The 48,235-nt window shown below is 47.6% G+C and carries 30 protein-coding genes; 16 read left to right on the top strand and 14 right to left on the bottom strand.

Annotated elements, in window-relative coordinates:
* Positions 1–372: 372 nt before the first annotated feature.
* The 5 genes from ACJAYR_RS12890 to ACJAYR_RS12870 all read right to left on the bottom strand — a co-directional run bounded on the left by ACJAYR_RS12890 (position 373) and on the right by ACJAYR_RS12870 (position 12,643).
* Positions 373–1,089: a hypothetical protein gene (locus ACJAYR_RS12890; protein ID WP_415236978.1), complete on the bottom strand. Its 717-nt coding sequence runs from the start codon at positions 1,087–1,089 to the stop codon at positions 373–375.
* 19 nt (positions 1,090–1,108) lie between these two features.
* Complete coding sequence (locus tag ACJAYR_RS12885) at positions 1,109–3,310, bottom strand: ATP-binding protein (protein WP_415236977.1); 2,202 nt, start codon at positions 3,308–3,310, stop codon at positions 1,109–1,111.
* Positions 3,311–3,547: 237 nt separating this feature from the next.
* A complete protein-coding gene (locus tag ACJAYR_RS12880; RefSeq protein ID WP_415236976.1) occupies positions 3,548–7,894 on the bottom strand; it encodes a translocation/assembly module TamB domain-containing protein in 4,347 nt (1,448 codons plus the stop codon).
* 32 nt (positions 7,895–7,926) lie between these two features.
* A complete protein-coding gene (locus tag ACJAYR_RS12875; RefSeq protein ID WP_415236975.1) occupies positions 7,927–9,759 on the bottom strand; it encodes an autotransporter assembly complex protein TamA in 1,833 nt (610 codons plus the stop codon).
* A gap of 349 nt (positions 9,760–10,108) precedes the next feature.
* Entirely contained in the window at positions 10,109–12,643 is a 2,535-nt protein-coding gene (locus ACJAYR_RS12870) for a methyl-accepting chemotaxis protein (RefSeq protein ID WP_415236974.1), read from the bottom strand.
* Between the two features lie 487 nt (positions 12,644–13,130).
* Between ACJAYR_RS12870 and ACJAYR_RS12865 the strand changes: the two genes are divergently transcribed.
* The 14 genes from ACJAYR_RS12865 to ACJAYR_RS12800 all read left to right on the top strand — a co-directional run bounded on the left by ACJAYR_RS12865 (position 13,131) and on the right by ACJAYR_RS12800 (position 35,257).
* Positions 13,131–13,649: an invasion associated locus B family protein gene (locus tag ACJAYR_RS12865; protein WP_415236973.1), complete on the top strand. Its 519-nt coding sequence runs from the start codon at positions 13,131–13,133 to the stop codon at positions 13,647–13,649.
* Between the two features lie 148 nt (positions 13,650–13,797).
* Complete coding sequence (locus ACJAYR_RS12860; protein WP_415236972.1) at positions 13,798–16,908, top strand: autotransporter domain-containing protein; 3,111 nt, start codon at positions 13,798–13,800, stop codon at positions 16,906–16,908.
* A gap of 188 nt (positions 16,909–17,096) precedes the next feature.
* Positions 17,097–17,963, top strand: coding sequence for an alpha/beta fold hydrolase (locus ACJAYR_RS12855; protein ID WP_415236971.1), 867 nt, complete (start codon positions 17,097–17,099; stop codon positions 17,961–17,963).
* 343 nt (positions 17,964–18,306) lie between these two features.
* A complete protein-coding gene (locus tag ACJAYR_RS12850) occupies positions 18,307–19,533 on the top strand; it encodes an APC family permease (RefSeq protein WP_415236970.1) in 1,227 nt (408 codons plus the stop codon).
* A 293-nt stretch (positions 19,534–19,826) separates the two neighbouring features.
* Complete coding sequence (locus tag ACJAYR_RS12845; RefSeq protein WP_415236969.1) at positions 19,827–20,888, top strand: hypothetical protein; 1,062 nt, start codon at positions 19,827–19,829, stop codon at positions 20,886–20,888.
* A 36-nt stretch (positions 20,889–20,924) separates the two neighbouring features.
* A complete protein-coding gene (locus tag ACJAYR_RS12840; RefSeq protein ID WP_415236968.1) occupies positions 20,925–23,129 on the top strand; it encodes an ATP-binding protein in 2,205 nt (734 codons plus the stop codon).
* A 223-nt stretch (positions 23,130–23,352) separates the two neighbouring features.
* Complete coding sequence (locus tag ACJAYR_RS12835; protein WP_415236979.1) at positions 23,353–23,943, top strand: ANTAR domain-containing response regulator; 591 nt, start codon at positions 23,353–23,355, stop codon at positions 23,941–23,943.
* A 12-nt stretch (positions 23,944–23,955) separates the two neighbouring features.
* Positions 23,956–25,194: a CmpA/NrtA family ABC transporter substrate-binding protein gene (locus ACJAYR_RS12830; protein ID WP_415236967.1), complete on the top strand. Its 1,239-nt coding sequence runs from the start codon at positions 23,956–23,958 to the stop codon at positions 25,192–25,194.
* 300 nt (positions 25,195–25,494) lie between these two features.
* Positions 25,495–26,895: a CmpA/NrtA family ABC transporter substrate-binding protein gene (locus ACJAYR_RS12825; RefSeq protein WP_415236966.1), complete on the top strand. Its 1,401-nt coding sequence runs from the start codon at positions 25,495–25,497 to the stop codon at positions 26,893–26,895.
* A gap of 61 nt (positions 26,896–26,956) precedes the next feature.
* A complete protein-coding gene (locus ACJAYR_RS12820; RefSeq protein WP_415236965.1) occupies positions 26,957–28,036 on the top strand; it encodes an ABC transporter permease in 1,080 nt (359 codons plus the stop codon).
* 9 nt (positions 28,037–28,045) lie between these two features.
* A complete protein-coding gene (locus ACJAYR_RS12815; RefSeq protein WP_415236964.1) occupies positions 28,046–29,809 on the top strand; it encodes an ABC transporter ATP-binding protein in 1,764 nt (587 codons plus the stop codon).
* 5 nt (positions 29,810–29,814) lie between these two features.
* Positions 29,815–32,262: a nitrite reductase large subunit NirB gene (gene nirB / locus ACJAYR_RS12810; RefSeq protein ID WP_415236963.1), complete on the top strand. Its 2,448-nt coding sequence runs from the start codon at positions 29,815–29,817 to the stop codon at positions 32,260–32,262.
* Positions 32,259–32,603, top strand: coding sequence for a nitrite reductase small subunit NirD (gene nirD, locus ACJAYR_RS12805; protein WP_415236962.1), 345 nt, complete (start codon positions 32,259–32,261; stop codon positions 32,601–32,603). The genes nirB and nirD overlap by 4 nt, the downstream gene beginning before the upstream one ends.
* The gene (locus tag ACJAYR_RS12800) at positions 32,600–35,257 is read left to right on the top strand and encodes a molybdopterin-dependent oxidoreductase (RefSeq protein WP_415236961.1); all 2,658 of its coding nucleotides are present in this window, start codon (positions 32,600–32,602) and stop codon (positions 35,255–35,257) included. Before nirD ends, ACJAYR_RS12800 begins: the two co-directional genes overlap by 4 nt.
* Positions 35,258–35,343: 86 nt before the next feature.
* On the opposite strand, the gene ACJAYR_RS12795 is transcribed toward ACJAYR_RS12800, so the two are convergent.
* A complete protein-coding gene (locus ACJAYR_RS12795) occupies positions 35,344–36,543 on the bottom strand; it encodes a cupin domain-containing protein (protein WP_415236960.1) in 1,200 nt (399 codons plus the stop codon).
* A 320-nt stretch (positions 36,544–36,863) separates the two neighbouring features.
* Here ACJAYR_RS12795 and ACJAYR_RS12790 point away from each other — a divergent pair, with 320 nt between their 5' ends.
* Complete coding sequence (locus ACJAYR_RS12790; RefSeq protein WP_415236959.1) at positions 36,864–39,035, top strand: OsmC domain/YcaO domain-containing protein; 2,172 nt, start codon at positions 36,864–36,866, stop codon at positions 39,033–39,035.
* Positions 39,036–39,290: 255 nt separating this feature from the next.
* Here ACJAYR_RS12790 and ACJAYR_RS12785 read toward each other — a convergent pair whose 3' ends face one another.
* The 8 genes from ACJAYR_RS12785 to ACJAYR_RS12750 form a co-directional block, all read right to left on the bottom strand.
* Positions 39,291–40,067 (bottom strand): LamB/YcsF family protein, encoded by a 777-nt coding sequence (locus ACJAYR_RS12785; RefSeq protein WP_415236958.1) that lies wholly within the window; start codon positions 40,065–40,067, stop codon positions 39,291–39,293.
* Entirely contained in the window at positions 40,064–41,131 is a 1,068-nt protein-coding gene (locus ACJAYR_RS12780) for a biotin-dependent carboxyltransferase family protein (protein ID WP_415236957.1), read from the bottom strand. The genes ACJAYR_RS12785 and ACJAYR_RS12780 overlap by 4 nt, the downstream gene beginning before the upstream one ends.
* 1 nt (position 41,132) lies before the next feature.
* On the bottom strand, positions 41,133–41,873 hold the full coding sequence (gene pxpB, locus ACJAYR_RS12775) for a 5-oxoprolinase subunit PxpB (RefSeq protein ID WP_415236956.1): 741 nt from the start codon (positions 41,871–41,873) through the stop codon (positions 41,133–41,135).
* Positions 41,874–41,937: 64 nt separating this feature from the next.
* Positions 41,938–43,221: a TRAP transporter large permease gene (locus ACJAYR_RS12770; RefSeq protein WP_169545785.1), complete on the bottom strand. Its 1,284-nt coding sequence runs from the start codon at positions 43,219–43,221 to the stop codon at positions 41,938–41,940.
* A gap of 4 nt (positions 43,222–43,225) precedes the next feature.
* A complete protein-coding gene (locus ACJAYR_RS12765; RefSeq protein WP_415236955.1) occupies positions 43,226–43,888 on the bottom strand; it encodes a TRAP transporter small permease subunit in 663 nt (220 codons plus the stop codon).
* A 29-nt stretch (positions 43,889–43,917) separates the two neighbouring features.
* Positions 43,918–44,982, bottom strand: coding sequence for a TRAP transporter substrate-binding protein (locus ACJAYR_RS12760; RefSeq protein ID WP_415236954.1), 1,065 nt, complete (start codon positions 44,980–44,982; stop codon positions 43,918–43,920).
* Between the two features lie 36 nt (positions 44,983–45,018).
* Positions 45,019–45,840, bottom strand: a complete 822-nt coding sequence (locus ACJAYR_RS12755; protein WP_415236953.1) for a putative hydro-lyase — start codon at positions 45,838–45,840, stop codon at positions 45,019–45,021.
* 124 nt (positions 45,841–45,964) lie between these two features.
* Positions 45,965–46,852, bottom strand: coding sequence for a LysR family transcriptional regulator (locus tag ACJAYR_RS12750; protein ID WP_415236952.1), 888 nt, complete (start codon positions 46,850–46,852; stop codon positions 45,965–45,967).
* Between the two features lie 370 nt (positions 46,853–47,222).
* On the opposite strand from ACJAYR_RS12750, the gene ACJAYR_RS12745 reads away from it, so the two are divergent.
* Positions 47,223–48,235: cyclic nucleotide-binding domain-containing protein (locus ACJAYR_RS12745; RefSeq protein WP_415236951.1), on the top strand; the 1,013-nt coding region annotated here is incomplete at its 3' end.

The following is a 48,235-nucleotide window of genomic DNA, read 5'->3' as shown; positions in this document are numbered from 1 at the left end:
AGGTATCTACTCCTATGATAAACATCCGAATATTCAATCCCTTTCCGCCTGAAGTTGCCCCGTGTACCTAAATATTCGTTTTACGGCGGTTATTTAGGTCGCACCGGCGGCGCAATCCATGTAAGTCACCGGGGCAGCAGTTAAGCCAATTCTAAAACTGCCCCCTTGAACCGGAAAAAAAACCGCTAAAACCAGACTTATTTATTCTCTGTCGCCAAAACAGCCATCGGAAGGGAACCCGGCACAGAACGAATTAGCATGTGGTTCGTCAGTTGGCGTCAAAAAACGGCTTCTCTAAAAACCCGGATTTAGAATTAGGATTAGTCGGGGACAGATGTTGGTCAGGCCTCCCCTTTGGTTTCCGTGGGGTCATCAGGTTTTTTGAAAGATTACCACCTCAGCGTCAGAGGCCCCCGGAAACAGCTTATGACGGGCGATCTCAACTCGGCGCCCCTCTCCCGGATTAGCCAGATGACCCGTTGCGAAATAACTGAGCAAAGTGCCACTTGCATCCTGTATCTCTACAATCAAGGTCTCATCAAACTTATTATTTTCAGCCAAAATGGCCTCAAGCCACTTGGTTTTCAAACCAGCGACAAGGATGTATTTAAGCGCTCCGTCCTCTTCGAAAAAGGGTTGCGCCACAGCAAGGACAGGTAGGCCCGACACCTTTCCAACCAGAAACTCACCAATAACGAAGTCTTTCTGCTCGATCACTTTTTTGTAATAAATTCGCTCAGAAAAACTGACGCCGCTGACCGCGGACTTAGGTGTGCAATCCAATTCACCGTTTGGCTTCACTCTCAAAAAGACGTCAAAAACTTCCTTTTTTTCATTTAGGTAAGCGGCAAGCGGGATTGCGCAGTCATCATTTTTTGCACTCAACGTATGTTCTTCATCACCCAGCTGCTTCAGAGTATCCTTCGCCTGTTCCGCAACGGTTGCAACCCTGTCCCGAATAAGAGCATAGATTTGCGAAGCATCTTTCTGCGCTGTCGATGTTTTTACCTTCAGCCCATAGGCGAATGCTACAAATGCTGCAACGGCAACCAAGACTGCAACGAGAGAATAGATTTCCTTTTTCTTCAAAATACGCTTCCTTCACGGATTATGGCTGGGAAAACTGAAAAACTGAAACATCGGTCTCATATTGACTGATAATATTACTGGCCTCTTTGAAATCAGAGGCAAGCCAGATTTCCAGCTCATGATACAGCCGGGCAACATCTTCAGAATTGGCGGTATTAAACTGCATCTCTTTTGATATTTCAGCCGATTTTACAAATCCAAAATTGGAAACCATTCCTCTTAGTTCATGAGAATACACTTCCACATCACGCGCCTCATCGAAACACTCCTTAAGCCCCATCATAATTGTATCCGCTCGTTCCTGTGATTGCCTTAACAAGTCCCGTACGACATCAACACCGAGCATTTGACACATTTCTTCCAATTTCTGTTTTTCAAATATGTAAGTTGTACCCTGTTTTCCCTGTGTCGAAACAGGTTCTTTGTTTTTCAGTAACTTGGTTAATAGGTTTATGAGGACTTCTTCATTAATCGGCTTGGTCATCACATCCGTCATGCCAGCTTCCAAATAACTTGCTTTTTGCTCAATAAAGGCATTCGCCGTAAGTGCGACAATCGGTAGGTCATTCCGAATTTGAGACATTTCTCTAATTTTTTTAGTGGCCTCAGTTCCGTTTAACACGGGCATTTGTATATCCATTAAGACCAGATCAAAGGAATTTGGCTTGGCCGCCAACATTTCGACAGCTTCGCGCCCTGTTGAAACAATGCTGATATTGTGGCCCTGTTTCTCCAGCATACCGCGAACCACCAACTGGTTGACGGTATTATCCTCAGCAACCAGGATAGAATACGCATTCGTTAAGTGCTCTACCGATTGAGCCGACGGTTCAAGGGTGTCCGGCGCGGCAACGATGCTCACAGGAATTCGCACAGAAATCTCTGTCCCTTCTCCGACCCGGCTTTTTATGGATATATTTCCGCCCATATCGTGTACGAGGCCGTCTACAATAGAAAGCCCCAATCCACTTCCTGATCGGCTCTCCCCATCGATCGTACTTTGCTGAAACTCTTCAAATACTTTACCAATATCTTTTTCCGGTATTCCCGGGCCCGTATCGATGACACGAAAGACCAGCCATGTCTGTTCCTCAATTTTTTCTTCTTCAACAAGAAGCTTCACATAGCCTTTTTCAGTGAACTTGGCTGAATTACCCAGCAAATTAAATAACACTTGTCTGATATGCTCAAAGTCTCCCCGATAACAGCGGGATTTGTTCGAATATATTTCAGTCAGGAATTTCAGATTTTTTGTAGACATCTGGAAGGCAAATATCGAAGACAGTCCATCAACCAAGACTTCAATATAAAAATCTTCCTCAATAATCTCTGTTTTACCGGATTCAATCTTGGCAAAATCAAGAATTTGATTGAGGAGACTTAATAGAAAGAAACCAGACTCCCGTGCCAGCTTCAAATCCTCTTCGATTTTTTGAGGCAACTGTTCCTTTAGTGTTAATTGTATAATCCCCAATATGCCATTTAATGGAGTCCTGATTTCATGGCTCATCGCTGCCAAAAACTTAGCCTTTGCAAGTGAGGCCTGGTCTGCGCGGCGACGCTCCCGGACCAGACGCGCTTCAGCAACACGTCGGTCACGCTCTTTGCCCATTAATGTCGCCAATATCCATACACCAATAAGATTGGCAATCCATAATTGTGGCCATACGCCAACCAGAACCGGGTACTGAATATGGGCGGGGAATGTAAAAATCAGAGGAACTGTGATTAAAGTTGAAACAGTTGTAAGCGCAACGATATGCATAAACTCAAACGGGTTGTGCTTGTTTTTTCTGCAAAACCATCCCCAGAAAACACTGATAACACCAAAAATGATAATATAGGATACACCGGACGGTGCGCCAATACCGCCAACCATCCAACGGGTAAAGGCTGCTATGACAACCGTAACAGATGCCGCAATAGGCCCGCCGACGATCCCCGATATTAAAATGGGTGCCCCGCGAGCATCCCCTATAATGCCTGGTTGAAATTCAATGGGAAGATTAATCAGCAAAGCTGCAGCAAAACCAAAGACGAGCCCCAACCGGAAAGAAAGCCACCCGCTCAAACGACGTTTATCCGAAAACAGGGCGGCACCAAATAACGACACGCACCAGGCCAGCATTGCCAGCAAGCCTAGATTTGCGATCAGTCCGACATACCCTCTAGCCAGGGCTTCCAGAAAAGCATCCAAAACAGCGCCCTTTGGGTTTCTCAACAATACAATTGGTTTCTTAATAACACTAGAAATGCTAATTAGTCTGGGCAAAAACTGTCAAATTTACCTAAAATAATCTCATTCTGTCTTATTCGTATCCCACATGAATTACTAATCTATTAATAAAGGCAAAATGCAAATGAATTTCTGTGAAGCATTTGACTTTTAATTTTAGCAGAAATGACGGATAAAATTACAAAGGCCGAGAAGAAAAACATTGATTCATTATTTTACCCGCTAATAATCCCAGTTCCAGAATACACCGATACTGCTGTTACTACTCTGGTCGGTTTTACTTTCCACTTTTACATTAGGCGTAACTTCGATTTCGACTTTCGCCGAGGTACTGCCGGCGGTGGCCCCCTGTGAAACGCCCACATAGATCTGATCCGTTATATATTTTCCGGCCGACACCTCTGCACTGCCCGTATCTTCGTTAATGCCAGCAGACAGAACATCAACACCAAGCGCCTGACGGGCAAAATCCGTGATACCGCCAAACCCAGCCCCCCCAGAAACACTGGAAATCGCCTGCGCAAGTTGAACGGCCTCTAACGCAGACAGTTTAGCGGCAGATTTTCCGAATAAGACGCGCGCCAGCACTTCGTCCTCAGGCAGGTTATCGGGTGACGAAAACCGAATGATCGGACTGTTGGCCGTCCCTTCAATGTGAACCACCGCGGTCACATTCTTTCCTTCATATTTGGCGGATAGAGACAGTTCCGGGTTTATGTCTTTATTGCCGAGCAAGCGGATTGATCCTTGTTGCAGTTTGAAATCTTTACCGGAAAAACTGAACTGACCGCGAACCGGACTAAGGTAGCCTTCAATAATCGGAGCATCAGAGGTACCTTTTACCGCAAATTTCCCCGCCCATTCTGAATCAAGGCCCCGCCCTCTGATAAAAAGTCGCTGGGGTATATCAACAGCAATCCCCAAACGGACAACAGCGCCGGCAGGTGGCTCATCCTGCGGATTTGCCTGCGCCAGATCGCGCGGAAAATTAGTCAGTGTGACAGGCATGTCGACAACGTCCGCAGCCAGAGTGCCTGCGATACTGACATCAATATCACGTGTCCGGACATCTCCTGTAACTGAAAGGTCATCGGGTCCTCCAAGCACCCTCAAATTTGCATCCGTCGCGACTTTCAGAGCATCCTGATAGATCAGCTGCATCTGTTCCAACGTCAGCAGCATATCAGCAGAAGGCTGATTGTCTTCATCCAGAAGAATACGACCCGATAGCGACGCGCTTCCTTCTTCCCGGTCCGTTGCCTGTGCACGAATATCGAAGACAGAAGCGTCCTTCGTAATCATGGATAATTCCAGATTTTTCAGGATGGTCCCATATTGTATTTCTTCATATCGACCACCTTCCAGCTGTACCTGTCCGAAATATTTAGGTTTTGATACGCTTCCCTGGACACGACCATCCGCTGTTAATATTCCTGACAACAGATGTTTATCCAAGCCCGCCAGACCCCAGATTTTTCCGATATTACTCTGTATTACAGCCTGCATATCAACCGCCCCATCTGCCGGTAGTTCGGCGCCCAATGGCTTTAATGAAATACGCAGCGGAATGTTGCCTGACGCCTGAATAGCGGTTTCATCCAGCCCTGTAACGGTCCAGTCGAAATCGGCAACGCCATTTTTAAGGGTACCATTTAAACGACTGGAAAGGGTGGGTAAATCGGGATAGTCTTCGGTAACAAGAACCGCCTTATTCACGGTCACTGAAAAATTCCCGTTCGTTTGCTGTTCGGCAATCGTCACCCTCGCATCAGCGTCCAAAGCTCCTCGAAAAGAGCCTTCTGGCATTAACAAATTCAACAAATCCAGCGGCAGCGCCTTTATGAGAAGTTTCGCATTGGCCTGCTGATCATTTAAATCCCCTTGCGCCTGCAGCTCCCCATCTCCGATCGACAGGGACACTGGTGACAATGCCATTGTGCCCTGATTATATTCAGCCGAAACAGGGGATTTCAAATTAACGGGCTTGTTAAGGAACTGCCCCGAAAAATTTTCCAGAAAGAGTGTCTTTTTGGGCTCTGCGGCTCGAATACGACCAATCGTGTTTATGTTATAGGTCGGCGTCAACGGACTGATGAATGAGGCCGAAAACACGAGTTCTTTTAGTTGTCCCTCCGCCTTCATTGTCACATCTGGCAATGCGAGATTCCCCGCTGTCATCGTATTGCCGGACAGAGAAAGCTGAATTTTCGGGTCTGAAAAGGCACCGACAGCCTCCACCTGCCCGTCCAACGTTCCAACAGACAATTTTTCTTGCGGGTAGGCAATGTCACGCGCCTTCACAGTGACACTGGTTTTTTGATTTTCAAGTATATTAGAAAATTCCACCCACCCAGAAAGACGCCCTGATGCTTGCTGATCCGCCATGGAAGCAAGGCCCGCCAAATCGGGAAAATCGATTAACAATTTCCCCGAATGAGGGGTGCCGTTTAACGAAATATCCAGCGCGCCCTTTATAGAATTTCCCTTTTGTTTAACAAGGATATCCGACAGGGAGACAATCGTTGGATTTGGCGTTTTTATGGTGGCCGATACGTTTGTTTCAATTTTGGATCCTGATAAAGCACCGCTTATCTTTGCAATCAAAGAGCTTGTTGGGTTCTCAACCTGAAACTCGGCCTGCAACTGACCTAAGAGTTGCCCGTCAACGTGAAGAGAAGAGACTTGCATGGCTCCGTTAATATCCGGGTCCATCAACGGACCCGACACGTCACTTTGCACAAACGCCGTTCCGCGGAGGGCAAAACCCGCGATAGCATCCAGTTTTTCGAGTTGGGGCACCTCAACCTGAAAGGCTCCTGTGACCGTTTCAAAGGATCGAGGAAATTGAACCCCGCCCTGAATACGCCCAATGGCCAGAGGGGCATTTAAGTCTGAAACACTGATTTTTTCGCTATCAACAGAAAATTGAGCCCCCATTTTAACAGCGGTGCCAACAAGCCGTTGAATATCCGGATCCCCAACATTGAGCCCAGATGCAGTGATGTCAATCTTTCCGGCAAAACCTTGTGCAAGGTTCGCGCTTGATGCCCTTACATCAGCCTGAACGCGCCCTTCAATCGACGGTACAATCGTTTGCATCTGATCTAGCGCCACAGATATCGTGGCCTTGGACTGCCCGTCCCCCAAGGCGATGTTTCCGCCGCCAAACACCGTTAGATGGGAGGTCGCAGCCGAAAGTTCAAAGATTTCAATTTGGTTTTGTTCACCAGAAAAGCGTCCTTTTCCCTCCATTGTCAGTGAGGGGCCCAAAAGCTGCGCAGCCTGCGGGGGAAGATTGGTTATTCCGGTCGCAGCGACAAACGTCTCGAATGGCACAACCGCCAAATTTTCGGGCTGGATTTCAGTTACCAGCCTGTTGGTGATAGTTTTTGCTTTAAGAGAAGGCTGCCCCTCTCCTTGCGCGATGGCGACACCATCAACAGCTGTATTTGCCTTGATGGATATCCTTTTCAAACCTCCGTTCAGGTGAATAGTTGAAGAGGCCGCCCGTAAAGACGCATTTGGCAGCAATGTGTTCACCGCTGAAATATTCTTCACTGTGCTGCTGACATCCAGCGCACCCTGTATTGCGGCCAGATCAATCTTACCCGTTAAAACGGTTTGCAGGTTTGGGTTCTCAATCGTCAGAGAATTCAGCGTCACATTCTGCTTGTCAGTATCAAAAAGAAAAGAGCCAACAATGCTTATCCGCCGGCTGTCGATCAAGGGAATGGACGCGGCGACACCTTTCTCCAAACGAAGTCCGCCTGATAGATTAAGGCTCGTTTGGTTCAGGCCATCCGTTTCCACTAATAGATCACTGGAAAACAGACCGTCAGCCTGCGCAATCATCTGCCCCCGCCAACTCTCAATTGGTCCATCTCCGACGATCGACCCGGAAAGAGCTGGCAAGCCAGGGAGTTGTAGCAAACGACTGAAAAAGCCCCCCTGCGCCCCATTTAATTCTGCGGTTACCCCTAAATGATTTTTCGCTGGATCAAAAAAGACCTCACTATGAACACTGTCTTGCAGAGCATCCAAAGGAACAATGGAAAACTGGCTGGCCAATGTGTTATCCAGCCGAGAGTTTAAGGCCATTGAGACGCCCAGAATAATCTCTTGCCCCAAAACCGGCTCTTCAAGAGAAAGTCTATCTATAGAAAATTTCGACAAGGAAAGACGAACGGGCAGCTTTGGAAAACCAGTTGTCCCCTCATCGCTTTGCGAAGAGGCTGGCAGGTCAGGCTGGCGTAGAACTGTTACGCTAATAAAAGAAATTTCCGCGATCTGCAAACGACCTTGCAGAAGGTGCAATGGCGACCAGGAGATCGTCACCCCCTCCAAACGCATCCATCGGCCGGCTGAGTCATTTAGCGTCAGGGACGCGACGCTAAATTGATCAAATACGTTTCCCCGCAGGCTGTCCACACCAATTGACAGTCCCCCTTCCTGTTTTGCCGCCTCTTCAACTTGCGAAACAAGAAAGTTTCTACCGGTCTGAGTTTGCAAAAATGTGTAGGTTCCAGCCATTGCCAGAACCATCACAGCAACCAAAGTCAGCAAACTCATGCTAACTTTTCGGAAAAACGAACGCATCATTTCTAAAATGCCTGCCCGATGCTTATATAAAATTGAAACGCGTCATCTTTATTGGCACGGCGGTTCAGCGGAAGCGCAACATCCAACCTTAACGGTCCGAAAGGCGTATAATATCGGGCGCCCAATCCAGCGGCCCATCTGAACTCTTCATCAAAATCGGGCATCATGCTTTTGTAGACATTTCCGCCTTCGATAAAAGGAACGATTCCGATTGCCTCTGTGATCCGAATGCGCGCTTCCAGCCCCACCTCGACGACTGATCGCCCCCCGATGGGATCATTGCTATCATCCAATGGTCCGACAGATTGCAGTTCATACCCCCGAATGGATCCCCCGCCGCCGGAATAGAAGCGTTTTACAGCAGGAACATCCGCCCGGCTACTTCCCACAATACTGCCAACGCGGGCCCTTGCGGCAAAGATAAGGCGCTTATCGGCCAAAGCGGAATAGTAACCAGACCCTTCGATATCTGTTTTCACAAAGTCCGAGGAAACGTCGTTTAGCCCAAGATACGATGTTAGCGTTGTACTGAAGCGAAAGCCTTTTGACGGATCCAGCAAATCATCGGTTGAATCGTAAGCTGCGGTAATCGGAACGCCAAAATAAAAGAAATCGTCACTAACGCCGTTTTCCTCAATTTGAGAGAGTTCAAAAAAAGCGCCGCCGCCAACGGTCCAGTTTTTTCCGTAGGTTCTATCAAGACCGACATAAACACGTGCCGCCTCTTCTGAATAAGCGTCGGTATCCTCTATTCGTAAACTGGCTTCTGCTTTTAAATTCTGGTGACGCCTGTAAACATTTGGTTTGACGAACGAAGCAGATACCTCCTGCGTAATTTCAGAAAGCCTTAAATCCCCTCGCAACTTCTCCCCCTGCCCGAAAAAATTCCGGTTCTCCCAATAGGCAGAGATACCCGCACCATCACTTGTCGAATAGTCAGCACCAACGCCGATTGACCGATGTTTTCGTTCTTCGAACTCGAAAGTTACGGGCACAACGGCGTCATAAGTCACGCCTTTTGGAATAGAATACCGGACAACGTCGAAAAGGCCTGTTTCCAGAAATATCTGCCGAACCCGTTTTAAGGTTTTTTCCTGATAAATTACATTTTCTTTCCATCCAGACAAACTCAACAGATACGCCTTATTTATTTGCTCCAATCCGGTCAGTTCCAATTTCCCAAAATATACAAGCGGGCCTGACTTGATGGTCTGCACCACCTGCATTTGTCTGGTCGTATAATCAACAACGGCATTCTGGCGCTCAAACTGAGCAAGGGGGTATCCTCTGTTCGCCAAAAGAGAGATCGCTTTTTTCTGTGCATCTACAATTGGTTGGGCTACTGCTGGTGCGCCAATATCAATCCCGAGATCTTTTGGATCAAGAGGCCCCGGGCTAGTCTGCAAAGTATCGAACTCAACCCGAAAAGCACCAATGGTATAGCGCGGGCCCGGGTCCAAATTAAATGTAACCAGAACAGGATTTACCGAGGGATCTACATCATAGGTAACGCGGGCAGAATAATATCCTTCTGAATTCATGACTTTTTTAAAGCCTTCCAGATCTGCATCGATCCGCCGCCGTAGCGCCGCAAGACTAACCGGTGGCTTGTCTTTTAATTGATACATTTGCGAAGACAGCTCTAGCAATTCAGAAAGCGTCTCATCCTCAGGCAAATTAATGACCGTATCATACGCCCACCGGTCCGCCTCTTCCTGAGCGTAAGCAGCCGAACTGCTCGCCACAAGAAAGGAAAATATAGCAGCCAATAAACCGAAAAACAGAGCGGTTTCTTTGACCTCCTTTGAGGGGGATACATAAATGCAGAAGGTCACGTATTTTTGTCCGCGTAGAGGCTTAGGAAAACATTTTCAAAGCACAGAGGATTAATTTCTATCATTTAACATAGTGTAGTTTATTCAATACTGATGTCCAGCAACCCAAATGCAGAACGCCCTCTTTATATTTAGATCGTTCCCTTCTGATTAATAGTCCAGTTAATCGAATTTACGGAAATGCTGCAAAAAATCCCGGCCTTCCTGAAATTTCCCAACAGTTCCCCGCAATTTTATTGGCTCACCAGATCGTTTTCAAGATCCTGCTTTCGATGTCAATGTGGGTTTTAAACGCCTTTTCCACCGGATTTAACCAATAGCGCAGAAAAGGCGCTTTCTTAAGAACAAGCTAGGCAATCTTGAAGAAAGAAACCATTTCCCCAACCTGATCTGATTGCTCCTTCAACGATAGCGCCGCCGCTGAACTTTCTTCAACCATCGCTGAATTTTGCTGTGTCATTTCGTCAATATAACCCAACGCGGTATTTGTTTCGGAAATGTCATTAGCTTGATCATTATTAGCGATGGAAATCTGCTCAATTGTTGCCGCTGTCGCTTGAATAGACTGGGCCATATTATCCAGAAACTCACCGGTATATTTAACTTGCTCAACGCCTTTTTCAATTTGATGGCCACTATTGGCAATCAGAGATTTTACATTGGAAGCTGCCTCGGCAGTCCGCTGCGCCAAAACACGTACCTCTGTGGCAACGACCGAGAATCCGCGACCGGCATCACCTGCCCGCGCGGCTTCAACACTGGCGTTTAACGCAAGCAAATTGGTTTGAAACGCGATTTCATCAATAACGCCTATAATCTGACTGATTTCTTCTGAGGAAGACAAAATTGCTTCCATCGCCTGAATGGCTTCCTGTGCAACTACCTGCCCTTTTTCAACTGACGCCCGTGACTGCTTTGCCTGCTCGTTCGCCTGAGCGGCATTTTGCGCATTCTTATTCACCTGCTCTTGCAGACTGGCCATTGACGAGACGGTTTCTTCCAACATACTCGCCTGAGACTCTGTTCGTTTGGCAAGATCGCCACTGCTTTGTGAAATATCACTCGCAACAGCATGAGCGTTATGGGTTGATTGCTGAATTTCTGTTACAATTTCAAGAAGCTGCGCAGATGTTTTGTTGCTGTCTTCTTTAAGTGTTCCATACGTCCCTTTGTAATCGGCTGTAATTTCATGCGTAAGATCACCCTTTGCCAACGCTGCAAAGGCTGTCGTCGCCTCTTTCATAATACTGCTCACCGTATCGTTTAACTGGTTCATCGCCTGGGCAAGCGATTTCATGAACCCTTCTTTTCCCTCAAGAGACAGCTTCTTGTTAAAGTCGCCTTCTACGACGGCATTGACCATTGCATCTATTTCGTCCTGTACAATCAAAGCCTCAGTTAGATCTTCCCACTCAACAGTAGTGCCGAGTCGCATATTCCCGTCACCAATCACAGGGCTGAAGGTTAAATTGAAGGTTTTTTGGCCCATCTCTGTTCGGACGGATTTCGCAATGTTCAATTTGTATTCATTTCCCTTGCAGAAATCCTTAAGGGTACTTCCGTTCAGGTTCTCGACTTTGAAACCGGGAACATATCGCGCGACATCGACACTCGCCTTACCCAGCATCTTCAGCAACGACTGATTACAATAGATAATTTCATCCTGATCATTCGCGACCATAATATTCGCGGCACAGGTATCTAAAGCCTCTTTGATCCGCGCGTTTGCTTCCGCTTCTTTGAGGCGAATTTCATTTTCCGCTTTTTCTTTCTCACGCCGTTTTTCGTCGAGTTCCTCCTGTTTTACTCTCTCTTCCTTCAGGCGACTCTTTTCAATTCCGTTTTCCTTGAAAATCTGAACGGCATTCGCCATCAAGCCAAGTTCATTTGTTAATTGCAGTCCCGGCACTTCAACCGAATAGTCATTATTTGCCAACTGACGCATCACATGAATAATATTTGCAATCTGGCGGCTGAGGCGATCCCCGATTAGAAAGGCAACGGCCCCGGCCATTAAGGCCGAAATGATCATGGTGATCACCATACCAAAGACGGTTGTCGTCATGGACATTGTCAGGTTCTCGCGTGCAATCTTGTCCTTTTGCTCACTCTGTGAAATCAGATTTGCCAGAATTGGCTCGGCGACAGCAAATAATGCACTCATCTGCGTGCTATCCGGCTTCAACTGCAGGGTCAGATCTGCAAGTTGACGAAACGAATTATAATAGTCGTTCACCATGCCCGACAGCTTCACCTGTTCAGGAACTGGTAACGAGGATTGTTCGAGCTGTTGACTAAACTCAGCAACTCTGGCTGACATCCGTTCCACATATTTGACATCTTCGCGAAGAATAAAATCCTTTTCATGGCGGCGCATCATGAGCATCGTCAACATCAGGTCAGTGCTATTATATTGTTTCAGTGCTTCCTCGACCGCATGAACCTTTTTGCGCAAGGTCCCACGCAGACCTTCTTTTTCGGTTAAACCAATGGTCACCCAACTCTCTTTCACTCTGGAAAATTGGGCTAAATAGCGTGTAAATGTATCTTCAACTGCCGAGACCTGATCCTGTTGTTCAAGGGATGACAAAGCCCCTTTTAATTGTTTCAGATTATCCAGAACCTTCATGCTGGTAACAGCATGATTGTTTGCATATTTTAGCTTCAGTCGAATTAGGAAATCTTTTTCATTTCGCCGGGCATTAAGAAAATAATATTTAATATTCGAGGTAATTTCCAATGTGTGCCGGGCGGCTTCTCGCTCTGCCAGTGCCTTGTCGACAACATTCTGATTGATAAAAAAGATGCCGCCCGTTACGACAAATCCAATCAGGATGATCAGCAAAATAAGGATGATCTGAACACGGATTTTTAAGTTTTTCATTTTCACGCCTTGTTAAAACAAAAACAGAAGTTGTTTTTACGGTTAAGACAAAACTGTAATTTAGTGTATTATTATATTGTGAAAATATTAATAGAATGCGAATTTAATCATCACTCTTAATCGTTATGGATGTTTGCCAGGCTTGAGGATGTCAATATTCATGACGCCCCTCTGATCGTTTTCGAAGCTTTATAGCTGGATTAATGCTTTGAACTGTTTGTTGACCAGTGTTCAAAAATAGCCGCATACCTTTAAAGTCCTGCACATATGAAGATGAAAACCTCGATCGATTAAAACCATTGATTTGAAAAACCAATAACCTGAGGGGTACTTTTAGCAAATCAATCACTGGTCGAAGAACTCGGGGCAGGCTTTTACTTTTTGATGTTACATTCAATGTTCATATCGGGTAGTTTATCTGAGATTACGCTTCACTATAATCAAAGTGTGATTTTTAATAATCCCGCAAACAGGTAAGGCTTTTGCTATGCTGCTACGTGTATCCATCCCCACCATCCTTCTTGGTCTGAGCATTGCATGGGCAACTTCTGCATCAGCACAGTCAGGTAACGTTTGGAAAACAGTCTGTGCAGACGCCCAAAAGGCAGAAACCTGCAGGATCTCTCAGCAAATATTTTTGACGAAACAATTAAAATCCGGTGAAAAGAAGGTAGCAGGCCGCGTTTTGGGCCTTGACGTGATGTATGCCACCGATACAAAAAAACAAACACGTGGTCCCTATTTAAGCATATCAATGCCACTTGGCGTTGACCTCAGACCCGGTGCAGTTTTAAAGATTGACGATGGTCAGGATATTTCGGTGAAATATCTACGCTGCACCACCGCTGGCTGCGATGCCAGCTTACCGTTAACGCCAGCTGTCTTACAATCAATGAAACAAGGAAATTCACTTTTTGTAGGCTTCAGAGCGTGGGGAAATGATAAGGTGACCGTGCTGAAAGCGTCCTTGCAAGGCTTCACCAAAAGCTTCAATAATATAAAATAATCAACCAATGGGCGTCTCTGCAAAATTAACACATCCTGTTCAATAATCTGCTGAAACATAAAATTTAATACAAATATTATGGAATTTAATTCTATAGTGCCTAACAAAATACCGACCATAAAACTAAAGCAATGGGAAGCTAATATAAATGAGCATCAGATTACGGCGCCAAACCTTAAAGAGCGTACTTCTAAGCGGCATGTCTATCATCGCCTTTACCGCCATGGTCGGTATCGATCAAGCCAGCGCGGCTGCATTGACACCGGCATCTGGTGCAAATTCAGCAACTGGTGCGGATACAATTGATGCCGCTGCGCAAGCCGGGGCGACGGATGCGAATTTGACTTTCGATCAATCTGGAGCTGGCGCAACTGCCGTCAGCGTAACCGTCACAGGAGCTGGCACAACAAACCTTGGTGCCATCGCCGTGACAGGAGATGATGACGCGGGTGATACTGCAGATTTAGTGATTGGTGATGGTAACGCAAACACCGTTGTCATAATAAATGGTGCTGTCACTGGTGACGCACAAAACAACACAGGCGGCGGTACGACCCACGACCTGGATATTACAATTGACGCCGCCGATGGCGCTGCTGCAGCTGGCAACAGTTCGCTTTCCATCTTCGGCAACACCGATGCTGCCACCGGCGTAACAATGCAGGGTGATGCCAATGGCACGGCCACATTGACCATCGGTGATGGTACCAATGCCGCAAACTATGCCGGCACGATTGACATGAGCAACCTTGCCGGTACTGTGTCTGTCGTGAACGTTGCAGCCGGTTCAACTTTATCCGGTGCCGTGGACCTTTCCTCTGCAAATGGTGCAACATCGACGACCATTAATCTTGCAACGGGTGCGACTCTGTCCGGCGCAATTTCAGATACCGCTGATGCAACCCTCTTTACATTGAATGTAGACGGAAATGCAACGGTCAGTGGCGCTATTGATGCGGCGACAACAACATCTTCGAATATCGAAATTGATAGCGGCGTTACACTTACAGCAACCGGTACTGGCGCCATTACAGTTGATAGCATTGACCTTGATGGCGGTACCCTGAAACTGGACGGTGCTAAAACAATTACAGGGGCAATCGACGGTAATGATGCCGTTGAAGGCATTTTGGATGTCAACGCAGCGACGACACTTGTAAGTGCCGTGGGTGCGACGAACGCTCTTGCGTCCATCGATATCGCTGCCGTGACATTGACTGCGCAAACCAACGTAAAAGCGACGACGATTAACTTCTCTGGCGATGGCACGCTTCAGACAACAACAGGAACCCCTGTTATCGAAGGTGCCATTACATCAACAACTGATAATACAGGTACGCTGGACCTTGACGTTGCAACAACGATTACAGGAACTGTCGGCTCGTCTACAGCCGCCCTTAAATCAATTGATGCAGCCGCGGGCTATTCAGTCTCTGGCGACGTTTATTCACGATTGATTTCAGGTGCGGGCGCAGCTGATTTCAATGGTGACGTAACCGCCGCCACCAGTATTACGACCGGCGCAGGGGGCATGACCTTTGCGGGAGATGTCACTGCAGGTGCCATCAATATGGCAGGCGGCGCCCTCACCTTTGACGGGGGAACCACGGCTCAAACGATCGCGGGTGCAATTGATGGGGCTTCAACTCTAACTGTTACCAATTCTGCCGGCGCAACCTTCGCCAATGCCGTTGGTGATACTGTACAATTGACTGAAATTGCAATCGCAAGTGGGCAAAGTGCTATTTTCCAAAGTACCATTGATGCGGCGACAGTGGATGTTGACGGAACGATCAGGCTGGATGTTGACGGCAATACGGCAACAACTCTGGAAATACAAGATGGCTCAACCGTCACCTTGGGATCGGGCATTGTAGCCGGTGAAACTGCCTTTACTGGTACGTTGGCATTGGACTCCGGTGACGACAATGACGCCGAAATAACCCTTGTCATGCCTGCTTCCTTTACCAGTGGCGAAATTGTCCTTGCTACAGCAGGCGGTGCTGCTGGACTGACGGACGAGTTTTCTGTGTCCAATACCGCTCTTGCAAGTTATGTAGTCGGATCCACGGGCGGCAATATAAACATTACGGCGACAGGGAAATCAACTGCAGCTACGGCGTCTGAACTGGGCGTCAGCACTCAAGAAGCCCTCGCACTCAGCAGCGCAAGCACTGCTGTCGCAACAGGGGATGCGGCTGCTTTAACGGCTTTAAACACTGCCTTGGCTGGTGGCGGAGCCGGTGCCAAATTGGCAGCTGAACAGGTTGGTGTCCAAGCCGATACGCTAGGCGCTGGCGGACAGGTCGCAGTTTCAACCGGTCGACGGGCCTTTGGTGTGGCATCGAAACGCCTTGCAGGGCTTCGCTCAGGTGGGCAATACGCATCCGCTGATCAAACTGGTTTTTCATCTGGTGATACAGGCATGGCGAAAGCGGCCTGGATTAAACCATTTGGTAACTGGGCAGAACAGGACGCCAATGACGGTGTTGCAGGGTTTACTGCAAGTACCTATGGCCTGGCCGTAGGTCTTGACGCTGAAGTTTCAAATGGCTTAACTCTTGGCGGATCATTCGCGTATGCGAATTCAGATGTCGATGGTAAAGGTGCTGGCGATTCACAAGTTGATATCAACAGCTACCAAGTAACGGTTTACGGTGATTACACAACCGATGCTTTCTATATTGAAGGTATGGTTGGGTACGCGCATAATTCAAACGACGGAAAACGCAAATTTACGTTCGGTGGATTAGATCGCCAGGCTAATTCTGATTATAATTCAAGTCAGTATATGGCCAGCATTGGTGGTGGTATTCCTTTCCAAATCAAAGGAAATGCCTATGTAACGCTTGAAGCCGGCATGGCATACACCCACGTGAACACGGACAGTTACACGGAAACAGGTGCTGGAAACCTAAACCTGAATGTCGACAGCGATAGCATTGATGCCTTGATTGCCTCTTTGGGTGCCCGGGTGCATACAAGGATGAAACGAGGCGATGGCTATCTTATCCCAGAATTTAACGCAGGCTTAAGTTACGATCTGGCCGGTGATGAAGCCGTTGCAACAGCGACCTATACAGGTGGCGGTGCCGCATTCAAAACAACCGGCGCCGACGTCGAACAACTGGGGGCGAATATCGGCTTTGGTATGACATATGACGACGGTGCATGGTCAGTTGGCGCACGTTACGATGCAGAATTCAAGTCTGGTTATGTTGGCCATTCGGCGTTGCTCGAAGCACGCTTTAAATTCTAGAATGTCCAATTTGATATTTTAACAGCAAGCCCCGAAAGCGTTGTTCTTTCGGGGCTTTTTTATGTTAAATATATGGTCCCATGATCAGGTCCGTTTCTTTTTCTTAAAGAAAATCAGGAATATGGTAAAATCCTGTCAGAAATTACAACGGCCCTGCGTTCCGAAGATCGCAAAATACAGGAATGACCGTGTTTAAAATTGGCCCCTGCAAAGCGCCCCAAACCGCAACTCTCCTTACAACAATTGCAACACTCACAGCCCTATTATCCGGTTGTGCCTTTACAAATGTTGAAGACCGACAGATAAACGCGAACAACATTGCCGCATCCGCCAATTTTCAGCCCATTTCCATCAAGACAAAGGCTTTTACGTTTTCCGGTCACGGTAAATACGCTGCGCAGGGTCAGGAACCGGTCGTGTATATAGAAGGAGATGGTTTTGCCTGGATAGATCGCTATACCATTTCGAAAAACCCGACGCCGATCAATCCCATTGCATTAAAACTCGCCCGCCTTGATCCTTCACCAACTGTGATCTATCTGGCCCGTCCCTGCCAATATGTTGATCTAACGTCTGAAATCAATTGCACGTCCAAATACTGGACAAGTCACCGGTTCGCGCCAGAAATCATCGAAAGTTATGATCAGGTGCTTACCCAACTAAAAACAGATCTCAACGTCACTGGTTTTCGGTTGGTAGGATTTTCAGGGGGCGGCGCGATTGTTGCCCTTCTATCCGCCAGACGAAATGATATCTCGTCGTTCAGAACAATTGCGGGTAACCTCGACCCTGATACTTTAAACCGGGAAAAACGTGTCTCTAAGCTCTCAGGCTCTCTAAATCCAATAAATTATGCAGCTCAAACCTCTCATATACCGCAGATCCATTTTGTCGGTGATCGTGATGCCATAATCCCAAAATGGGTCGCGAAATCTTATGCAGAGGCGGCTGAAAATCCCCGTTGCGTTCGCTATCAGGTCGTCCATAATGTTGATCATACAAACGGCTGGGAGCTTGTTTGGCGCACCTTAAGCAGCCACCACCCTGAATGTTAAAACCACAAACGAAGCGACACGGAGTACCGACCGCGATTTTGTGTTTCTTTTTTCAGCTCGTAAGATCGCAAAATCAACGAGCTGGACCAAAAGGCTTATTCTTTGCCCGTTTCCTCCGGTACCCGGCATCCGCTGACTTACTTCAAAATGGTAAGCAGCAATTGTCATCCTCTTCTAGCAAACGGTCCTAAATATTGATAGGCTGCTTGTGTAGCGTCGCTGATCAAAGAAAAAAAACCGTTGATCAGTCTCTTAAACAAGACATACTCTCACCTGATGTTCTGTATAAAAAACAACCTTCAAGCCTAACCATCTTTTCTTCAGCAATCAGGCCTGCATACCAATGAACAGCAATCCGAAAACACGCCCCCAACTGGCACGGCGGCTAACGTTACCGCTCCTGACCCTTTATGGTTTAGGCGTTACGGTTGGTGCTGGGATTTATGTTTTGGTTGGCACGACTGCGGAACGTGCTGGCATATATGCTCCGATTTCCTTTATTTTAGCGGCAATTACAGTTGCGTTCACGGGCCTGGCTTATTCAGAACTGTCCAGCCGATATCCCGTCAGCGCAGGAGAGGCTGCATATGTTCAAAAAGGCTTCAACAATAATACGCTTTCCTTGATCATCGGATTGTTGGTGATTGCGTCCGGCACGGTCTCTGCTTCGGCAATTTCAATCGGGGCCGCCGCGTATATCGAAAACTTTGCCCCCGTCGCGCCTTCAATCCTGACATTCATAGTGGTTGTTTTGATCGGTTTGGTCGCGATTTGGGGGATTTTGGAATCTGTTTTGCTTGCCGCTCTGCTGACGGTCATCGAACTTGCTGGCCTCGGTTTGGTGGTTTTCTATGGCCTATATAATGAGCCGAGCATACTCACGCGAATGCCAGACCTTATCCCGCCGCTTGATCCGTCCGTTTGGGGCGGCATCTTATCCGCTTGCCTGCTTGCTTTCTTCGCATTTATCGGATTTGAAGATATGGTCAATGTCGCTGAGGAAGTCAAAAACCCGAAAAAGACAATGCCCCGCGGGATCTTACTGACCCTACTCTCTGCATCGGTAATATATTTTCTTGTGGTCTCTGTCGTTGTACTGACCGTCCCGTTAGACCAACTCAGCCAATCAGCAGCTCCCTTACAACTTGTTTTCCACGATTCCAGCGAATTTATTTCCATTCTATTTGGTGTGATTGCTATTTTCGCCACCCTGAACGGGATCCTGATTCAAATCATTATGGCATCACGGGTTATTTATGGATTGGCGGCACAAGAGAAACTTCCGGCTTTTCTGGCACAAGTGAATTCGATTACTCATACCCCATTGAAGGCCACAATCCTTGTCTGCGGCATTGTTTTACTGCTCACATATACTCTACCGATTGGTCAACTGGCCGAGGCCACGTCGTCCATCGTCATTATCGTTTTTTGCCTCGTCAATGTAGCGCTGATCAAAATCAAAGTTTCAGAGAAAACCAAACCAGTTAATGCCTATCAAGTCTCAATTTATGTCCCGTTTTTGGGCCTTTTTACCAGTCTATTTCTTCTGCTCGCTCAATTCTGGTTATAAAAAACTTGTCATTCAAACGTCTGACTTGAACGTCTATCCTGTCGAGCCATTGCCCGCATATAATTTTATTAATATTTTTTTGTCCTTCAACGCTGCGAAGAGGTTCATTCCTTTTCAGTGAACTATCTGACAAAAAAGACGTTTTTCAGAATATCATCGTTTCTTTGTTAATCCGTGGTTCGGAAAATCCCTGACATCAAAAATCAATACATAAAATTTTATTTTTGATTAACAAACATAAAATAGGATGGAAGCTTCAGTTCCCTGATCTCTTATTGTACAGGTACATTTTGATGTCTCTAAAAACCCTTTCCTATTTTGTGCTTTTCTGTGCAGCATTCCTTATTTCTGGATGTATTGAAGAAGAGACAAAATCATACTCCTGGAAACTTCAGAGCCATGCTGTCAGTACCAGTCTTGATTATCAAGAACTGGTGGTCATGACCGATAATATTCGCACCATGAGCGGCGGAAGATTGGATATAACGCCTTATCCTGCGGATGCGGTAGTAAGCGGGCCCCGTATTTATGAAGCCGTTGGCGAACGAACCATTGAAATGGGGAATGGCTGGCCAAACTGGTGGTCAGGTCAACATCCTGCCTGGGCTGTAATGAATGCTGGCCCGTTTGACTTCATGAACCTGGATGCCTCCATGATGTTCTTTTTAGCAGGCGAAGGGACCGCCCTTGCAAATGAACTGTCGGAACAGAAGGGTATAATCTGGCGCCCAGCCTGGTGGCCGGGTATGGAGTTTGGTTTACTGTCCAAGAAGCCTATTCGAGGCCTGCTGGATTTAAATGAAAAACGCGTCAGAATAGGACCGGGCCTGCCAAGTGAAGTGTTAGCAGCAGCCTCAGGCGCCTACACCATTCCGCTTGTGCCCAGTGAAATCCGCCCTGCACTTGAAAATGATAATCTGGATGCTGTTGAATGGACAACAACGGCAGGCGCCTGGAATTTAGGGTTACAGGACATCAGTCGTTACGCCATCGTTCCTGCGATCTGGCAACCTTCGGTTCTGGCAGACTTCCTGATTAATAAAACGGCCTATTCTGAACTCCCAAAAGACCTGCAAGCCATTCTTGAAACAGCAATCAAAAGTTATACGCTGACAACAACAATGAAAGCCAAAAAAGAGGATATCAACGCCCTAAAACTGTTCAAGGACAACGGCACTGTTTTCAGCCAATGGTCTGATGAAGATCTTTCCCGTCTGCGCGAGGCGTCCGATCAGATCTTGGAGACCTACAAAGCAAACGATGAATTTTCTCGCCGGTTGATTGAGAAAAAACAGGCTTTCAAAGCAGAATATAATACTTATTACGAAATGTTCGGCCCATACGAGAAACAGTAAAACCAGAACGCGTAGCGTAATGTTTGGGTCTCCAAGATGAAAAATGAACTAACCGTCAAACTTGCCATGCAGCTTGTGGTCATCACGATCACAGTAATGGCCGTGTTCATTGGTGCCCGCCTCTGGATAAATTCTTACGAGCTCAATCAGGAAATTGAAACAACCCTGGAGGATGTAAGCGCACGGATTGCCACAACTGTTAATCCGACCATTTGGGACATCTACAAAAAGTCACAGGATCGGCAGTATTCTCACGAAGTTGCGAACGCAATCTTGGATGCAGAACTTAAAAACCCCTATTTGGTCGCCATCAAAGTGTACGGCAATTTTGGCCATCTTTTCATGGGTAAAATTAGATTAGAAAACGGGCAAAACGTTGATTACGACGACAAAACCTTCAACGATGTTTCTGGATTAATTGATCGCCACCAACGATACCCTATTCGACTGGACCAAATGACAATTGGCAATGTCGACATCTTTTTTACTGAAGCCCCCTTACGGCAAAAGCTACTGCGAAGTTTTCTTATCGACCTGCTACAGACATTTACCATCGGTTTGGTAACAATGCTGTTTCTGTTTTATGCCCTGCGAAAATCTCTGGTCAAGCCATTGATTGAGCTGCAAACCGCAAAACATGCACTGGAAAGCATGTCAGATGGCGTCGCGATCCTATCGCCGGATGGCAATGTTTTGGAAATTAACAACGCCTTCTGTCAACAAACCGGATATGACATCAGTGACCTATTAAACAAGAAACTGTTCATGTTCAAAAACACCGCAAACGGCAGAAGCAAAATTGACAGCATATGGAAGGAGGTTGAAGGCAAAGGATCCTGGACCGGCGAGATTGAAACAACTCAAAAAAATTCAAAGCTTTACTACGCAATTCTTTCATTTACGACGATCTACAGCGACAAAGGCGATATCATCTACAGAGTTCTGGTTATTCGCGACAACACGAACGAGCATCGACTGCAACACTCCCAAAGAATGGAAACTGTCGGTGCCCTTGCCGGTGGCATCGCCCATGATATCAACAATGTCCTCACCCCCATTATGGGTTGGGCAGAGCTATTGTCAGAAGATAAGCCTAATCCTGACATCACCAAGCGTGGGTTAAAGCATATTCTGCAAGGCACAATTCGGGCAAAAACCATGATTGACCAAATCATGAATTTCTCTCGAATGAATAAAAATGCAAAACCGGAGAACATTGATCTGAAAGCTCTGATCTTGGATTCAATCGGTTTTGTAAAAACAACATTCCCTGCTTCTATTCAAATCCAGACCGACTTATGTGACAAAGAGTTGCGTATTTTTGCAGATCGCGGGAAAGTGGAACAGGTCCTGATCAATTTGTATACTAACGCCATGCATGCCATGGAGGAGAACGGCGGTCGCTTGACAATTGGTGCCGAAATTGTTGAAGACGATAAGAATGCAGCGAACAGAAGAGATCAAATTCACTTAACCATATCGGACACGGGCCATGGAATTCCTGAGGAAATTCTCGATAATATTTTCGAGCCCTACTTTACAACAAAAGGGTCCGGAAAAGGCAATGGATTTGGTCTATCAACGTCCCTTGGCATCATTGAAAAAATGGACGGCAGCCTGCAAGTTGACACAAAAGTTGGTGAAGGTTCAACATTTCATATCTGGTTACCCTTTGATCTGTCCGTGCTACTGATTGAAAACGGAGCCCCCACTGAAACCACCCTTCGCGAAGAGGGAAAAGCCACCGATAGAGAACGGATTGAGGTTGAGGAAGAAGTTGAAGAAGAGGAAGAAGAAGAGGAGGAAATAATTGACGACAATCAGGCCGCGTCGGACAGTGCCCTGATGAACAAAAAAATACTTTTGGTGGATGACGAAGTTGAAAATCTAAAATTGGGGGAAAGCCTGCTAACCTATCTTGGTTGCCAAACGGAAAGCTATGACAATAGCGAAGAAGCCTTGGCCGCTTTTAGAGCGACACCGGAACGGTATGATTTTTTAATTACCGATCAGAGCATGCCAAATATGCAGGGGCATGAACTTGCGCTGGCCGTCAGACAGATAAAACAGGACCAACCAGTCATTGTCATAACAGGGCAGAACCTCACCAACATCCTGAAAAAATATCATTTACTGACCCATGTCGCCTATGTACGAAAACCATTTCGTATTACGGAATTAAAACAGGCGATGCACAAATTATTGACCCCCTCAACGGAAACAGTAACTGACGATAGCTAAAGCCAAAGTAGGCAAATCAGTCGCTCTATTGTGACAGGTTTGAACTTGCAACCCGACAATATGAAGAGCCTTCCCCGCAGTTTTTCTGGACATTTTTATAAGGGTGCAAATTTCCGTACACTTCATTTGCGTCAAACGGTCCGCGTATGGTGCAGGAAGGCAAAAATCACCAGAGTCGAAATATTGCATTGCACAAATTATTGTGCGTGTGCACAATATCATGATGACTATCCAGGATATTAGAATTTTAGTGATCGATGAGAACCGCATACGGGCGTCCATTATCAAGGATGGCCTAGAAGATGCGGGACATTCTCATGTCACTGTTCTAAACGAGATCAGGGGGGTCGCAGGTCAGATCGAACATCTGGATCCAGACGTCATCATTATTGATCTGGAAAACCCCAACAGGGACATGCTGGAATCCATGTTTGCCCTGTCCAAAAGCGTCAAACGCCCCATTGCAATGTTTGTTGATAATTCTGATCAGCAATCCATTGAAGCCGCTGTAGAGGCCGGCGTCTCTTCCTATATCGTAGACGGCTTTCGACAGGATCGGGTGAAGCCGATCATGGATATGGCCATAACACGCTACCGGGCTTTCTCGAAAATGGAGAGAGAGCTGGAGACAGCCAGAAATGAACTGGCGGAACGAAAAACCATCGACCGCGCCAAAAACATCCTGATGCGAACAAAGAATATTGATGAAGAGCAGGCCTATAACCTGATGCGCCGAACCGCGATGAACCGTAATCAGAAAATCTTCGAAATTGCCGATAGTATTATCATGGCTGCATCCTTGATGGACGAATAGAAGGGTAACGCGATGAATAATAATAAACAGCAAAATACAATCTGCGCAGGTTTCCTCCCTCTAATGGATGCTGCAATTTTAATTGCGACAAAAGAAAAAGGATTTGGAAGCGCGGAGGGCATTGACCTTGTTCTGGTAAAGGAGAGTTCCTGGGCAAATATTCGCGATCGCATGGCCATCGGACATTTTGATGTCGCGCACATGCTGGCCCCTATGCCCATCGCTTCAGCATTAGGCTTAATGCCTTTGCCCCTTAAGATTATCGCACCAATGGCGATGGGTCTTGGTGGCAATGCGATTACGATATCCCGTACAATCGCCAACGAGATGGCCGGTGATCAGACTTTAGCCGACCTGTCCGCCCGGGACGCAGGCAAACGGTTATCAGATATTATTGTTGCCCGGCAGAAAACGAAAAAAGGGCCGCTAGTTTTTGGCGTCGTCCACCCCTATTCAGGCCACAATTATGAATTGAGATACTGGTTGGCAGCCTGCGGAATTCATCCGGATAAAGACGTCGACATTGTCGTTATTCCGCCCGCCCTGATGCCCGATGCCCTCTCCTGCGGGATACTGGATGGGTTTTGTGTCGGTGAACCTTGGAACAGCATAGCCATTGAGCAAGGAGTCGGAACGCTTCTGACAACCAAATCCAAGATCTGGAGAAATAGCCCCGAGAAGGTTCTAGGCGCCAGTGAAGGCTTTGCCACCCAACACCCAGATCAGCTCGCTGCGTTAATCCGGGCCCTGTACCGGGCTGCCAAATGGTGCTCTGAGCCCGCAAACATTCCAGAATTATCAGCGATCCTGTCAACGGACCAATATATTGGGGTGCCGCCGCATATTCTTGAAAAGGCCCTTCTTGGCAAATTCAAAACCGAAACCGGTCAATTCACGGATATTCAGGATTTCTTTATTCCCTATGAAAGGGCCGCGACCTTCCCTTGGCTTAGCCACGCATTATGGTTCTATAGCCAGATGGTCCGTTGGGGTCATGCTGATTGGTCACCGGAGTTTGTCGAACAGCTAAAAACTTGTTACCGACCCGATTTGTATCGATCAGCCCTTTCAAAAATGAACGTTCCCATCCCTTCAGCGAATGCAAAGGTTGAAGGCGCGTTGGAGCAAACTCAATATGTCGGGACCATGCAAGGACAACTTTCTCTTGGCCCCGATGGCTTCTTCGATGGCAGAGTTTTTGATCCAGATGATCTGGCGGCTTATATCGAGCAACAAAGCACCGATCAATAAACAGGCTCTTGTTCGCTGCAGCGCACAAAATTTATGCACACCGCACAACAATTAATCTGACCTAAATATGAGCGCTCAACGTGTAAAAAGCCAACCCGTTGAAATACAACATTCTTTTTTTATCAACCAAACTGGCACACTGTTTGCTTTGTTAGGAACATAGACATTACCGTGCCCAACGACGGGTACACTGGCAAAGCTGCCATGCTGTTTCGATGGTCATTCATGACTGTATCGAAGCTGCATAGCAGCTTTTTTTTATGAAAAATTTTGAACCAAAGTAACGACAGGAGGCTAAAAATGGGTGCTTTAAAATATGCAAGACGTACCTTTCTAGCGATGAGTACGGCCCTTATAGCTACAGCCGCCACGGTTTCAGTTTCTCACGCTGAAATGCTGGATGTGGAGAAGGATGAGTTAAAATTCGGGTTTATCAAACTGACGGATATGGCCCCACTCGCTATCGCTTATGAAAAAGGTTATTTCGAAGATGAAGGCCTTTACGTCACTCTTGAACCTCAAGCCAACTGGAAAGTCCTGCTCGACCGGGTGATCACCGGCGAACTGGATGGCGCGCATATGCTGGCTGGACAGCCGCTGGCCGCGACAATTGGTTTCGGTACCAAAGCCCATATCGTTACGCCCTTTTCCATGGATCTAAACGGGAACGGGATTACCGTTTCCAACGAAATCTGGGAAATGATGAGAAAACATATTCCGTCTGGCCCTGATGGTAAACCTGTCCATCCCATCAAGGCCGATGCTCTGAAGCCAGTCGTTGATCAGTTCAAAGCGGAAGGCAAGCCTTTCAAAATGGGTATGGTTTTTCCTGTCTCCACCCATAATTATGAACTTCGTTACTGGCTGGCTTCAGGCGGTATCCATCCAGGTTACTACAGCGCGGATGATGTCTCTGGCCAAATCCAGGCGGACGCCCTGTTGTCCGTAACACCACCGCCGCAGATGCCTGCAACACTCGAAGCCCAAACCATTCACGGTTACTGTGTGGGAGAACCCTGGAACCAGCAAGCCGTGTTTAAAGGGATCGGCGTTCCTGTGATTACAGACTTCGAAATATGGAAGAACAATCCTGAAAAAGTCTTTGGCTTAACCAAAGAGTTCACAGAAGCCAATCCGCAAACAACACTGGCCCTGACAAAAGCCTTGATCCGGGCAGCCAAATGGCTTGATGAAAACAACAATGCAAATCGCATGGAAGCCGTCGAAATCCTGTCGCGCTCTGAATATGTCGGGGCCGACAAAGAAGTGATTGCCAATTCCATGACCGGCACTTTCGAATATGAAAAAGGGGATAAACGAGAAGTTCCTGATTTCAACGTTTTCTATCGGTATTATGCAACCTACCCCTACTATTCCGATGCTGTGTGGTATCTCACTCAAATGCGCCGTTGGGGCCAGATCAACGAACATAAAAATGACGCTTGGTATGACGAGGTGGCCAAATCTGTCTACCTGCCAAACGTCTATCTTCAAGCTGCTAAGCTGTTGGTTGAAGAAGGCCACGCAGATAAAGCCGATTTTCCATGGGACTCTGATGGTTATCGCGCCCCTACCCCGGCGACCGATATCATCGATGGCATCCCCTATGACGGCAAACAGCCCAACGCTTACATCAACTCTCAAAAAATTGGCTTGAAATCCAAACAGATGGTCAAGGGCGACTCTCTGGTTGAAGGGTAAGCCGACACAAGTGGCCGCCACGGCGGCCACTTCCCCGACGATGAATTAAGGATCCCCAAAGATGACAAATACTTCTGAAGTGATGACAACCGGTGACGCCGGAAAGAAAAGGGAAAAGGTTTTTTCCATAATAAACCGTGCGTCAGGCTGGCTGAACGCACTCGGGTTTTCCTGGCTGGTTCCCATCCTGAAGATGCTGGCAGGCGATAACCTTCAGGAACAGTTGACCGAGCTGCGAAAAATTCTTCTATATCCAATGCTGGGTATCATTGTCTTTCTGGTGGCCTGGACGGCGCTTGCCCCGCGTGTACAAACGTCTCTTGGAGCAATTCCGGGCCCCGCCCACGTTTGGGAACAGACCGGCAATCTTTGGGCAGACCATATCCGGGAAAGAGAAAAAGCCGATGCGTTTTATGACCGTCAGGACAAACGGAACGAAAAACTGATTGCCGCCGGCAAGGCAGATAAAGTCAAACACCGCACCTACACTGGTAAACCGACCTATTTCGACCAGATCGTCACCTCCTTGGCGACTGTGGGGCTGGGCTTTCTGATTGCAACAATTGTGGCGGTACCATTGGGCATTGCATCCGGACTGTCAAAGGCAGTCAACGGCGCGGTGAACCCGCTTATCCAGATTTTCAAGCCCGTCTCTCCTCTTGCCTGGTTGCCCATCGTCACCATGGTCGTATCCGCCCTATATGTTGAACCTTGGGGATGGATGCCAAAATCCATGATGATTTCGGCGGTCACTGTCACGCTTTGCTCCTTATGGCCAACCCTTATCAATACAGCACTGGGCGTTGCTTCTATCGACAAAGATCTGATGAATGTCAGCCGGGTCCTACAGTTACCAACGACCAAAACCATCACAAAACTTGTTCTACCCTCTTCACTGCCGCTTATTTTTACCGGCTTGCGCCTATCGCTTGGGGTCGGATGGATGGTGTTGATTGCTGCCGAAATGCTGGCTCAAAATCCCGGCCTTGGAAAATTTGTCTGGGATGAATTCCAGAACGGCTCCTCGCAATCTCTGGCCAAGATAATCGTTGCAGTCCTGACCATTGGTATCATTGGCTTTGTATTGGATCGCATCATGTATGCGTTGCAAACAGCCTTCACTTTTTCAGCGAACCGATAGGTGAAGCGCATGTCATTTTTAGAAATCACAGGATTATCAAAGCATTATGGAGACGGTGCGAACCGAACCAACGTGCTGGAAGACATCAACCTCAAAGTCGAGGACGGCGAGTTTATTGCGATCGTCGGCTTTTCAGGCTCTGGCAAAACAACGTTGATTTCGGCCTTGGCAGGCTTGATCGAACCAGACACAGGCGGCGTAATCTTTCGCGGGAAACAAGTCACAGGCCCCGGCCCGGAGAGAGGATTGGTCTTTCAATCATATTCCCTGATGCCGTGGCTATCAGTGCGTGGAAATATAACGCTTGCGGTTGATGCGGTTTACACATCCAAATCCCGTAAAGAAAAGACAGAAATAACACAACATTACATCGACATGGTGGGACTCTCCCATGCGGCGGACAGACGACCAGCAGAGCTTTCTGGTGGCATGCGTCAACGGGTTGCGGTTGCCCGGGCACTTGCCATGCAGCCCGAAGTCCTTCTTATGGATGAGCCACTATCCGCACTGGATGCGCTGACCCGCGCAAAGCTACAGGATGAATTCGCTGATATTTCTCAAAAAGAAAAGAAAACCATCATCCTCATTACAAATGACGTGGATGAAGCAATCCTTCTTGCAGATCGGGTGATCGCGCTAACCCCTGCACCAAATGCCACTTTAGGGCGGGAATTCCGCATTGATCTGCCACGACCAAGGAACCGTGCTGAAATCAATAGCAACGCAGAGTTTATCGGCCTGAGAGGTGAGATTACACAGTATCTGATGGATATAGGCGCAGATCGAGGGGTTGAGGCAGACCGCAGTATCGTGCTTCCGGAAATAGTTCCGATCACACAGCGGGACAAAATTCCCCCAGCCTATCAAAAAGCTGCTGAGTCAGTGCGCAACGAGCGTTACCTGGACTTAAGTCAGATCAAAAAGATTTATCCGACCCCACAGGGTCCACTAACAGTAGTCGACGGGTTTGATTTGAAAATGAACAAGGGCGAATTTGTTACGCTGATTGGTCATTCAGGATGCGGAAAATCAACAGTCCTTTCCATGATTTCAGGTCTCAATAGCATCTCTGAAGGCGGGATTATTCTGGACGGCACCCATATTGAAGGGGCTGGTCCAGACAGGGCCGTCGTTTTTCAGGCCCCATCCCTGCTGCCGTGGCTCACGGCCCATGAGAATGTCTGCCTCGGCGTGGATAAAGTATATCCGGACGCAGACAAGTCTGAACGTAAGGATGTGGTTGAATATTACCTTTCAAAAGTCGGCCTTGCCGATTCCATGCATAAATTGGCAGGCGATTTATCCAACGGAATGAAGCAACGGGTGGGTATCGCCCGGGCATTTGCCCTGTCTCCTAAGCTTCTTCTATTGGATGAACCTTTTGGCATGCTGGACAGTTTAACCCGCTGGGAATTGCAGGATGTTCTCATGGATGTCTGGAAACGGACGCAGGTGACCGCCGTTTGTGTCACCCATGATGTGGATGAAGCCATCCTTCTGGCGGACCGGGTTGTGATGATGTCAAACGGGCCCCATGCGAAAATCGGAAATGTGATGGACGTAGATCTTCCCCGACCAAGGTCTCGCAAGGCCCTGCTGGAACACCCTGACTACTACGCCTATCGCGAAGAGCTTCTGGAATTCCTGGATGCCTATGAGGGCGGTGCAAATCCAAGTATCGAGCAACTGTCCAGAATTACCGCAAAACGCAAAGAAAGAATTGCCCGGCAGGCAGGGCAAACAAAACCGAATGCATTGTTATCAGCGGGGTGAGTAAAATGAGAAAAAAACTAGTAATTGTTGGAAACGGAATGGCCCCCGGCAGAATGCTGGAGCATTTGTTTGAGGCAGATAAAGAAGCATATGACGTCACGATTTTCAACGCTGAGCCTCGAGTAAATTACAACCGGCTAATGCTTTCACCTGTTCTGTCCGGCGAAAAAACCTATACCGATATTATCACTCATGATGATGACTGGTACGCCGAACATGGTGTGACCCTGCATAAAGGGGCACGCATTTCAAAAATCGACCGGACTGAAAAAACTGTAACGTCGGAAACCGGTATTATTGCTGAATATGACAAGCTGGTACTCGCCACCGGCTCCAATCCTTTTGTCATTCCGATACCGGGTCACGATCTTGACGGTGTAATGGTTTATCGGGATCTCGACGATGTTGAAAAGATGCTGGAAGTCTCCAGAACTGGAGGGCGTGCGGTTGTCATCGGCGGCGGTCTGCTGGGTCTGGAAGCCGCCGCAGGGCTGAAAGAACAAGGGATGGAGGTCACCGTTCTGCATCTGATGCCAACCTTGATGGAACGACAACTGGATAACGCCGCGGGCGCCTTACTGGAAAAATCCATTCTGGCGCGCGGAATCGATGTCATCACAGGCGCTAATACCAAAGAAATTATCGGTAAAGACCAAAAAGTAGCGGCTGTAAGCCTTGACGACGGCACCCTGATCGAGGCGAAAATTGTTGTGATGGCGGTTGGTATTCGCCCATCTACTGATCTTGCAATCCAGTCTGATCTGGAATGCCAGCGAGGCATTCTGGTGAACGACAATATGCTTACATCAGACCCCGATATTTACGCGTTGGGGGAATGCGTTGAGCATCGGGGCCAATGTTATGGTCTGGTCGCCCCCCTTTATGAGATGGCAAAAACGTTGGCCGCAGACTTGCTCGACACCTCCCTGCCCTATACCGGCTCGCAGACAGCAACAAAACTGAAAGTCAGTGGTATCGATCTGTATTCCGCTGGAGATTTTGAGGATGCACCGGACCGTGAGGAAATTGTCCTTCGGGATGGAATCTCGGGCCTCTATAAACGTCTCGTAATCAAGGACAATAAAATTCTTGGCGCCGTTCTTTACGGGGACACGGCAGAGGGACCATGGTTCTTTGATTTACTGAAAAAAGGAACCGATATTTCGGACATGCGCGACACCCTGATTTTCGGGCAAGCCTATCAGGGAGGCGCCCCTCTGGACCCGATCGAAGCCGTTGCAGCTCTGCCGGATGACGCAGAAATCTGCGGTTGCAACGGCATTTGTAAATCCACAATCGTTACAACCATCACTGACAAGGGTCTAACCTCTCTTGATGACGTCAGATCCCACACAAAAGCATCAGCTTCCTGCGGCACCTGCACATCGCTCGTCGAAAATCTACTACAATTGACTGCGGGAGACGCTTACAACCCGTCCGCCGTTACACCAGTTTGCACCTGTACGGGTCTTGGTCATAGTGACGTCAGAAATGCAATTCGAGCCCAGTCGCTAAAATCAATTCCCGACATCATGCAGCGGCTGGAATGGAGAACATCCAGTGGATGTGCCAAATGTCGTCCAGCGCTGAATTACTATCTGATTGCAGAATGGCCTGGTGAATATGAGGATGATAACCAGTCCCGGTTTATTAACGAACGGGTTCACGCCAACATTCAGAAAAATGGAACCTATTCTGTTGTTCCGCGAATGTGGGGCGGTTTGACAACAGCCGATGAACTTCGCGCCATTGCTGACGCGGCGGATAAATACAACATCCCGACGATCAAGGTGACCGGAGGACAACGCATTGACCTTCTGGGTGTTGAAAAAGAGGATTTACCCAGTGTGTGGGCGGACCTTGGCAAGGCTGGCTTTATATCGGGCCATGCCTATGCCAAGGGGTTGCGGACGGTGAAAACCTGTGTCGGGTCGGACTGGTGCCGATTTGGAACACAAGACTCGACCGGGTTAGGCGTAAGGCTGGAAAAATTCCTGTGGGGCTCCTGGGCACCGGCAAAGGTAAAGCTGGCTGTTTCAGGATGCCCAAGAAACTGCGCTGAGGCAACCTGTAAGGATGTGGGTGTCATTTGCGTGGACTCTGGTTTTGAAATCCATTTCGCAGGGGCCGCCGGGCTTGACATATTGGGGACGGAAGTTCTGGGTCTGGTGAAAACCGAAGATGACGCCCTTGAGTATATAACGGCCCTTATCCAGATGTACCGGGAACAAGGACATTATCTTGAGCGCCTTTATAAATGGGCGCGCCGGGTCGGACATGACGTCATTCGAAACAGTATTATGGAAGATACCAATACACGCAAAGCCCTTTTCGAGCGCTTTGTCATCTCTCAAAAATACTGCCAATCGGACCCATGGTCGGAACGTGTTTCCGGAAAAGACAAGCATGAATTTAATCCCCTAAAAACCATTGAACTGGAGGCCGCAGAATGACGTCAGAAACCATGAGTTGGACAGAGGTCGGTCAACTTTCGGAAATTCCGGTTCAGGGTGCCCGTTGCATAAAAATGGGAGAGACGACGATTGCTCTGTTTCGGACAATCCAAAATGAAGTTTTCGCCATCGAAGACAAGTGCCCCCACAAAAAAGGGCCCCTCAGTCAGGGGATTGTACACGACAACTGCGTCACATGCCCGTTGCATAATTGGGTAATTTCCCTGGAAACCGGTACCGCGCAAGGGGCCGATGAAGGGTCAACATTAACTTTCTCAACGCGTATTGAGAACGGGATCGTTTCAATTGCCCTTAGTGCCCCCAAAGAGGTAGCCGCGTGAGCCGTTTAAAAGAATGCAAAACCACCTGTCCTTATTGTGGGGTTGGATGCGGCATTGTCGCCAAATTCAACGAACAGGGTCTCATCTCCGTTGAAGGAGATCCGGGCCATCCCGCGAACAAGGGACGCCTCTGCTCCAAAGGGTCCGCATTGGCGGAAACCATGTCTGACACCACCCGTTTGCGCGATCCAATCGTTAACGGCAAAGTTTCAGACTGGAATGAAACACTAGACCTCATTGCTTCGAAATTCAGGGATGCTATTTCCAACTTTGGGTCGGACTCCGTTGCATTCTATGTCTCTGGCCAGCTGCTAACAGAAGATTATTATGTCGCCAACAAACTGATGAAAGGCTTCATTGGCTCGGCCAATATCGATACCAATTCCCGTCTCTGCATGGCGTCAAGTGTTGCAGGCTACAAGCGCGCCTTTGGCAGCGATACTGTTCCTGTCTCTTATGAGGATCTTGAATGTTCGGACCTTGTTGTTCTGGTCGGAAGCAATCTGGCATGGTGTCACCCCGTTTTATATCAACGCCTGGCGGCAGCAAAAGAACAACGGCCAAATCTGAAAATCGTGGTAATTGATCCAAGAAAAACCATGACAACTGATATTGCTGACTTGCATCTGGCGATTGATCCCGATGGTGATGCCGCTTTATTCATGGGTCTTTTCGCACATCTGCAAAAAACAGGGGCCTGTGACGATGGGTTTATTGCCCGCCATACCAACGGCTTTGACGAAACACTGAAGCAATGCGTGCCCTTAACGATTGAAGAAATCGCTAAAAAAAGCGGTCTGGATCCCGCTGATATTATTAGTTTCTATGAGCTTTACCGGACCACCCAAAAAACCGTTACAGTTTACAGTCAGGGCGTCAATCAGTCCCGTGTGGGCACCGATAAAGTCAACGCCATTCTAAACTGCCATCTGATAACCGGCCGGATTGGCAAACCGGGCACAGGTCCGTTTTCGATCACCGGCCAACCCAACGCCATGGGTGGCAGGGAAGTGGGCGGTCTTTCCAACATGTTGGCCGCCCATATGGAACTTGATAACCCAGACCATCGCAATCAGGTTAAGTCCTTCTGGAAGGCGCCTCACCTTCCTGAAAGACCGGGGCTTAAAGCGGTGGACCTTTTTAAAGCGGTGGACAAAGGGGACATCAAGGTTCTGTGGATTATGGCGACCAATCCGGTTGATAGTTTACCGGATTCTGACTTTATCAAAGAAGCATTGAACAAATGTCCCTTCGTTATTGTGTCTGATATATATGAAAACACCGACACAAACGCCTTTGCCCATGTTCTTCTTCCCTCCTCAGGTTGGGGGGAGAAAAATGGTACCGTCACTAATTCCGAAAGACGAATTTCACGCCAGCGCGGTTTTTTACGCGCCCCAGGAAATGCAAAACCAGACTGGTGGCAAATGGCTGCTATTGGCAAGCGGCTGGGGTATCATGGCGCTTTCGACTACTTGAACGAAGCAGACATATACCGAGAACATGCTGCGCTGTCTGCACTTGATAATAACGGCTCTCGGGATTTCGACATTGGAGAGCATTCCAAACTATCGAACGACGGCTATGATAATCTGGCACCGGTTCGGTGGCCGGTTCCGATTAAAAAAAACCTATCAGAACGCCCCTTCTTTTCAGATGGACACTTCTTCACAGCCGACAAGAAGGCAAACATTATCCCAGTCACGATGCCCACAACGGATCTCGAAACCGGACCGTATCAATTAAATACCGGTCGGATCAGAGACCAATGGCACACGATGACCCGAACCGGCAGGTCCCCCCGGTTATCTGCACATTTGTCTGAACCATTTGCAGAAATTCATCCCGTTGATGCCCAGAAACTTGGCATTGAATCAGATGACATTGTTGAACTCACAAATAAACATGGTCGTCTTCTGGCCAACGCCATGATCACGTTCAGGCAAAAAAAAGGTCAGGTTTTTGTACCGATGCACTGGACGGATCAATATGCATCGAACGGCCGCGTCAATAGCCTTATTCCATCGATCACAGATCCTGTATCCGGGCAACCGGCATCAAAAAACACAGGCGTTTCCATTCGAAAATATGAAGCCAAGACGTTTGTTTTTCTACTTACCCGGGAAAAGCCCGTGCTACCCACTCGCGGATATTGGGCGTCTTTCGAAACTGAGGGGGGATGGGCAACAGAATTTGCAGGAAAAGAGGACCTTTTCGAGATTTTGGATGTTATGAAAAAAATGCTGAACGTCGATCGAAGAACCGCGCCCCTTGTCTATGCAGACAAGAAACGTGGGGAATATAGGCTTGCATTGTTTCACAGCCAAAGGCTTGAAGGAATATTATATGCCGCAGGAGCCCCCCTTTCGGTTTCAAGGAGCTGGCTCTGTTCCAAATTTGAGGACGACTTCAACGATCCGATGACACGCTATACCGTGGTTGCCGGTAAAGCCCCCGTCAACGAAATAGACAAGGGCGCAATTATTTGTTCCTGTTTCGGCGTCGGAAGCAACGAAATCGCAGACGCTGTTCGATCTGGCTGCTTTAGTGTCGAAGCTGTTGGAAATGCGACGCAGGCCGGCAGCAATTGCGGGTCTTGCCGCTCAGAAATCAAGGAGCTTATCAACAAAAACGCTCTTGTCGCCGCCCAGTAACCTGTACACGCAACCATCCTCTTCGTCTCCACTGGCGATAGGAGCTTCCCGTTCTCTTTAACAAGGGGTCCGGCGAAACCAACTGACTATGCGTCAATGATTTCGAGGCAATTTCCATCCAGTAGCTTTTGTAGAATATCGGCGTGCTTGGCGAATATCTTGGCAGAAAACGGGGTTTCCTGCGCCATCATATTCACAACAAACAGATCGGAAAACGCCAATTCAAAGGAAAGATCACCCACAGAAACCGCATATTGTTGGGGCGACTTAAGCGGTGTGATCATAATTTTCACGAAAGGCCGCTTTATCAACTGACAATCGCCATCGATCAATGTCTTCGCAGTATCCTGAACGTAATCATAGACTGCACCGAGCGGGTCCTCATCCGCACTGTCGCTGTCAAATTCTTCACCAAATTCATCGCCAAAATTTTGCGCAGGTTTACTGAAATACTGCGCGAGCCATTTGACGAAATAATCTTCGTCAAAGACATCGGTCATGAAGCTTCTGAAATCACGAATATGGTCGGCTCCAACCTGAAATGGTACGGCATTTTCTGTAAGATTTTGTCCCAGATACCGTGGCATATTCTGATAATTTTCTTCCAGAAAATGACCAAACTCAATCAACATTTCAGACAGGGTAGGCCCCAAAAAGCCAACGGAATATGTTAAGGACGGTTGTAAGCTGACCCCTTCATGAGGGAACTGGGGCGGAATGTAAATGACATCCCCCTCTGAGACCGTAACCTCTTCTCCGTCAAATGAGGTTTTCAGAATTTTAAGAGGAATGTCCTCAATATGATCTCCATTTTTAAGCGCTTCATGGGCAATTTTCCAGCGCCGTTCACCTTTGCCCTGAACCAAAAAAACATGATAGCTGTCCGAATGCGACCCCACAGTGCCGCCTTTTGGCGAATAACTGACCATAATATCGTCAAGCAACCAACGAGGGCAAAAGTTGAAATGCTTTAGAAGTTCCGCTGTTTCTTCATGGTACAGATCAACATTCTGAACAAGCAGGCTCCAGTCTTCTTCGCCGAGTTCTGCAAAAACCTGTTCGGGCAAAGGACCATAATCGCATTTCCAGTCGCTTTGTTTTTTACCTTTTCGAACAAGACGGGACTTCACCTCTTCTTCCATTGCAAGTCCGGCAACATGATCCTCATCAATCAGCGTTTCCGTTACTTCTGTTGGGATCAAGCCCCGAACGACAAACGGCTTTCTGTTCCAGAATTCAAGAAAAAATTCTTTGGAAGTTGGCAGATGATCAAGAATAAGAGACATGGATTTAAGTCTGTTCATAAGTAAAAAAAGTTTGATAGACGCATACAGGATGCGAGTAAAGCCGGTTTAACGAAAGCAAGACACTCTAACATCGAGACGATGGCATGAATTCCAGTCGAATCACAGTGCAAGCCCAATCGCCTTTGGACAACCAATTCAAGCGCCCTACGCCAGTCCCCTTCGCAGAAAGCCCCATGTAGAGGGCCATATATAGCGTGGGCACAAATAAATGCCCTGATCTCCAACGTATAGTTTGACAAACAAACTGATGCAAACAATGACCTATGGTGAATGTCACGTTTTCTGGAAAGAATAGTCAAATGGAAATCACTGTAAATTTTTTGGACAACCTTCGGCTTGAGGCAAAGTTTGATGATTTTACAATAACAACTGATCAGCCAATCCGGTATAAGGGCGATGGAACCGCCCCTAGTCCATTTGACTATTTCCTTGCGTCTTCTGCCCTTTGTGCCGCCTATTTCATCAAGGTATATTGCCTGTCACGTGATATCCCGACAGACGATATTCGGGTATCTCAGAACAACATCATTGATCCTGAAAACAGATACAATCAGACCTTTCAAATTCAAGTAGAATTGCCGCCCAGCATTTCAGAACGGGATCGGTTGGGAATTTTAAGGTCAGCAGATCGCTGTACTGTCAAGAAAGTCATTCAGACAAGTCCTGAATTCAAGATCGATGCGGTTGATGATTTAAACGACACACCGTTGCTGGATGCCTACGAAGGTGACGGCAATACCATGATTATTGGTAAAGACCTGCCGCTGGAAAAAACGATTAAGAACATGACCTCTATCCTATCCGATATAGGCATCAAAATCGAAATCGCGTCCTGGCGTAATATTGTTCCAAATGTCTGGTCGCTTCACATCCGCGAAGCGGCATCCCCCATGTGTTTTACCAACGGTAAAGGGGCGACACAGGAAAGTGCCTTATGTTCAGCACTCGGTGAATATATCGAACGGATGAGCTGCAACTTCTTCTACAATGATTATTATTTTGGAGAGGAAATCGCCAACAGCGAATTTGTTCATTACCCGAATGAAAAATGGTTTAAAGTCGGCAAAGAAGATGCCCTACCAGATGGGTTGCTGGATGACACATGTCTGGAACTCTATAATCCAGAAGGAGATTTAAGGGCATCTCATTTAATTGACACGAATTCAGGACGGGCAGATCGCGGGATTTGCGCCCTGCCCTTTATCCGTAATTCTGATCAGAAAACAATTTACTTCCCATCAAACCTGATCGAAAACCTTTTTGTCAGCAATGGTATGAGTGCAGGAAACACGCTGAATGAAGCAAAGGTACAGTGCCTGTCCGAGATTTTCGAGCGTGCCGTCAAACGCCAGATTATTGAAGAAGAGATCATTCTGCCCACCGTCCCAAAGGAAGTTCTCGCAAAATATCCCCATATCCTGGAGGGTATAAACGAGCTTGAAAATAAAGGTTTTCCTGTTCTGGTAAAAGATGCGTCATTGGGGGGCAAGTTCCCAGTCATGTCCGTCACGTTAATGAACCCCAAAACAGGCGGCGTGTTTGCATCTTTTGGTGCCCATCCCAGTTTTGAAGTTGCCTTGGAACGATCCCTTACTGAATTACTGCAAGGACGTAGCTTCGAAGGGTTAAATGACGTTCCGCCGCCAACTTTCAATAGTCATGCCGTCAGTGAACCAAGTAATTTTGTCGAACATTTCATTGACTCAACAGGCGTTATTTCATGGAAATTCTTTAGCGAAAAAGCGGATTTTGCGTTTTGCGAATGGGATTTCAGCGGTACGACAGAGGAAGAGAATGAAACCCTTATGAACATTTTGGCAAGTCTTGATAAGGAAGTCTATATCGCAACCTATCAGGACTTTGGCGCGACCGCCTGCCGGATTCTAGTGCCAGGTTATTCCGAAGTTTACCCAGCGGAGGACCTGATTTGGGACAATACCAATAAGGCACTTATGTTCCGGGAAGATATTTTGAATATTCATTCCTTATCCGATCAGGAACTTGAAGATTTGCTGGAGCGTTTTGAAACCGCCCAACTGGATCATTATACCCTTATTTCAGAAGTGATCGGAATTGAGTTCGATGAAAATACCGTCTGGGGCAAGCTGGATATCGGAGAGTTGAAGATCCTGATTTATCTTGCACTAAACTATTTTGAAGATGCAAAAGAGATCATTATCGATTTCTTGAATTTCAATGACAATACTGTTGAGCGCGTTCTGTTCTACCGGGCGATGAGCGCCGTTCTGGATATTACACTTGATGACGATCTGGACATTGAAGACTATTTACCCAACCTGACCAGAATGTACGGCACTGACGTTATGAAAAACACGGTTGGATCCGTGACTGGAGACGTCCGTTTTTCCGGCTTAACGAAAACAAGCCTGAAACTTGAAGGGTTGGATAAGCATCTGAGATTGATTGAAAGCTATAAGAAATTACACTCGGCGCGGGCACGCCAACAATAACGGAACCTCAGTTTCCGTTTATCAATGACCAGATCATATTGCTGTGGACTTAAAAAATGAGGATTGATGGTCAATCCTCACCCTTGGCTTTTAACAGTCCTATTGCAAGACACTGATCTGCAAACAAAATCAGGAACACACCCGGATTTCTCAGCCCGGCTTAAGCCCCTTGTTTTTTGGAAGACACTAAACAGTCGTTAAGTCACTAAACAGTCGTTGACGCAAACAGTCGTTGACGCAAACAGACTGAACCGTTCAATTTTTCAACACCTCAGGCAAGCCCAGCAAACGAAATCCAGCGTCTTTCAGTTTTTCTGTGACGCGATTTGCAATCGCCAAAGCGTTGTCGCTGTCACCGTGCACACAAATACTGTGAATTGGTGTTTCAATCCCACTTCCAGACGGCGTCATGATCTTTCCAGCCTTTAAAAACGAAAGAACCTGATCGGCACTTTGTTCGGGGTCGTGAATAACGGCACCGGGTGATGACCGCGGGGTCAGGTTTCCGTTTTCCTGATAGGTTCGATCTGCAAAAATTTCAGCAGCGGTTGGCAATCCGGCCTCTAGTCCAGCCTGATAGAGGCAGGATCCCGCTGGCGCCAAGAGGATCAGCGCCGGTGACATCATCTGAACGGCCTTCGCAATGGCCTTCGCCATCCCCATATCTTCGCAGGCCATATTATTGAGCGCCCCATGCGGCTTAACATGCGTAACGCCCCCGCCCTGACTTTCGGCGATCCCTTTCAGCGCGCCGATCTGATATGTGACCATTGCGGCGAGTTCTTCTAGAGGAATAGACATCCTACGCCGACCAAACCCCTGAAGGTCAGGAAAGGCGGGATGGGCTCCGATACTAACCCCTTTTGCGAGTGCCAGCCGGACTGTTTCCGCCATAACCAGAGGGTCACCGGCATGATATCCACAAGCAATATTCGCGGAACCAACAACATCTAGCATAGCGCCGTCATTGCCAATGGAATATGCCCCGAAGCTTTCCCCCATATCTGCGTTTAAATTGATTTGCTTCGTCATGATAGATCCTCTAAATGGCCTGGGAAAAGCCCCGGTTTTTGCGCATCGACAACACCCCCGATCAGGTTGCTGGCATACAATGCCTTCAGGTCAACGGCCCCTTCGCCATAGTAATCGTGAATGCTATTGATACTTTTCTCAATTTTACTTTCCAGCAGTTGACGAGACGCCCCTGCCTGTTCCAAGTCAACGGCCTTGAATTTTATTTCTTTGCCCGGCGTCAATTGGCCCAGACGATGAAGATCTGCACTGATGATCGTTGCCACTTTCGGATACCCCCCAACAGACTGGCAATCAACACATAGAATGATCGGATGACCATTGCCGGGCACTTGAATCGCACCGGCAACCAGCCCATCGGAGATAAGATCACTCCCCTTTTCCGGCTTTGGAAAAAGCGCATTTCCTTCCAAGCGGATCCCCATCCGATCCACGTCACTGCTGACCTTGAAAGCGTTCATTAAGAAGGATTGAACGGTTTCCTCCGCGAAATAGTCCTCTTGTGGGCCAAAAATGACATTGAAAGGCTCTTCCGACAACGGCACAGGGTCTGCCATTAGTCTCTCATATCCGCGAACGGAGGCGGCCTGTTTAAGCGATAATATATCACCGACCTGAAGAAGGCCTCCCATATGCGCACGGGCATAGGTTGAACAACTATCCAACACGGGATCAAGGGCAAGCCCCCCTTCAATCGCAAGATATCCTGTTGCCCCTTTCGACATCGGGTCCACTTTAAGGACATCCCCTTCATTGAGTGTCACAGTCTGCCATGGTGAAATAGGTGTTTTATCCCCACTTTGGGCATCGATCAGTTCGCCGCCAACGTGACAGGCCAGCGCAACCCGCAACGAACCTGACTGTGCTTTAATCGTTGGGCCCATAAATCGAAATTCTATGGCTGTCTCAAAAGGATCATTTCCGACCAGCGCGTTGCCCAATCGCAACGAAACCGGGTCAATCGCCCCGCTACGGGGGACACCAAACCCGCTATAGCCAAACCGCCCTTTGTCCTGAAGAGAGGCGAGCATACCCGGTGATACAATTTTCAGTTTTGCTGTCATCCTAGCGGTCCTCCTTCATAAATGAAGTCGGCATCAGACGACCTGCGGTCAGGTCCTCTTTTAATATCTCGAAGTCATGACTATTTACCGCTTCGAAGGAAACCTTTTCACCCGGCGCAAGCAAGCTTGGCTGGTCCCAATCGGGATTGAAAAGAGGGACAGGGCAACGTCCAAGCAAATGCCATCCCCCTGGGCTTTCCCACGGATATATCGCGGTCTGATCATTCGCGATAGCAACCGAGCCTGCCGGTACCCGCACACGCGGACTGGTTCGCCTTGGAAAACGTAATATGTCGGGAACCTCCGACATGAACGGAAATCCCGGTAGGAACCCGATCATCAGAATATCAAAAACCTGTCCACTATGAAGTGCAATTACTTCCGCAACAGACAAATTGGCGTTCTTTGCGACCTCCTCAAGGTCCGGTCCGTATTCCCCCTCGTAGCAAACAGGCAATGTCCACAAAGTGAGTTTTTCTTCATCGCCGCCCACAGGCTCAACCGCCAGATCTGAGACTGTGTCCTGAACCGCTTTGTAATCTGCCTTTGCCGGATCAAGGCAGACCGTCAAAGACCGGGATGCTGAAACCAGGTCAACAACGCCGTTCAGGGCCCCTTTATCAATTTCGCCCTGAACCCTCGAACGAAGGGAACGCACGGTTTTTGCACCAACCGCCCCCTTCAAATTCGGATACTCAATTGTGAACGCTGTGTCACCCAGCATTAACACGCGGATGTCCATGACCAGATCCTATTCTCAAAATATGACTGACAAAAGTTCAGGTTCAATTATGACATGGCGCCGCTTAATAGAACAGGCTAGGCAACCACAAAGCCAACTGCGGGAAGGCAATCAAAATTGCAATCATGGCAAACATGGTCGCAACAAAAGGCAGCGCGCCAATCATAACATCTTTCAAAACACCGCGGGAACGAATGGATTGCACGACAAAAAGATTGATCCCAATGGGCGGCGTAATCAACGCTGTTTCCAACAAGACCATGAGCAGGATACCGAACCAAACCGGGTCATACCCCATGCCCACAACTATCGGGGTTACGATGGTTGCTGTTGTGATCAACATGGAGAAGGTTTCCATAAAGCAACCAAGGATCAGGTAAAAAACGACAATCAGTAATAGCGTTCCAAGCGGCGTCAGGCCCAGTGAAACGATAAAGTCGGTTAATTGGGTTGTCAGGCCAATTGCTGTGAGAACAAAGTTCAGAAAAACAGCGGCAATAATGATCAACATGATGATGGCTGTTGTCCGCATGGTACCGCGAAACACTTCACGCATCATGTTGAAGGACAGACTTTTATGAAACGCAGCAAGAATAAGGGCTGCGACCACCCCTAATGACGCCGCTTCTGTTGGTGTTGCCCACCCTGCATAGATCGAACCAACAACCACAAGGAAGATAAAAATTGGCGGTACGAGATTAATCAGGCTGGCAAAGCGTTCAGACCAGGAATAGTGAACTTTCTCGCCGCCCCATTGAGGTTTGTAGACACAGGCTATTCCAACGGTTCCCATGAACAGGGCCGCCAATAAAATACCGGGGATAAAGCCAGCAAGATACAGTTCTGAAACCGACGTATTGGTCAACAGTCCGAAAACAATCAGATTGATAGAAGGCGGGATCAAAATTCCTAAAGTACCGCCAGCGGCGATTGTTCCAAGGAACAAAGGCTCGTTGTATTTGCGTTTATGCATTTCAGGTTCGGCAACCGTTCCAATGGTAGCAGCCGTCGCGACACTTGAACCGGATGTTGCAGCGAATAACGCGCAAGCACCAATATTTGAATGCATTAATCCACCCGGTAGCCATGACAACCATTTGGCCATGGCGTCATACATACGCGTCGTAACCCCGGACCGCAGAAGGATCTCACCTAACATGACAAACATCGGAATTGCGACAAGCAGAAACTCGATTGAGTTTGTCCATACAATATCGCCGATCGCACGGTGGATGGGCATACGGGTAAAGAAATGTCCCAAAAACAGACCAAGCCAGCCCAGCGCCGCAGCGACTGGAACACTTAGCCCAATAAGAGCAAGAAGGACGATTACAGTGACAGGCAACATGTGATTAGCCCTTCCCGCTTAAATGTTTTTCTGATTGAGAGGGATCTTCTCCGCCATGCAATTCTGCCTGAATTTCTTCATCGAGAGACGGAATACCGATCAGTTCGTTTACGCGGTTATAGTCGCTTTTCAGCAATGCTGTAAAAGACATGACCGTTAAAACAATTGCGGTAAACAAAGCAAAGCACAGTGCCGCGAACCAGATGGTTTGTGGAATGGCTAACGGGGTCTGCAACGGCGTGATGGATTTACTGCTATATTCAATGGCATCTGAAACCAAGCCGAAGGCGAAGTAACAGATGACGGCGAGAAACCCTGCTGTCAGAACCATACTTAAGGCATCGAGAATACGCTGAATTTTAATGGACAGCTTATTATAGATAAAATCAATACGTATATTTGCCCGGGTGAGGAGTGCATAGGAATAGGCACATGCCGTTGAAATGGCAAACACATATCCAGAAATCTCGTCCGCGCCCGCGATCGAGATATTCAGCAGCTTCCGGGTGATAACATCATAGGTCACCAGAAAGGCAGCTGATAACAATGCCCAACCGCCGACTTGCACAATAATATGAATGAATAAGTTTATTGGTTTGAACATTGGTTTTCTCAGCGCTTCCTGAAAGATAATTTTCCAGATACCCCGATCCGGATCGACGCGCAAAGCATCGATCCGGTGAAGGATAGGTCGGTTTACTTGGCGACCGCTTTCATATTAAGAACTTTACCGACAGTGGCGTTCCAGTTGTCAGCACATTCTTTACCGCACCGTTCGGCCCAACGCGCCAAAACCACGTCATTTGCAACCTTGTCACGGGCAGCCAGATCAGCTTCAGTGGGTTCAACCAGTGTCATGCCGCCCAAAGGAGCATCTTTTCCGATCGGGCATTCATTGCTGGTCAGGCAGGCAATTGCAACATCATCTTCTTTTGCCGTCGCGGCCCACATTTCATCTGTCAACGTGTCAAGACGGGCTTTCATGTCTGTTTGTTGCGTTTCGGACATAGAGTTCCATTTGTCCATATTCATCGCACCAAATGCGAGGCCCCAACCAACACGCATTGAATATACGTATTTTGCGGCCTGATACCATTTCGCCGTGTAGGCAGACATTGTTCCGGTAATCGCGCAGTCGACGACGCCTTTTTCAAGCGCGGGGATCACTTCACCAAACGACACAGTCACAGATGTTCCGCCCACGCCTTCTACGAAATCACCAAGAGATGTAGCATAAACACGGATTTTCTTGCCTTTTAGATCAGCAATGCCGGAAATTGGGTTTTTGCAATATAAAATTTGGCTGGGGAAAGGATAAAGTTGCAGCAGTTTTGCATTATAATATTTGGCGAAAGCTTTTTCCAAAGTTGGGAAAGACGCTTCAGCTACTTTACGCTGAGTGACAATATCTTGCGTAACAGATGAAAGGTCGCCCCCTTCAAACACAGCATTTTCAGCCGCAACATATCCCGGAAGACCGTATGCGTAATCAAACACACCGGATTTCAGCATACGCATGACTTCAAAGCCTTTCAGGCCAAACTCTGAATATGATCCGATGGTCGCAATCACGCCACCTTTGGTTTTCTTCGCAATACCCCGCCAGAAAGGGGCTTCCCGATCATTGTAATTGGTCATGCTATTCCATGTACCAATCACGCTCATTTTAGTTGGGGCATCAGCAGCCTGCGCGCTCGCTCCCATGGCGAGTGCTGTTGCAAAACCTGCCGCAACGCCCACCGATTTCAATGATTTCAACATATTTAGTCTCCCTATTATTAAATAATATTTTAAACGTTAGTGTAGGTTGGTATTAAATTGCTCGCGTCCCGCACCGGCCCCCCGAATATCAGTGATCAGCATATGGCCGGGGGCGTGTGTAATACAGATTGAAGGCTTTGCATTCCGGATGGCGATTTGCGGTGTAACACCACACGCCCAAAAAACGGGCACTTCGCCTTCTTTTATCTCTGTTGGATCCCCAAAATCTGGAACATTTACATCCTCAATCCCAATGGCGGACGGATCCCCGAAATGAATGGGGGTGCCATGGGCTTCTGGAAAACGACTGGTAATTTCTACTGCACGAATGGCGTCCTTCACGGTCATCGAACGCATTGAGACGACAAATTCACCCTTAAAAGGCCCTGCTTCGACTGCCTGGATGTTTGTCCGGTACATCGGCACCGTTTTGTTTTGGATGATATGACGAAGCGGAATGCCATCCATCATCAAAGCGTCTTCAAACGAAAAAGAACACCCTAATATAAAGCTAACGAAGTCATCCCGCCAGTATTCTTGTATATCATCAACCTGTTCAATAAGGTTGCCGTTTTCAAAGATCTTGTATTGAGGCACATCTGTCCGGATATCGACATCGTCGCCAAGCGTGTGCAAAATTGGATCGCCGGTTTCTGACACCCCCACCAAAGGACACGGTTTTGGATTTCGCTGGCAAAAACGCAAAAAATCTGTCGCATACTCCGCAGGAAGAATAGCCAGATTCCCCTGAATAAAGCCACCGCCCAGACCAGCAGTCCCGCCGGTAAAGGATTTGTTGCGAATGGCGGCGCGGACTTCTTTAGGAGACGCCGTGCGCAATTGTTCCTGTATATCCATCGTCACCGTTCCCTCACTGCTCAGTAATTTTTGCTCTAATATTCTTTGGAGCAAACCATTACATAGCGGTTCAATAAAAGCGAACTAGATTTTTCTTACCCTTTTGATAGGTTTTATTTATCGGCTAACCACAATAGTCATGCGCAACATCCGCTGCCAGTGCTGCCATTTTCTCCGCAAGCGGGTTGAAGGGCTCCCTTGGGTATGACGCAGTAAAGACCAGATCGGAAGGCTCCCAAGTACTTGAAATTTTCCGCAGACGCTTCTGATCGACCTCCTCGTTTATCAGGGCAAGAGGCAGCATTCCGATCCCCAACCCATCCAGCGCCATCCGTTTGCACGCAGCAAGAGACGTCGACGGGAACAGCCTCGAAACTTCGATATCTTCCTGTTTGGATACCGCTTGCACCTCTGCAAAAGGGCGGGTATTCCGGGCATAGGTAATAACCGGTTTTTCCAGTATTGTCTGTAAAGGCACCACCCCTTCGGGCAGTTCAATTTCCGGGCTGCAAACCCAGGCAAGCTCAAAAGAGCACAAATCAACGTTTTGAATACTGAACTCTGAGATAGGGCCCATCAAAAATGCAAGATCAAGGGACCGGCTAACCAGCTCGTTTCGCATATTTGCCGTAACATCCACTGTCAATTCGATATCAACATTTGGAAAACTGTGATGAACATGCTGAAGAAAATCAGAAAGCCACGTATGAACAATCGTTTCAGAAACGCCTAACCGCAACATTCCTGATAAAGAATTTGTTTCACAGGCTCTTTCCTTGAACCGATCGGCCATTACCAGCATTTTTTGGGCATAAGGCAGGAGCTCCACCCCCTTGGATGTGAGTTCAAATTTCCCGGCGTGACGTGAAAACAGTTCAGTGCCCAATGATTGTTCAAGAGCGACAATGCGCGAAGAAACAGCAGGTTGACTTGTATACAGTTTTTTCGCAGCTTTCCGAAAACTACCGAGTGTTGCAACCCAAACAAATGTCTCTAATTGCTTAAAGTTCATCCAACTGAGCCGCCTGCATTGTATCGGATATTCAATCCGATGATTGTTCCTGTTTCAAGTGTGCAGTGTGCCTTGTTTTTATGCGCTTGTCATCAGGGAAGGCCCGCCCCTGAGATTGGCCCATGTCTTTAACTTGCTTTGCCTAATCTCCCAACTGACTACATTGCCCCTGAAGAAGCCGCAGACAGACCTCCTGCCCCAACATATTTCGCATTAAAGTGGGAAGCGATTGAAAACTTTTAAAGATTCAGTCTTCATTGTTCACCATTCAGTTGCAAACCTGTCCATTTTATTCAATGGTGTCTCAACAAGAAACAGGAGGGGCTCCCTCTCTAAATAATTATAGGCAAGTTTGATTGAGTCTCACAATATGCAAGACGTAATGGAAAAACCTGCGGCAACACCCGCAAACGGATTTACTGAGTTTTTCAAAAGCAACAATATTTTTCCCGGCTTAAATACCGACCAACTGAAAATTATTGCGGAAAATTGTGCAGTTGAAAGACACCAAAAAGGCGATTTAATACTGCAATCTGAACAGGAATATGACGCCCTATTTATTCTTTTCCACGGAACTGTCGATGTCATTTTAGAGAGCTCTGAAAATGCGCAGAAATTTGTAATCGCCAATCTTGAAGCAGGCACTCATTTCGGCGAAAAAGGCTTTATGGAAATGGGCGCCGCGGCGGCAAACGTAATTGCATCAGAAACAGTAACCGTGCTGTCAATTCAGCGAGAAACAGCCAAAAAATTAGACATTTATCAAAGTATGATAAAAAGCATTGCCGCCGTTCAGACCAACCGGATGCAGCATGCGAATTCCAGACATGCAGAAGCCCTTAAGGCCGCATTTGATCGTCAGGTTGAGCAAAATTCCTTCGGCCGATTTTATATTGCAACAATCCTGCTTTTTGCTATTTCGAGTTTCTTTCCCGACTATACTCATGAGTCCCCGTCATTCCAGCTAGCGATCCGATGGGTATATCTCCTCCTTGTTCTTTTCCCCGCTATTTATGCGATAAAACAGCAAAATGTTCCAATGTCCGTCTTTGGAATTACAACCACTGGATGGCAGAAGTCCCTATTTGAGAGCGTTCTGGTCAGTATTGCTTTTCTACCCGTTCTCATTCTCTTCAAAATCTACAACTCGCCTCCCGACCAGCCTGTTTTCAGTTGGGACACCCTGAAAGCCTTCAGTAGTGTGCAATTGGCTATCCACATTATTACGTATGTCCCCCATTCTGCGATACAGGAGTTCATTGCGCGAGGGGTCGGCCAAGGATCGCTTCAACGGTTTATGCCAGAAGCGCATTTTATGAAGCCGATTGTAATCACCAGTCTGCTTTTTGGAATTTTACACCTGCATCTTTCGATTAAAGCTGC

It is taken from the genome of Sneathiella sp., from assembly GCF_047631475.1.
Taxonomy (GTDB): Bacteria; Pseudomonadota; Alphaproteobacteria; order Sneathiellales; family Sneathiellaceae; genus Sneathiella.
Note: the sequence above shows the minus strand (reverse complement) of the source record. Positions and strands in the feature narration are given on the sequence as shown.

Bases quoted from the DNA above. Each gene is read 5' to 3' on its own strand.
- ACJAYR_RS12880 (WP_415236976.1), bottom strand. From the start codon at position 7,894: ATGAGTTTGCTGACTTTGGTTGCTGTGATGGTTCTGGCAATGGCTGGA.
- ACJAYR_RS12870 (WP_415236974.1), bottom strand. From the start codon at position 12,643: ATGAAAAACTTAAAAATCCGTGTTCAGATCATCCTTATTTTGCTGATC.
- ACJAYR_RS12865 (WP_415236973.1), top strand. From the start codon at position 13,131: ATGCTGCTACGTGTATCCATCCCCACCATCCTTCTTGGTCTGAGCATT.
- ACJAYR_RS12860 (WP_415236972.1), top strand. From the start codon at position 13,798: ATGAGCATCAGATTACGGCGCCAAACCTTAAAGAGCGTACTTCTAAGC.
- ACJAYR_RS12850 (WP_415236970.1), top strand. From the start codon at position 18,307: ATGAACAGCAATCCGAAAACACGCCCCCAACTGGCACGGCGGCTAACG.
- ACJAYR_RS12845 (WP_415236969.1), top strand. From the start codon at position 19,827: ATGTCTCTAAAAACCCTTTCCTATTTTGTGCTTTTCTGTGCAGCATTC.
- ACJAYR_RS12840 (WP_415236968.1), top strand. From the start codon at position 20,925: ATGAAAAATGAACTAACCGTCAAACTTGCCATGCAGCTTGTGGTCATC.
- ACJAYR_RS12835 (WP_415236979.1), top strand. From the start codon at position 23,353: ATGACTATCCAGGATATTAGAATTTTAGTGATCGATGAGAACCGCATA.
- ACJAYR_RS12830 (WP_415236967.1), top strand. From the start codon at position 23,956: ATGAATAATAATAAACAGCAAAATACAATCTGCGCAGGTTTCCTCCCT.
- ACJAYR_RS12825 (WP_415236966.1), top strand. From the start codon at position 25,495: ATGGGTGCTTTAAAATATGCAAGACGTACCTTTCTAGCGATGAGTACG.
- ACJAYR_RS12820 (WP_415236965.1), top strand. From the start codon at position 26,957: ATGACAAATACTTCTGAAGTGATGACAACCGGTGACGCCGGAAAGAAA.
- ACJAYR_RS12815 (WP_415236964.1), top strand. From the start codon at position 28,046: ATGTCATTTTTAGAAATCACAGGATTATCAAAGCATTATGGAGACGGT.
- nirB (WP_415236963.1), top strand. From the start codon at position 29,815: ATGAGAAAAAAACTAGTAATTGTTGGAAACGGAATGGCCCCCGGCAGA.
- nirD (WP_415236962.1), top strand. From the start codon at position 32,259: ATGACGTCAGAAACCATGAGTTGGACAGAGGTCGGTCAACTTTCGGAA.
- ACJAYR_RS12795 (WP_415236960.1), bottom strand. From the start codon at position 36,543: ATGTCTCTTATTCTTGATCATCTGCCAACTTCCAAAGAATTTTTTCTT.
- ACJAYR_RS12790 (WP_415236959.1), top strand. From the start codon at position 36,864: ATGGAAATCACTGTAAATTTTTTGGACAACCTTCGGCTTGAGGCAAAG.
- ACJAYR_RS12785 (WP_415236958.1), bottom strand. From the start codon at position 40,067: ATGACGAAGCAAATCAATTTAAACGCAGATATGGGGGAAAGCTTCGGG.
- ACJAYR_RS12780 (WP_415236957.1), bottom strand. From the start codon at position 41,131: ATGACAGCAAAACTGAAAATTGTATCACCGGGTATGCTCGCCTCTCTT.
- pxpB (WP_415236956.1), bottom strand. From the start codon at position 41,873: ATGGACATCCGCGTGTTAATGCTGGGTGACACAGCGTTCACAATTGAG.
- ACJAYR_RS12770 (WP_169545785.1), bottom strand. From the start codon at position 43,221: ATGTTGCCTGTCACTGTAATCGTCCTTCTTGCTCTTATTGGGCTAAGT.
- ACJAYR_RS12760 (WP_415236954.1), bottom strand. From the start codon at position 44,982: ATGTTGAAATCATTGAAATCGGTGGGCGTTGCGGCAGGTTTTGCAACA.
- ACJAYR_RS12755 (WP_415236953.1), bottom strand. From the start codon at position 45,840: ATGGATATACAGGAACAATTGCGCACGGCGTCTCCTAAAGAAGTCCGC.
- ACJAYR_RS12750 (WP_415236952.1), bottom strand. From the start codon at position 46,852: ATGAACTTTAAGCAATTAGAGACATTTGTTTGGGTTGCAACACTCGGT.